The organism is Pseudothermotoga sp. U03pept (assembly GCF_051235805.1).
Classification (GTDB): domain Bacteria; phylum Thermotogota; class Thermotogae; order Thermotogales; family DSM-5069; genus Pseudothermotoga_B.
Window position 1 is genome coordinate 1 of sequence record NZ_JBPNXV010000002.1, and the last position, 57,671, is coordinate 57,671.

At 42.3% G+C, this 57,671-nt stretch carries 52 protein-coding genes and 1 CRISPR repeat array (1 of these 53 running past the window's edge); of the genes, 21 read left to right on the forward strand and 31 right to left on the reverse strand.

What is annotated here, in order from left to right; all coding sequences use genetic code 11:
* Positions 1-814: 814 nt before the first annotated feature.
* From ACSFC1_RS09950 to ACSFC1_RS09970, 5 genes are all read left to right on the forward strand, one after another.
* Positions 815-1,897 carry an ROK family transcriptional regulator gene (locus ACSFC1_RS09950; protein ID WP_435566028.1) on the forward strand — a complete coding sequence of 361 codons (1,083 nt, stop codon included), beginning with the start codon at positions 815-817 and terminating at the stop codon, positions 1,895-1,897.
* Entirely contained in the window at positions 1,884-3,251 is a 1,368-nt protein-coding gene (locus ACSFC1_RS09955; RefSeq protein WP_435566029.1) for a glycoside hydrolase family 3 N-terminal domain-containing protein, read from the forward strand. The genes ACSFC1_RS09950 and ACSFC1_RS09955 overlap by 14 nt, the downstream gene beginning before the upstream one ends.
* Before the next feature lies 1 nt (position 3,252).
* On the forward strand, positions 3,253-4,464 hold the full coding sequence (locus ACSFC1_RS09960; RefSeq protein WP_435566030.1) for a sugar ABC transporter substrate-binding protein: 1,212 nt from the start codon (positions 3,253-3,255) through the stop codon (positions 4,462-4,464).
* 85 nt (positions 4,465-4,549) lie between these two features.
* Entirely contained in the window at positions 4,550-5,419 is an 870-nt protein-coding gene (locus ACSFC1_RS09965) for a carbohydrate ABC transporter permease (RefSeq protein ID WP_435566031.1), read from the forward strand.
* Positions 5,416-6,630: a carbohydrate ABC transporter permease gene (locus tag ACSFC1_RS09970; RefSeq protein WP_435566032.1), complete on the forward strand. Its 1,215-nt coding sequence runs from the start codon at positions 5,416-5,418 to the stop codon at positions 6,628-6,630. Before ACSFC1_RS09965 ends, ACSFC1_RS09970 begins: the two co-directional genes overlap by 4 nt.
* Here the strand turns inward: ACSFC1_RS09970 and ACSFC1_RS09975 are convergent.
* On the reverse strand, positions 6,627-7,604 hold the full coding sequence (locus ACSFC1_RS09975) for a redoxin domain-containing protein (protein WP_435566033.1): 978 nt from the start codon (positions 7,602-7,604) through the stop codon (positions 6,627-6,629). The two genes, ACSFC1_RS09970 and ACSFC1_RS09975, sit on opposite strands and share 4 nt — an antisense overlap.
* A gap of 167 nt (positions 7,605-7,771) precedes the next feature.
* Between ACSFC1_RS09975 and ACSFC1_RS09980 the strand changes: the two genes are divergently transcribed.
* The 3 genes from ACSFC1_RS09980 to ACSFC1_RS09990 all read left to right on the forward strand — a co-directional run bounded on the left by ACSFC1_RS09980 (position 7,772) and on the right by ACSFC1_RS09990 (position 9,788).
* Positions 7,772-8,494, forward strand: coding sequence for a class I SAM-dependent methyltransferase (locus ACSFC1_RS09980; protein ID WP_435566136.1), 723 nt, complete (start codon positions 7,772-7,774; stop codon positions 8,492-8,494).
* Between the two features lie 268 nt (positions 8,495-8,762).
* Complete coding sequence (locus ACSFC1_RS09985) at positions 8,763-9,380, forward strand: hypothetical protein (RefSeq protein ID WP_435566034.1); 618 nt, start codon at positions 8,763-8,765, stop codon at positions 9,378-9,380.
* A 54-nt stretch (positions 9,381-9,434) separates the two neighbouring features.
* Positions 9,435-9,788, forward strand: a complete 354-nt coding sequence (locus ACSFC1_RS09990) for a hypothetical protein (RefSeq protein ID WP_435566035.1) — start codon at positions 9,435-9,437, stop codon at positions 9,786-9,788.
* 143 nt (positions 9,789-9,931) lie between these two features.
* On the opposite strand, the gene ACSFC1_RS09995 is transcribed toward ACSFC1_RS09990, so the two are convergent.
* From ACSFC1_RS09995 to ACSFC1_RS10005, 3 genes are all read right to left on the reverse strand, one after another.
* On the reverse strand, positions 9,932-10,195 hold the full coding sequence (locus tag ACSFC1_RS09995; protein WP_435566036.1) for a hypothetical protein: 264 nt from the start codon (positions 10,193-10,195) through the stop codon (positions 9,932-9,934).
* Positions 10,196-10,407: 212 nt separating this feature from the next.
* A complete protein-coding gene (locus tag ACSFC1_RS10000) occupies positions 10,408-10,551 on the reverse strand; it encodes a hypothetical protein (RefSeq protein WP_435566037.1) in 144 nt (47 codons plus the stop codon).
* A gap of 31 nt (positions 10,552-10,582) precedes the next feature.
* On the reverse strand, positions 10,583-11,827 hold the full coding sequence (locus ACSFC1_RS10005) for an MFS transporter (RefSeq protein WP_435566038.1): 1,245 nt from the start codon (positions 11,825-11,827) through the stop codon (positions 10,583-10,585).
* Between the two features lie 367 nt (positions 11,828-12,194).
* Here ACSFC1_RS10005 and ACSFC1_RS10010 point away from each other — a divergent pair, with 367 nt between their 5' ends.
* The gene (locus ACSFC1_RS10010; protein WP_435566039.1) at positions 12,195-14,558 is read left to right on the forward strand and encodes a phosphoketolase family protein; all 2,364 of its coding nucleotides are present in this window, start codon (positions 12,195-12,197) and stop codon (positions 14,556-14,558) included.
* 23 nt (positions 14,559-14,581) lie between these two features.
* On the forward strand, positions 14,582-15,661 hold the full coding sequence (locus ACSFC1_RS10015; RefSeq protein ID WP_435566040.1) for a hypothetical protein: 1,080 nt from the start codon (positions 14,582-14,584) through the stop codon (positions 15,659-15,661).
* 459 nt (positions 15,662-16,120) lie between these two features.
* Positions 16,121-20,180: a CRISPR direct-repeat array (repeat unit 29 nt; unit sequence GTTTATATCCCACATAGTTCAGATGAAAC).
* Between the two features lie 220 nt (positions 20,181-20,400).
* On the opposite strand, the gene cas2 is transcribed toward ACSFC1_RS10015, so the two are convergent.
* The 10 genes from cas2 to ACSFC1_RS10065 form a co-directional block, all read right to left on the reverse strand.
* On the reverse strand, positions 20,401-20,667 hold the full coding sequence (gene cas2, locus ACSFC1_RS10020) for a CRISPR-associated endonuclease Cas2 (RefSeq protein WP_435566041.1): 267 nt from the start codon (positions 20,665-20,667) through the stop codon (positions 20,401-20,403).
* A complete protein-coding gene (cas1b, locus tag ACSFC1_RS10025; RefSeq protein WP_435566042.1) occupies positions 20,667-21,686 on the reverse strand; it encodes a type I-B CRISPR-associated endonuclease Cas1b in 1,020 nt (339 codons plus the stop codon). The genes cas2 and cas1b overlap by 1 nt, the downstream gene beginning before the upstream one ends.
* Positions 21,658-22,179, reverse strand: a complete 522-nt coding sequence (gene cas4, locus ACSFC1_RS10030) for a CRISPR-associated protein Cas4 (protein WP_435566043.1) — start codon at positions 22,177-22,179, stop codon at positions 21,658-21,660. The genes cas1b and cas4 overlap by 29 nt, the downstream gene beginning before the upstream one ends.
* 16 nt (positions 22,180-22,195) lie before the next feature.
* Entirely contained in the window at positions 22,196-24,694 is a 2,499-nt protein-coding gene (cas3, locus tag ACSFC1_RS10035; protein WP_435566044.1) for a CRISPR-associated helicase Cas3', read from the reverse strand.
* 1 nt (position 24,695) lies between these two features.
* On the reverse strand, positions 24,696-25,520 hold the full coding sequence (gene cas5b / locus ACSFC1_RS10040; protein ID WP_435566045.1) for a type I-B CRISPR-associated protein Cas5b: 825 nt from the start codon (positions 25,518-25,520) through the stop codon (positions 24,696-24,698).
* Entirely contained in the window at positions 25,517-26,626 is a 1,110-nt protein-coding gene (gene cas7i / locus ACSFC1_RS10045) for a type I-B CRISPR-associated protein Cas7/Cst2/DevR (protein WP_435566046.1), read from the reverse strand. The genes cas5b and cas7i overlap by 4 nt, the downstream gene beginning before the upstream one ends.
* On the reverse strand, positions 26,610-27,152 hold the full coding sequence (locus ACSFC1_RS10050) for a hypothetical protein (RefSeq protein WP_435566047.1): 543 nt from the start codon (positions 27,150-27,152) through the stop codon (positions 26,610-26,612). Before ACSFC1_RS10050 ends, cas7i begins: the two co-directional genes overlap by 17 nt.
* On the reverse strand, positions 27,149-28,291 hold the full coding sequence (locus ACSFC1_RS10055; protein WP_435566048.1) for a hypothetical protein: 1,143 nt from the start codon (positions 28,289-28,291) through the stop codon (positions 27,149-27,151). The genes ACSFC1_RS10050 and ACSFC1_RS10055 overlap by 4 nt, the downstream gene beginning before the upstream one ends.
* A 1-nt stretch (position 28,292) precedes the next feature.
* A complete protein-coding gene (cas6, locus tag ACSFC1_RS10060) occupies positions 28,293-29,111 on the reverse strand; it encodes a CRISPR-associated endoribonuclease Cas6 (protein ID WP_435566049.1) in 819 nt (272 codons plus the stop codon).
* Between the two features lie 449 nt (positions 29,112-29,560).
* Positions 29,561-29,986 carry an RNase H family protein gene (locus ACSFC1_RS10065; protein WP_435566050.1) on the reverse strand — a complete coding sequence of 142 codons (426 nt, stop codon included), beginning with the start codon at positions 29,984-29,986 and terminating at the stop codon, positions 29,561-29,563.
* Positions 29,987-30,479: 493 nt separating this feature from the next.
* On the opposite strand from ACSFC1_RS10065, the gene ACSFC1_RS10070 reads away from it, so the two are divergent.
* Together ACSFC1_RS10070 and ACSFC1_RS10075 are read left to right on the forward strand one after the other, a co-directional pair.
* Positions 30,480-30,659 (forward strand): hypothetical protein, encoded by a 180-nt coding sequence (locus ACSFC1_RS10070; RefSeq protein ID WP_435566051.1) that lies wholly within the window; start codon positions 30,480-30,482, stop codon positions 30,657-30,659.
* Positions 30,660-30,761: 102 nt separating this feature from the next.
* Positions 30,762-30,992 carry an HD domain-containing phosphohydrolase gene (locus tag ACSFC1_RS10075; protein ID WP_435566052.1) on the forward strand — a complete coding sequence of 77 codons (231 nt, stop codon included), beginning with the start codon at positions 30,762-30,764 and terminating at the stop codon, positions 30,990-30,992.
* A 10-nt stretch (positions 30,993-31,002) separates the two neighbouring features.
* Here ACSFC1_RS10075 and ACSFC1_RS10080 read toward each other — a convergent pair whose 3' ends face one another.
* Positions 31,003-31,587 (reverse strand): GNAT family N-acetyltransferase, encoded by a 585-nt coding sequence (locus ACSFC1_RS10080; protein WP_435566053.1) that lies wholly within the window; start codon positions 31,585-31,587, stop codon positions 31,003-31,005.
* 67 nt (positions 31,588-31,654) lie between these two features.
* On the opposite strand from ACSFC1_RS10080, the gene ACSFC1_RS10085 reads away from it, so the two are divergent.
* The gene (locus tag ACSFC1_RS10085; protein WP_435566054.1) at positions 31,655-32,140 is read left to right on the forward strand and encodes an adenosine-specific kinase; all 486 of its coding nucleotides are present in this window, start codon (positions 31,655-31,657) and stop codon (positions 32,138-32,140) included.
* Positions 32,141-32,158: 18 nt separating this feature from the next.
* Here ACSFC1_RS10085 and ACSFC1_RS10090 read toward each other — a convergent pair whose 3' ends face one another.
* Positions 32,159-33,403, reverse strand: coding sequence for a hypothetical protein (locus ACSFC1_RS10090; RefSeq protein WP_435566055.1), 1,245 nt, complete (start codon positions 33,401-33,403; stop codon positions 32,159-32,161).
* A 200-nt stretch (positions 33,404-33,603) separates the two neighbouring features.
* Between ACSFC1_RS10090 and ACSFC1_RS10095 the strand changes: the two genes are divergently transcribed.
* The gene (locus tag ACSFC1_RS10095) at positions 33,604-33,771 is read left to right on the forward strand and encodes a hypothetical protein (protein ID WP_435566056.1); all 168 of its coding nucleotides are present in this window, start codon (positions 33,604-33,606) and stop codon (positions 33,769-33,771) included.
* Here ACSFC1_RS10095 and ACSFC1_RS10100 read toward each other — a convergent pair.
* Positions 33,754-34,242 carry a flavodoxin domain-containing protein gene (locus ACSFC1_RS10100; RefSeq protein WP_435566057.1) on the reverse strand — a complete coding sequence of 163 codons (489 nt, stop codon included), beginning with the start codon at positions 34,240-34,242 and terminating at the stop codon, positions 33,754-33,756. The two genes, ACSFC1_RS10095 and ACSFC1_RS10100, sit on opposite strands and share 18 nt — an antisense overlap.
* Positions 34,243-34,340: 98 nt before the next feature.
* Between ACSFC1_RS10100 and ACSFC1_RS10105 the strand changes: the two genes are divergently transcribed.
* The gene (locus tag ACSFC1_RS10105; protein ID WP_435566058.1) at positions 34,341-35,459 is read left to right on the forward strand and encodes an MFS transporter; all 1,119 of its coding nucleotides are present in this window, start codon (positions 34,341-34,343) and stop codon (positions 35,457-35,459) included.
* A gap of 95 nt (positions 35,460-35,554) precedes the next feature.
* Positions 35,555-36,670, forward strand: a complete 1,116-nt coding sequence (locus ACSFC1_RS10110) for a DNA polymerase Y family protein (RefSeq protein WP_435566059.1) — start codon at positions 35,555-35,557, stop codon at positions 36,668-36,670.
* Positions 36,671-36,713: 43 nt separating this feature from the next.
* On the opposite strand, the gene ACSFC1_RS10115 is transcribed toward ACSFC1_RS10110, so the two are convergent.
* Positions 36,714-38,507, reverse strand: coding sequence for an LTA synthase family protein (locus ACSFC1_RS10115; RefSeq protein ID WP_435566060.1), 1,794 nt, complete (start codon positions 38,505-38,507; stop codon positions 36,714-36,716).
* A gap of 83 nt (positions 38,508-38,590) precedes the next feature.
* On the opposite strand from ACSFC1_RS10115, the gene ACSFC1_RS10120 reads away from it, so the two are divergent.
* The 5 genes from ACSFC1_RS10120 to rsmD are packed head-to-tail and all read left to right on the forward strand — an operon-like array spanning position 38,591 to position 43,431.
* Positions 38,591-39,346, forward strand: coding sequence for a PIG-L deacetylase family protein (locus tag ACSFC1_RS10120; RefSeq protein ID WP_435566061.1), 756 nt, complete (start codon positions 38,591-38,593; stop codon positions 39,344-39,346).
* 10 nt (positions 39,347-39,356) lie between these two features.
* Positions 39,357-40,322, forward strand: coding sequence for an N-acetylglucosamine kinase (locus ACSFC1_RS10125; protein ID WP_435566062.1), 966 nt, complete (start codon positions 39,357-39,359; stop codon positions 40,320-40,322).
* A complete protein-coding gene (locus ACSFC1_RS10130; RefSeq protein ID WP_435566063.1) occupies positions 40,319-41,572 on the forward strand; it encodes a 6-phospho-beta-glucosidase in 1,254 nt (417 codons plus the stop codon). Before ACSFC1_RS10125 ends, ACSFC1_RS10130 begins: the two co-directional genes overlap by 4 nt.
* A gap of 10 nt (positions 41,573-41,582) precedes the next feature.
* Positions 41,583-42,893, forward strand: a complete 1,311-nt coding sequence (locus tag ACSFC1_RS10135) for an MFS transporter (RefSeq protein WP_435566064.1) — start codon at positions 41,583-41,585, stop codon at positions 42,891-42,893.
* Between the two features lies 1 nt (position 42,894).
* The gene (rsmD, locus tag ACSFC1_RS10140) at positions 42,895-43,431 is read left to right on the forward strand and encodes a 16S rRNA (guanine(966)-N(2))-methyltransferase RsmD (protein ID WP_435566065.1); all 537 of its coding nucleotides are present in this window, start codon (positions 42,895-42,897) and stop codon (positions 43,429-43,431) included.
* A 191-nt stretch (positions 43,432-43,622) separates the two neighbouring features.
* On the opposite strand, the gene ACSFC1_RS10145 is transcribed toward rsmD, so the two are convergent.
* From ACSFC1_RS10145 to ACSFC1_RS10205, 13 genes are all read right to left on the reverse strand, one after another.
* Entirely contained in the window at positions 43,623-45,062 is a 1,440-nt protein-coding gene (locus ACSFC1_RS10145) for a gluconokinase (RefSeq protein ID WP_435566066.1), read from the reverse strand.
* An 18-nt stretch (positions 45,063-45,080) separates the two neighbouring features.
* Positions 45,081-46,055, reverse strand: coding sequence for a phosphoglycerate dehydrogenase (locus ACSFC1_RS10150; protein WP_435566067.1), 975 nt, complete (start codon positions 46,053-46,055; stop codon positions 45,081-45,083).
* A 24-nt stretch (positions 46,056-46,079) separates the two neighbouring features.
* Positions 46,080-46,922: a MurR/RpiR family transcriptional regulator gene (locus tag ACSFC1_RS10155; RefSeq protein WP_435566068.1), complete on the reverse strand. Its 843-nt coding sequence runs from the start codon at positions 46,920-46,922 to the stop codon at positions 46,080-46,082.
* An 88-nt stretch (positions 46,923-47,010) separates the two neighbouring features.
* Positions 47,011-47,766: an SDR family NAD(P)-dependent oxidoreductase gene (locus ACSFC1_RS10160; protein ID WP_435566069.1), complete on the reverse strand. Its 756-nt coding sequence runs from the start codon at positions 47,764-47,766 to the stop codon at positions 47,011-47,013.
* A 20-nt stretch (positions 47,767-47,786) separates the two neighbouring features.
* Positions 47,787-49,070 (reverse strand): TRAP transporter large permease, encoded by a 1,284-nt coding sequence (locus tag ACSFC1_RS10165; RefSeq protein ID WP_435566070.1) that lies wholly within the window; start codon positions 49,068-49,070, stop codon positions 47,787-47,789.
* 1 nt (position 49,071) lies between these two features.
* A complete protein-coding gene (locus tag ACSFC1_RS10170) occupies positions 49,072-49,566 on the reverse strand; it encodes a TRAP transporter small permease (RefSeq protein WP_435566071.1) in 495 nt (164 codons plus the stop codon).
* A 73-nt stretch (positions 49,567-49,639) separates the two neighbouring features.
* Complete coding sequence (locus tag ACSFC1_RS10175; RefSeq protein ID WP_435566072.1) at positions 49,640-50,665, reverse strand: C4-dicarboxylate TRAP transporter substrate-binding protein; 1,026 nt, start codon at positions 50,663-50,665, stop codon at positions 49,640-49,642.
* Between the two features lie 138 nt (positions 50,666-50,803).
* A complete protein-coding gene (locus ACSFC1_RS10180) occupies positions 50,804-51,721 on the reverse strand; it encodes an alpha/beta hydrolase (RefSeq protein WP_435566073.1) in 918 nt (305 codons plus the stop codon).
* Positions 51,722-51,725: 4 nt separating this feature from the next.
* Positions 51,726-54,095, reverse strand: a complete 2,370-nt coding sequence (gene pheT, locus ACSFC1_RS10185) for a phenylalanine--tRNA ligase subunit beta (protein WP_435566074.1) — start codon at positions 54,093-54,095, stop codon at positions 51,726-51,728.
* 14 nt (positions 54,096-54,109) lie between these two features.
* Positions 54,110-55,114, reverse strand: a complete 1,005-nt coding sequence (gene pheS / locus ACSFC1_RS10190) for a phenylalanine--tRNA ligase subunit alpha (protein WP_435566075.1) — start codon at positions 55,112-55,114, stop codon at positions 54,110-54,112.
* Positions 55,074-56,075 (reverse strand): elongator complex protein 3, encoded by a 1,002-nt coding sequence (locus ACSFC1_RS10195; RefSeq protein ID WP_435566076.1) that lies wholly within the window; start codon positions 56,073-56,075, stop codon positions 55,074-55,076. The genes pheS and ACSFC1_RS10195 overlap by 41 nt, the downstream gene beginning before the upstream one ends.
* Positions 56,072-56,797 carry a ribonuclease III gene (rnc, locus tag ACSFC1_RS10200; RefSeq protein ID WP_435566077.1) on the reverse strand — a complete coding sequence of 242 codons (726 nt, stop codon included), beginning with the start codon at positions 56,795-56,797 and terminating at the stop codon, positions 56,072-56,074. Before rnc ends, ACSFC1_RS10195 begins: the two co-directional genes overlap by 4 nt.
* Positions 56,794-57,671, reverse strand: partial view of a transketolase gene (locus tag ACSFC1_RS10205; protein WP_435566078.1) — the final stretch only. It continues 1,012 nt past the right edge of the window; only the last 878 of its 1,890 coding nucleotides appear in the window; its start codon lies beyond the right edge, outside the window — the gene reads right to left on this strand; the stop codon is at positions 56,794-56,796. Before ACSFC1_RS10205 ends, rnc begins: the two co-directional genes overlap by 4 nt.

The window sequence follows — 57,671 nt, forward strand, 5'->3', positions numbered from 1 at the left end:
CAAGCTGTGAAACAACAAGCAGACTCAAGTCAAAATGTGAGCGGTGCTTCAGAAGAGCTAAGTTCTATAGCAGAGAGTTTGGTAGAACAAGTGAGAAAGTTCAAGATCTGAGGAAATCTTTAAATACTCTTTGATGTTTTCAAAAACAAGATTGAGATGAAAGGGGCTTTATGCCCCTTTCATATTTGAAGAGGTATCTTTCCTATGAAGATCTATGCAAAGCCAACAGTTTTTTCTTGTGGCAGAAAGTGTTTCAGTCTTCTCCTTTGTGCCTTGGTAGTAAATCGCAAGTTAAGAACGATTGAAAATCAGATTCACCAGAGAAACGAGAAATTTCGGGTGATTCAGATTCTTCCAAAGACTTTTATTCAACGCAGCGATTCACGCAATTGCATGATCTGTTTATCATACCGAGGTAAGAAGACTTTCTCATTGAAAAGTGATGTAATTGATCTTTGACTGCTCAAGAGAATCGTTGGATGGAGTTATGCACTGGATGAAATAAAGGATAGAGATCTTCGGTGGGTAGAGAAAGTACTGAAAATGTTCATAAAAGATCAGACCGTCACTACTCATAGATTCAAACCTCGCCAATCTTGCCCTGTTTCTTTTTGTAACACAGTAATAATGTGTGTTATGTATTAGATAGATTGTGAAAGAAATCTTGCGAAAATGAAAGCAAGTTGAAGAATATTCACATTGCAGAGTACAGAGTGGTAGTTTTGTTCAGTTTTCTTTTAGAATGGCGATTTTTCATACTTGACAACCTCGAGTACCCGCTGTATGTTAGTTGCAGGATGCAAACAACTAAGGAGTGGTTTTTCTGAACCAGCTACAGCATTTGGTACTCAAATTCATACATCAAGAAAGAGAAAGCACAGCGAGAACTTTGAGTGAACATCTCATGGTAGATGAATCGACTATCTCAAGGAACCTTAGACCACTGTTGCAGTCAAATATGATCAACGTGGTCGGCTTACTCCCAGCAGGGAGTTTTGGTGGCAGGCAGACTCGAGTGTTCTCTATCAATCCTGCCTATCTCAAAATTCTTGGTGTATCAATAGAGCAAGGTGAACTGTGCCTGGTAAAGTCCGATTTCTGTGCAAATGTTCTCTCTTGCGAACAAAAGACCGTCAGAATAAACTGCAGTAATTTCGCTTCTGTTCTTTCAGAGATCGTTCTTGAACACAAAGGTGAGATCGATGCTCTGGCAGTAGCCGCGCCTGGATTGATCTCTTCCTCAAAGGCAAAGATTGTGTATTCTCAAGCACTCGGTATAGAGAATCTCTTTCTTGATGATCTTTTCAAGAACTTGGACATACCTTACATCGTCATGAACGATGCCAATGCGGCAGCGGCGGCATATCTATCAAAGGCTAAGAACCTGGTCTATTTCTTGCTGAGCATACCCTTTGAGCTCTCAAAGGCTGTTGGGCTTGGCGCTGGCATTGTGTTGAATGGAGAGATCTACGAGGGTAGCAACAACTCAGCGGGTGAATTGGGCGAGGGAATAGCTCTTTTTGAAGATTCCAGAAAAACTTTGGAAGAGTTGTTAAAGAACAGAAAGCTCTTCGCTCAAATGAACTTTGAGAGGTTCGTGCAACACATCGCTTCGAAGATCTCAACGGCAGTGAATTTCATAGACCCAGAACTCATTATTCTTGGCGGTGACTTCTGCATATTTGAGAAACAACTTTTGATGAAGATCGTACAAGATGTTGAGAGAGCAGTTACAGTGAGAAAGATCAAAACTCTTGAGTGGCAGTTTGACACCGAAGGTTCAAAAACTGTAGCCATTGGTGCAGTCCATGGCTTTCTGAACAGATTTTTCGAGAATCTGGATTTCGCAAACCGCGTTATTGCAAAGAAGGGAAGAGATAAGAGTGAAGAACTTTGAGAGGATTTTCTTTTGTGGGATCTCAAAGGTTGAAGATCTTCAAATCGTTTTGGAACACAATGTTGGAGGAGTACTTCTTTATTCGTCAATTTTCAAAGATCCATCAGATTTTCTCTACGTGTTGAATCTCTTGAAGGGCAAAAGGATCTTGCTGTGTACAGACCACGAAGGTGGGCAGATAGAGATCATACCGTACATATTTCCAAGTCCTGGAAATCTCTTGATGGGAAGGAGTAACGAAGAAGCCGTTAACCGTTACTGCACTTTTGCTGGAAAGATTATGAAAATGCTTGGCTTCAACATGGTATTTGCACCAGTTCTCGATCTTTATTGTGCAACGTCGAACTCTGTTATTGGTTATCGAAGCTATGGTGCAGACCCATCTGTTGTTGCAAAGATGGGGTTGGCTGCAGTTGATGGTTATCGAAGATCGGGTATCGTTCCATGTGTGAAACATTTTCCTGGTCATGGCAGAGCCACTCAGGACAGCCATGAAGAACTGGCTATCGTGGAGGCCGATCATCAGGCTTTGAAAGAAGACTTATACCCGTTTGAAGTTGCGATCAAGAACCAAGTTGAATCAATCATGCTAGCTCACGTTGTCTACCCAGCTTTAGATGACAAACCTGCGTCGATCTCAACAAAAATTATCAAAGATTTACTCAGAGAGGAACTCAGATACAATGGTTTGATCATAAGCGATGCCGTTGAGATGAAGGCTTTGTCAAAAATCTATTCTCCATCTGAAATCATTGAGCAGTTCATAAACTCAGGTGGAGATATGTTAATTCTTTCAAATCCAGCCAATCTTGAAATCTACGTGCGCGCGTTGAAAGAATTATTGCAAGATGGCAGACTGGATATCAAACAGCTGAACTGTGCAGTAGAAAGAATAGAGTCTTTTGCAAAACCTGTTGAGAGCGAAATAGAATTTCTCTACTCAGCAATAGAAAGTTCCGTAGAGTTACATTTGAATAAACTCAAAGACAAGGAGCGATTGTTCCTCCTTCCAAGCTCTGTTTCTTTCAGTCAGGCAGATGTTTCTCACACGTATCTGCCTTTGATCAAAGAACAAGCTCAAAGACTCTTGAGGGCAAAGATTGTAGAGTTAGACGATCTAGGAGACTACACAAACGCTTTGGTCATAGATTTCATAGTCGATTTAACTTTAGATCAAATCAATGTGCATCGAGAACTTTCAAAAAGCTTTGATGTTATCTACCTGCTCACAAGAAATGCTTCACTCAAAAGGTACTTTGAAGATCTAAACTATGCTGTTCTCTATTCTTTGTCTCCGTTGGTAACTGGGATAGTCTTCAGGAAGATCTCTAAATTTCTCACAGGGGGTGAGTAGTGTGGTCAAAAGATTCTTACTGATTGCTCTGGTACTCCTGACAGCTTTGAGTTTTGGTAAAACCAAGATCGTCTTTTGGCAGTTCATGATGGACGACGCTATTGCAAAGGAAGTCCTCGAAGGTTTTTCGAAGGAATATCCAGATATCGAGATCGAGCTTGTGCAACTTTCCTGGTCCACTGGCTTTGACAAAATCGTCACAGCGATTGCTGCAAATGCTCCACTGGATGTTGTTGAGCTGGGTAACACATGGGTTGCAAACTTTGCAGCACAGGGAGCTATCTTGCCACTTTCAGAACAAGATCTGGCAAAGTACAAGTCTTTCCCAGGCATGAATTCGGCAGAGTACTTTGGCAAGTACTATGGTTATCCATGGTTACTCGGGACGCGTGCCATGTTCTACAACGTCGATTTGATGACAAAAGCTGGACTTGATCCAAACAATCCACCAGAGAGTTGGTCTGAGTTGCTCGAAGCTGCGAAGAAGATATCTCAAATCCCTGGCGCATACGGTATAGGACTACCAGCAGGTGAAGTTTACAGTCCTTGGCAAGAATGGTTTTTGCTCGCAGTATGGGGCAACAACGGCGATGTAGTTTCAAAAGATCTCAAAAAAGCAACACTCAACACACCACAGGTTAGAGAAACAGCAGTTTTCTACCAAGAGCTTTCGAAATATTCAATGAAAAGTAAACAAAAAGATCTTGGAGAAGCCTTCGGGCAGGGCAAGCTTGGATTCCTGGTGAGTGGAGCGTGGTCGATAGGAAGTTTAGCACAATCTTATCCAAATCTGAACTTTGGTGTCTGTTTTATACCCAGACCAGATAAACCAACTGGAGTGCACGCATCTTTCCTTGGCGGAGAGATTCTGGCAATTCCAAGACAATGCAAGAACATCGAAGCAGCCAAGAAGCTCATAGAATATCTCATGAGACCAGAGGTTTCAATGATCATCACCAAACATTATCCCGGTGTCTATCCTGCAGACCCGAAAGCCGCCTCTGATCCATGGTTCGATGACAACCCACTGCACCTGATTTTCTTTGAGCAACTCAAGACAGCTTACCCAGTTCCACCCACACCCGCATGGCCCAAGATAGAAGATATTCTCACCAACGTTGTCGACGATTTGATCGTTAGTTACAAACCAGTTGATGAAGTTCTACAGCGCTACAACGCGGAGATTCAAAGGGTGCTCGACGAGGTCAAATGAAAAAGTGGGGACGCTTCAGCGTCCCCTTGATAGAGACAAAAAAGTCCGTTATGGCTCACAGAAATTATACAGGAGGAGAAAAAGGTTGAGGAGAACTAAAGCTTTAACAATCTTTCTCTTTTTGCTACCATGGCTTGTGACTTTTGCAGTTTTCACTGCATATCCACTAATTTTTTCAATAATTGTGAGTTTTACAGATTACACTGGTTTGAACCCAAAGATGGACTATGTTGGAATGAAAAATTATCTGAGGGCTTTTTCAGATTCAGTCTTTGTCAAAGCCCTTAGTAACACTTTCAGCTTTGTCCTAATCACCGTACCTGCAACGACCATTATTTCTCTCTTTTTGGCGTTACTTTTGACCAGCGGCATAAGGTTCAAGAGACTCTTTCAAGCAGGGTTTTTCTTGCCTTCTGTGATCTCGATGGTTGTCATCTCTATGATTTGGTTGTACATCTACAGTGCGACAGGTCCATTGAATCTTTTCTTCAATTCAATAGGTGTGAGGGTGCCAATGCAGAGCTGGCTTTCTTCTTCGAAAACAGCCTTTGGCTCCATCATGGTCATGGACGTATGGTCTGCTGTTGGTTATTACACAGTCTTGTTCGTAGCCGGCTTGCAGAGCATACCCATACAGCTTTACGAAGCAGCCAGGATCGATGGTGCAACAAGGTGGCAGACTATCAAGAGGATCACACTGCCTTTGCTCAAGCCAACGATCTTGTTTGTCATTTCGATAAACTCTATCAGGTCTTTTCAGATCTTCACAGAGATCTTTACGCTCACAGGCGGTGGTCCTGCAAACTCAACACAGACGATCGTTCATTACCTTTACGATACTTCTTTCAGAAAGTTCGAAATGGGTTATGGTTCAGCGATGGCTTACATTCTATTTGTCATTATCTTGAGTATAACACTTTTCCAAAGAAAGATTCTAAAGGGTGAGCAGCTGTGAGAATCTTCATCTACAGTTGTTTGTTCATCTTTCTTGCGGTGTCTTTGCTACCACCATTTTTGATGATCTTCACCTCTTTTGTACCAGAAGGAGATCTCTTCAACAGAACTATTGAAAAAACATTGGCTGATTTCGAAGCTCCCAGAGTCGTCTTGCTCAACAAGATAAGACCACTGAAGAGTTCTTTGAATGTGATTCAACTGGAGAATAATTCATTTGCAAAGATACAGCCAAGCACTGAGTTTGTTGGTTTAGGTTTCTCTCTTGGCTCTTCTGATATAAACATGTTGAAGTTTGTGTGCTTCAAGATAAAAAATGATCTGCCCGTCTTGGTGAGAGTTGGCTTTAAAGACATAAAGGAAAGAGTTGAGTATTTCTACGAACAACAGCTACCAGCTAATCAACGATGGTCGATTCAAAAGATAGCTATAAACCCAAAAACTCTGTCGCTCGACACACTACACATTTCACAGTTAAGGATAGAGTTCATAGCTCGGTCAGAGATTTATATGGACGATGTATCTTTTGTGAACAGCTTTCCAACCTTCTACAACTTCATCAAAGTGCTCGGTTCAGACAATTTTGGCAGATATCTTTTGAACAGCAGCATAGTTTCTGTTTCGGTGGTCATCGGAAATATCTTTTTCTGTGCCCTCATTGGATATTGCTTTGCCAGGAAAAGCTTTCGTTTCAAAGAAACGCTCTTTGCTTTGATACTTGGCACTATGATGATTCCGCCGCAGGTGACGATCATCCCAGTTTTTATCTTGATGAAAAAATTAAATTTGATAGACACCTACTGGGCGCTGATATTGCCAAATCTTGTTTCACCTTTTGGTGTCTTTCTGATGCGCCAATATATTGAGCAACTACCTTTTGAACTCGATCAAGCAGCGTATGCAGATGGTGCGAATGATTTTCAAATCTTCTGGCATGTGATCTTTCCTCTGTGCAAACCTTCGATAGCAGTTTTAGGTATTAACACCTTTGTTCTTACTTGGAACGATTTGTTCTATCCACTGATTTTGACAACTTCCCGAGAGATGAGAACTGTGCAAATAGGTTTGGCGCTCTATCAAAAACTGAATGTCTTCACCTGGCCAACGCTCATGGCAGCTTCAACCTTGGCAGGCTTGCCGATAATAATAGTCTTCTTAATCTTTGAGAAAAAGATCATCTCTGGTATTCTCGAAGGAGCAGTAAAGGGCTAAACAAACTCAAGTACGTTTTCCAAAGGCTGGCGATCTCGAGCCGAAAGTTCTGCATTCTGGTGCTTTTCAGAAAGTCCTGAAAGATCACCTGTTGGGTATGCAATCGCCAAGATCGTTATGAGCACATGGTCTTCTAAGTTTGGGAAAATCTTTTTGACGGCGATTGGATCAAAGCCTGCAACAGGATGAGCCACCAAGCCCATTTGAGTAGCCTGAATCTGTAAGAATGCCACAGCTTGACCAAGATCGAAGAGAAAGTAATCTCTGTTATCTGAAAGCTGACAATCCATATCCTTCTTTGAGTGAACGATTATCAAGGCAGGTGCCTTCTTCATCCAATAATTTCCACCAGAAAGAGCTTCGTGTACTTTTTCGAGCATCTCTTTTGATCTAACAACTATGAACCTCCAAGGTTGTTTGTTCGAACAAGATGGTGCAAGATGTGCTGCCTGTAGGAGAATTCTGAGTTGTTCGTCTGAGATCTTTTCTTCACTCAGAGCCCTTCTGGCTCTTCTGAGTACTATTAATTGATTCAAAGAGTTGTCTTCGCTGATAATCTTCAGTAATTCTGCCTTCACTTGTTCAACATGTCCTGCGACTTTTACATTAAAAGCACTCCACCTGATCCTGTACCATCGATCCAGGATTAACGTTGATCTCAAAATCTTACCATTCTTTTGTGCATTCAGCGACTTAGCAAGCTCACCGTTTGTATCTGCCAGGAAACTCATCCTCAATTGATATTTCTCTTTGAAAATCTTCAACGTCTTTGAACTGTCTCTTGAGACACCAAAAACTTGCGCGCCACGACTTTCGAACCATTCGATTTCCTTTGAAAAGTCTTGAGCCTCTTGCGTACAGCTAAGAGTGCCAGCCTTTGGAAAGAAGTATAATACAGTATACCTACCAAGTAGATCAAGATTCGTTCTCTCCCTGTTTTCTTCATCCAGGAGTTTGAAATCGACCAATTTCATTTTCTCACCTCCAAGAATGATAATACTTGATTTACTGACTGAGAGTACCAGAGGTGAGTTCTTGATAAGTAGTGGTATCATCCAGATGGTAATATGCTTTAATCTCGTTGCCATAGAAAGGTGGCTAACGGTGAACGAAAACTCTTGGAAGATTTTCTTTGACCAATATGCTCCACGCTACATGGATGAGATTTTCACAAAGAATTACCAAGCAGGAGGTAGATTTCATTGAAGAAGAATTCGATCTGCCCGAGGGCTCATCCATACTTGATGTTGGATGTGGCACAGGAAGACATGCTATTGAGCTTACGAAGAGAGGTTACAGAGTAACAGGTATAGACATCTCTGAACAGATGTTAAGGGAAGCTCAGAGGAGATGCATAGAGGAATCGATTGATGTGGAATTCATTCAAGTAGATGCCACCAATTTTGAAGCTAAAGAATTGTACGATGCTTGTATTTGCCTTTGTGAGGGAGCTTTTGGACTTTTGTCAGAAGGAGAAGATCCATTTGAAAGAGACATGAAGATATTGAGAAACATCAACAGAGCTTTGAAAAGCAATGCGCCTTTCTTATTGACAGCCCTCAATGGTTTGAGGATGATTCGCAGCTATACAGATGAAGATGTGGCAACGGGTGTATTCGATCAGCTTGGAATTGTTGAAACTCATCCTATGTCAAATTACATTGAAAATGCGCCAGAAGGAGTCTTCCTTAGGAAGAAGGGTTTTGTTGCAACTGAACTTGTGTTGATGTTGAAGGTGAGTGGGTTTCATGTACAACACATCTGGGGTGGTACAGCAGGTTCGTGGAACCGTCAACCACTCAAAATGGACGAAATGGAGTTAATGGTCTTTGCCAGAAAGATCAAAAATGATTTTTCTAAGTGAACGGTTTTTGGAAATCTGAAGTGCCTTCAGGTAGGCTTTTCTGTTCACACTCTGCATTTCGAGCTGAAAATAGTTACAGTCGATTTGTGATCTACTCAAGTTCCGTTGGGAATTTGACGGCATCGGCAACTTCTCTTATCTTCATTGGGATTTTTTGATTAATACCACGGCATCAAATGGAAGAATAGTTGACTTCATTCAAATTATGTGCTATTATTAAAAAAAAAGACAATAATCAACCGCTAAACTTTCTGGGGAGGGGATTGGGATGAGAAGATTGATCTTTGTGCTCGTAACATTAGTTTGCACAATTCTGTTCGCAAAGGGTGCGTTCTACGTAACAGAGTATGAAAGCAAGACTGAGTATCAGATCGAGTACATGCTTGATTCAGAGTTGCATACTTGGGTAGGCAAGAAAGATTCCGTTGATCTAAGCCTTGATAAATTCAATCTGCTTCTGTCGGTCATTGAGAAAAACGCCCACTATGTTGAAAAATTGAAGAATCAACTGGAAATCTCGAACAAACAGATTGCCGATCTTCAGAAAGAACTTGATGCGGCAGTTGCGACCATGACAAGCCTTCGAGATAGGCTAACTGAGAAAGAGAAATTGCTTGATACGGCAATTGCGACCATGACAAGCCTTCGAGATACACTAACTGAGAAAGAGAAATTGCTAGCAAGCCAAAATGAAATTATAGCTGACCTGACAGACAAACTCAAGCAAAAGGACAATCTGATAAACAACCTGAGACAGCAACTACACAATCAGGAAATCATAAACAAGAGCCAAAATGAACTGATAGAAAAGAAGAACGAGTATATCTCAATTCTGGAAGGGACTGTACCCGCAACGGCAACAAATCTTGTAAAAGAGATGGATTAAAAGATATCTGCGCTGACTGATCAGCTTTCAGATGCACAAGCTTCCATCACATCTTTGCAAGAGGACATTCACCATCGAGAAGAGCGAATCAAAGAATTAGAGAAAGCGTTAGCAAGCGCAAATGAAAAAATAGAGTTTCTCGGCGGACTTCTCGAGACTGCGGAAAGTTCTGTGACAAACCTGCAGAATACTTTGCAAGAAAAGGAAAAGCAAATCGATGAATTGCTGAAGAAACTTCAAGCGACAGAAGATCTTCTGCAGAACAAACTATCAGAATCTGTCTTGTTGCTCAATTCGCTTCAAGAGCTTTGGTCAGAGATCCAAAGTACATCTGATCAATGGCAAGATCTAAACACAAAAACCAAAGAAATAATCAAAAGACTGAGTGAGATTTTCTCTGGAAAATAACACGTTGATGACCGCCAAAGATCAGAATGCTGTTGTTTTTCAAGTTATTGTCAATTCAATAAATAGATATAGATAACTGAAGCTTAGAGATTAGCAATCTGTAGTACTCTCATTGGTTGATCAATCGATCGGGTGCCTTTCATTCAAGAAGGCACCAATTTATTTGCTGTCATATAGCCCATCGAAGTGGCGTGCTGAATAGATCTTGTCCAGCTAGAGCAATCACCTATAACGTGTAGGTTCTTGGTCACATCGTTGTTGAATTTGTCTGAATAAAATTCCATTTCAACGGCGTAAAGTAGATTCTCAAAATAAGCAACGTCATCTATAACATCACCGAGCTTGTCTACAAAATCAACCGACGACTTTCTGATCTTCGATGCAAAGACTAAATTTGCATCTTCCAAACGGTTGTGCCAAAGAGAGAATTGATGTTTTTGGATGAGGAAAAGTATTCGAAAAGATTACTGTTAGTTTCTTTGAGTGAGTCGGTTCCCAAATGGAAGAAATAAGCCTTAACAGGTTCGAAACCATTATCGTAAAAGGTTCTATACGTCCCTTCGCCTGAAAATGACTCGCCGAATTCTATTCTTCTTCCTTCTCGTTCGAAAGATTTGAGTTACTCGATCATATCAGTCTTATCCTTCACAGTGGGTTTGTATCCAAAATGTGTCAAATAGAATATCGCTGTCTTTTGCTGTATTTCGATGGGAATATCCAGTTCTCCACCCATACTCTTGCTGATGAAAACCTTTCCAACCATTCACTCGTGCTTGCAAATTTTGACTTGCTCGCTACTTTGTTTGACTTTGCAAAAAAGCCTCTCTAGGAGCTAAGAAAACAAAGGCTAACGACACGGCGAGTATCAAGAGGTTGAGCAGTAAGAAGAAACCAAATGCGTTCATTCTGTCAACTATTATTCCACCCAAGAGAGAGCCGATGGGTGTCAGTCCAGAGGAGAAGATAGTGAGAATAGACAGAACTCTTGAGCGCACTTGAGAAGGAATCAAAGCTTGGAGATTGGCACCTATTGGGACATTCACAAGCATGTTGAAGATTCCTATCAAGAGCAAAAAGAATGATGACAAGAACATGGAAAGACTTTTCTGTGTACCAACTTGCATGAGTAACAATGCCATAAGGCAACCTATAAAGCTTTCCAAAGTTATCCCAATGGTGACAAGCCTTTTTGAATCAGTTGATGAGAAAAGAGTTGCGGTCAATAGACTTCCAAACAAAGCACCGACCATGAAGAGCATCTCGAGTATTCCGAACCACTGTGCTGAAAAATTAAGTTCCTTTCTAAGTATATATGGGATCACAACTGAGAAAGCAGGAGCTGAAATAAAATTGGCAATTGCTGCAAATATGAAAAGAGATTTTAATCCTCTGTTTGAAACGACGAATTTGATCCCATTTGCAATTTCCTTAAAGACACTCTCTGTGATGATTCTCTTTGAAAAGTTATAACGAATGAACAACTCACTCACGGCTGAAAAGATATAGAAAACCCCAGTGAAAAGAAGAACATACGTCATACCTGAAAAACCGTACAACAAACCACCGACTGCAGGACCTGCTATCTGTGCCAAAGACGTTGCCGCAGTGTTCAGTGACACTGCTTTTCTCAGTCTCTCAGCGTTAACCAAATCGGCTAACATCGCTGAACTTGGTGCATCGAAGAGCGCACTGATGATACCGAAGAACACATAAAAGATCAGCAAGCCAGTGATAGTTAATTTTCCATAGAGGCTCAACAGGAAACTCAACAGCAAAAGTGATCCTTTTGCAAGATCCAGAAAAACCATGAGATGTTTTCTGTTCATTCTGTCACCAATAACACCGGCAAACGGCAAGATCACAAATCTTGGAAGAGCACCAGCCAATGAAAAGATGCCCATCATAGTGCCAGAGCCAGTTTTGTCTAAAACGAACAAAGGCATCGCAACCATTAAAGCAGCCCAGCCAAGCAGTGATTCAAACCTACCAGAGATAAAGAGCAATAGATTGGAAAGTTCCCCATCTAATCTTTTTGTCATTTGATTCTCCTTCCTTAACATCGATTATTGTAATCGATGCTTTCAAGAAAGATTTCATCACAAAAAGAGTTTTATCACAGCTTCGCTCAAGTTTCAAAATCAAAAGAAGCAATGCTCTTAAATCAGTTTACAGCTTCAAAGTTGGCTGAAGAGATCAAAAAAGAACCTTCAGTTGTCCGCAGGCAGGCTTCGTAAGGTTATTGAAGCTACCGGCACACCACAAGATACGATATGACAAATCATCTCGAAAGAAGAGCCAAGATGTTCAATTGCTTTTATCAATCGCCGTGAGATCTTCGATTACAATCTGGTGATAAAACTTTCAAATGGATGATTTTATGCATTAAAATTGAATTGAGGTGAGAGTATGATCGAAAGACTGGTAGAGTTTTGGAAAGCCTGCTGTTATCTTTCGGCGGGCATGATCTACCTGCAAGACAATCCACTGCTTAGAATGCCACTTAAAGCTGAACACATAAAGAACAGATTACTCGGTCACTGGGGTGCTTCACCTGCTTTGAGCTTTGTGTATGTTCATGCAAATAGGGTCATTAAAAAACATGATCTTCATGCAATCTTCGTAGCTGGACCAGGTCATGGCGCACCCGGTGTGATAGCTCCAGTGTACCTTGAAGGTACATTGACTGAATACTATCCAGAGTTCACGCAAGATGAAGAAGGTATGAAGAAGCTTTTCAAGTACTTCTCATTTCCTGGTGGATTTGGCAGCCACTGTACACCAGAATTGCCAGGTTCGATACAGGAAGGTGGTGAGCTTGGTTATTCACTTTCCCACGCGTATGGCTCTGTCTTCGATAACCCAGAGATTATAGCAATAACAGTTGTGGGTGATGGTGAAGCAGAGACTGGACCACTTGCGGCATCGTGGCATTCTAACAAATTTCTCAATCCTGCCAGAGACGGTGCTGTTTTGCCAATACTCTCTTTGAACGGCTACAAAATAAATAACCCAACGATCCTTGCTCGAATAGAAGAGGACGAACTGATCAATTTGTTCAAAGGCTATGGATACGAACCCATCATCGTCGACGGTACCGACGATTATCTCGGATCACACCAGAAAATGGCAGAGGCTATGGAAAAGAGCGTCGAAAGAATCATAGATATCTGGTCTGATGCCAGAGCCAAGGAGAAGATGCAAAAACCTGTCCTGCCCATGATAATCTTGAGAACTCCCAAAGGTTGGACTGCTCCGAAAAAGGTCAAAGATCACTACATAGAAGGCTACTGGAGGTCTCACCAAGTACCGCTCGCAGATGCGAAAGAAAATCAAGAGACTCTCAAGATTCTGGAAAACTGGTTGATGAGTTATGAACCTGGTAAGCTCTTTGATCCATCTGGAAGGCTGAGAAAAGATCTGCTCGAGTTTGTTCCACCAGACCATTTGAAGATGAGCAAAAACCCAGCAGCAAACGGTGGGCTCGTTAGAACTCCCTTGAAGTTACCGCATCCGAAAGAGTTTTCCATCGATCCACAGCAACAGAAACTTCACGAGAACACTCGTCCATTGGGAGATTATTTGAAAAAAGTTATCGAATTCAATCCGAACAACTTCAGAGTCTTCGGACCAGACGAGACAAAGTCCAACAGACTCGATGCAACCTTCGCTCACGGTAAGGTTTGGAATGCAAAGATTTTACCTGTCGACAGCGACGAAGGTTTTCTTTCAGCCTCTGGAAGGGTTATGGAGATTCTTTCTGAACACACGATCGAGGGCTGGCTCGAAGGCTACCTCCTCACGGGCAGGCATGGTTTGCTGAACACCTACGAAGGTTTTGCACCTATCATTTCTTCAATGGTCAATCAGTTTGGAAAGTGGATCGACATATCCTCCGACATCCCTTGGAGAATGCCGATCTCTTCTTTGAACTTGTTGTTGACCTCAGTAGTGTGGCGGCAAGACCACAATGGTTTCACACACCAAGATCCAGGCTTTATTACCTCAATAGTCGATAAATGGCCCAACGTGGTAAGAGTCTACTTCCCAGCGGATGCAAATACACTCTTGGCAACGGTGTGGCACTGTCTGCAAACAACGAACAGGATAAACATCATCGTGGCAGACAAACAGAAGCATCCACAGTATCTCACCGTAGAAGAAGCGATAAAGAGTGTGATAAAAGGTATCTCAATTTGGGAGTTTGCATCGAATCATTTACACGAAGAACCAGATGTTGTCATAGCAAGCTGCGGAGATATTCCCACCAAAGAGGCAGTCGCAGCGGTGAAGATCTTGAAAGACTTTTTCCCGGAGCTCAAGATGAGATTTGTGAATGTGGTGAATCTCTTCACTCTAACGCCAAACAATGAACATCCCGACGGCTTGACAGACAGAGAGTTCAACTCTTATTTTACAACCGACAAACCTGTGATCTTCAACTTTCACGGTTACCCTTGGTTGATACACAGACTTACCTACAGAAGAAAAAACCACAACAACATACACGTTCGAGGCTATCGCGAAAACAGAAAATTTGGTGTAGACTCTACAACGCTCTCACCATTTTTGAAAGGAAGAGGTGGTATAACCACACCAATGCAACTGGCGATTTTGAATCAGATCGATAGATTCAGCATAGCTATAGACGTAATAGACAGAGTCGAACGAATAACAGAAAAGGCTGGTTACGCCAGAGATTTGATTAGAAACGCCCAGATTGAGGCTCTACAGTATGCTTATGAACATGGCGTAGACAAACCAGATCTTTAAATCTTTTTCTCGGGGGGTTGGCTGTGCAGATCAAGGTTGTTTACATAAGCGGCAGGTTCACCGTTTTGATCCCACTTTTGGGTTTTCTACTCGTGTGGATCGGGTTGCCGGTTTTTGTATTCAGTTTGCTGCGCTGGCAAATTCCCGGTTGGACTATCTTTCTTGGCTTTGTTGGAAGCCTTGTTCTGGCTTTGGCTTTTTCTGTTTTTACTTATGGACCTTTGATGAAGCTCGCTAAGGCAAGGTATGGCATTTTGGCTTTCGAGGATGGAGTTCTTACCTACAAAATTGGCAGGCACAAAGGTACTATTGATCTGAAAAAGCCACATGAACTTTCAATCAGTGCTGGAATAAGTGGTAGGGGCAAATCGACTGCGCAAATCGATTTTCGAAACACAAAGTTGATCATCCATCTGTATGGAACAACTCGTGAAAAGGTACTGAGAGTTTTTCCAGAGTCTTATTTCATCGACGAGCTCTCTGTTCTGCCAGAAGAGGGTCTTTGGGGCTTTGTATTATCTGAAGATGAGCCTGAACAAAAGAGATTCTTCTTTGCAGTCCTGGAGAGTGCGTGGCAAAACCGTGAGAAAAATAAGTACTATCAAGCTTTTGCACACTATCCTTGGCATGAAAAACCCAATCCAGCTTTCAGGCATATCAAAGTTATAAAAACTGAGTCTATGACGCCTGAAGAGAAAGAGTTTATCGACGAACTTTTAAAACAGGTAGTTGATAGATTGGAAGGTTCTTACGTCCGTGCCACACCACATTACCTCGTTGGTTGGGCTTACAAGTCTGTCAAAAGTACGTGGACAGGTACACCAGATTACTACTTCGTAATGCCCATCGGCTGTATCAATGTGGAAGTTTCACTTCCAAGACCAGATTGGAAGCCTTTCCTCATTGGGAATGTCATTTTAGAAGCCCTCGAGAGCTTGGGAGGTTCTAAAGGGTCGAGAATACCTCTTCGAGACAAAAGATATCTGTATATACGTGGAAAGGACAAAGATGGAAAAAGCTTAGAGCTGGCTTTCGATTGGTACGACCTTACATCTTCATTGTACGAAGAATCAGAAAGATTTGTCACATTTGCGAATCGTTAACAAGCCTTTGCATCGTACAGAAGAATTCATTGTCTAAGCCCAGCAACCAGCACATATCAAGATTTTCACTGAGAGTTTTTTGACCAAAATTGAAATACCATTCCGAACTTCGACTGTCTACATTCCTCTTTCAACGTAAGTTCAGTTGAAACTAAGATGGGGCGGATACAAACGCTTCGGTTCAGCTTTTGTTTTCATTATTCTTACTTAGATTGAGTTGAGATATCGCAGTGGGTCAAGCCAACCACGTTGACAAGCTTGTTCACATCCCACATGGTTCATATAAAACAGACCGCACCCATCTGGTTTCAATCGAATCTAAGAGGAAGTTCACATCCCACGTAGTTCAGATAAAACTACATCCATCATGGAAGATACACGTTTTCCATCTTCAAGTTTACATCCACGTAGTTCAGATAAAACAACATAAACAGTACGCTCGTTGCCTGTCAGAAGTTGATTTACATCCCACATAGTTCAGATGAAACTTGGGTGTAGTGCTTTATTTTGATGGCACAAGAGAAGTTTATATCCCACATAGTTCAGATGAAACTTGCTTTTCGTTTTCCATGATCGTTTTCGCTATTTCATGTTTATATCCCACATAGTTCAGATGAAACGCCTGTAGCGGAGGAGGTGAGATGATGGCGAAAATAGGTTTATATCCCACATAGTTCAGATGAAACCCTACTTACGCAATACATTCCTGAACCTTTCGATCTGTTTATATCCCACATAGTTCAGATGAAACACAAATGATCTTTGAAAAACTGAAAGTTCATGAGCCAAGTTTATATCCCACATAGTTCAGATGAAACTGATAACAGCAGCGAAAATCTTAAGGATAATTGAATCAGTTTATATCCCACATAGTTCAGATGAAACGACTACACGCCCGATCAGGACAATCACACCACAAAAGGTTTATATCCCACATAGTTCAGATGAAACTTGTCGTCTATCCCAAGCGCATCATTTTCGTCGAGTGTTTATATCCCACATAGTTCAGATGAAACTCTCGCGATCAATTCCGATATGCAAGCCGCGAATTAGTTTATATCCCACATAGTTCAGATGAAACTTTGAATTTGCTCTTGCCACACTCGATGGTCAGACTCAGTTTATATCCCACATAGTTCAGATGAAACACTTCAAATCTCGACGCGGCAATCGATAGTGTAGAAGAGTTTATATCCCACATAGTTCAGATGAAACAAAGCAGAGAAAAAGCTCGCAAAGCTGATCTATGAGGTTTATATCCCACATAGTTCAGATGAAACGAAAAAGGGATTGACTCAAAAGCAGTTGGCGAAACTTCTGTTTATATCCCACATAGTTCAGATGAAACTGAGATTGCTAAATCCACCATTGCTGAGACTCTCAATGTTTATATCCCACATAGTTCAGATGAAACCCTCTTTCGAGAATCAACTTGCTTCGCTTGTCTCTGAGTTTATATCCCACATAGTTCAGATGAAACGCACGAGAACTATCACCTGTTCGAGATTTACGCAGAGTTTATATCCCACATAGTTCAGATGAAACCTTTTAGACCAGCTCTGCGCATGTCTTCGATTCGATCGTTTATATCCCACATAGTTCAGATGAAACGCAAACCTCAAGCACGTAGTCTTCCGCAATTGCTTCGTTTATATCCCACATAGTTCAGATGAAACAGCGCTAACTCCCGCAATCGAAAAGATTGTTGAGCTGTTTATATCCCACATAGTTCAGATGAAACTGTCTCCGCAACAAGCTGGATCGCTCTTAGCAAGCTGAGTTTATATCCCACATAGTTCAGATGAAACGACAATGCAGAAGCGATGGACAAGCTGTTCTCGAGCAGTTTATATCCCACATAGTTCAGATGAAACTTTGTCTGGGGCCTCTTGAGCGCCGTTTCGGGCTCGGTTTATATCCCACATAGTTCAGATGAAACGGAGCTAAAACGACTTGAAAAAGAGCTCGAAAAACTGAGTTTATATCCCACATAGTTCAGATGAAACGGTTCGAGCTTGAGTGCGAGCCCAAGATCAATTATCTCAGTTTATATCCCACATAGTTCAGATGAAACCGAATTTGTACCCCAACTCAACGATCTTTTCGATTGCGGTTTATATCCCACATAGTTCAGATGAAACGCTGATCAAGAACGAGCAGACACTACCGCTTACGAAAGTGTTTATATCCCACATAGTTCAGATGAAACTGAAAAAGAAGCGGCAGAAGTAGCAAGAGACATCACGTTTATATCCCACATAGTTCAGATGAAACATAAGTTGCAAGCCCATCGACTGACCCGTGTGAATAGTTTATATCCCACATAGTTCAGATGAAACTGTTGGTCATCACGAGAGATTTGCATGTTTATCTTGGTGTTTATATCCCACATAGTTCAGATGAAACTCTCGAAGAACCGACAGAACCAGAGAAGCTCCGACACGGTTTATATCCCACATAGTTCAGATGAAACCGATCGCGTGCTTGACCTGCGCGGGGTAGTGCGTACGAGTTTATATCCCACATAGTTCAGATGAAACGCTGATAATCTTCAGCACGCTATACAAAAAGCTTCAGTTTATATCCCACATAGTTCAGATGAAACGTGTCTCCCCTATCCGATTTCCTCAAGACGGCATCGTTTATATCCCACATAGTTCAGATGAAACTTAGCAAACATGTTCGATCCGACTAACTTTCTTCCTAGTTTATATCCCACATAGTTCAGATGAAACGCCCTCAACGCTCATGCGGTATTTCCAACTGAGCTCGGTTTATATCCCACATAGTTCAGATGAAACTCTCGCTCCCATCTTTGTCCCGCCGCATGAAGTATTGTTTATATCCCACATAGTTCAGATGAAACGCAAAGAATTAAAACTTAGCGAACTCTGCCACTCACCGGGCTGGTTTATATCCCACATAGTTCAGATGAAACACTCCACTGTTTCCACCTCCTCGCTGAACTTTGCTTCGTTTATATCCCACATAGTTCAGATGAAACCTTTGCAATTGATTCTGTGATAGCATAAAGATTCTTGTTTATATCCCACATAGTTCAGATGAAACACAGCTCTCTTAAACTCCCTCTAATCAAAGTGACCCTGTTTATATCCCACATAGTTCAGATGAAACCCTCATTCATTTGACGACTACATCTTAGCACAGTACGTTTATATCCCACATAGTTCAGATGAAACGTGTCGCACGCGTATACGGTACCCGGGCGGTTTTATTTGTTTATATCCCACATAGTTCAGATGAAACTCTGACTGTCCTGCCCTGAGCGGCTCGATGCCGCTCGTTTATATCCCACATAGTTCAGATGAAACCGTGTGTTCCCAATACCGTTACAATACCGTTACCAGGTTTATATCCCACATAGTTCAGATGAAACGCAAGCTCGATTGACTATGCGATCGCGACCGCAACGAGGTTTATATCCCACATAGTTCAGATGAAACACTATAGCTCTGTCAACTATGCAAACGCGTTCTACAACGTTTATATCCCACATAGTTCAGATGAAACTGAACGCGGGTACTACAACGAACCGCATTACGACGACGTTTATATCCCACATAGTTCAGATGAAACTACCACGTTGAGCTCGGAGATGAAGAGTACTTTGCGTCGTTTATATCCCACATAGTTCAGATGAAACCCAACTCCTCCTCTAACTCAGTCGGTGTAAACTCCTCGTTTATATCCCACATAGTTCAGATGAAACTAAAAGGAACCCACAAGCGACTACTTCGAAAAACCAGGTTTATATCCCACATAGTTCAGATGAAACGAAGATTTGCGTTTGCACGACGTTTGACCAAGCCGAGTTTATATCCCACATAGTTCAGATGAAACGGGGTTGGGTGAAAACTCTGTTCCGGAGAATAATTCCGGTTTATATCCCACATAGTTCAGATGAAACAATCCATCACCGTTTGAGTTTGCTAATGTTAAAAAGGTTTATATCCCACATAGTTCAGATGAAACCGTTGATGTCGTCAACGATGTAGAATTCATGCTCAAAGTTTATATCCCACATAGTTCAGATGAAACTGGGATGCTAACTGTGTTGTTGTTAACCGTTCCGCCAAGTTTATATCCCACATAGTTCAGATGAAACGTCACTTGTCGGAGAGAGGCTGAAAATGTTGTATTGGTTTATATCCCACATAGTTCAGATGAAACTGGAGTCATGCCTGTCGGTTCCGTCTTTTTCGAAAATTGTTTATATCCCACATAGTTCAGATGAAACTTTACGCCGTTTGTCAATTACGCTTTCGCAAAGACTGTTTATATCCCACATAGTTCAGATGAAACGGGGGAAGTCGATAAACTTTTTCCCCCTCATAGTTTGTTTATATCCCACATAGTTCAGATGAAACGAGTACACAACAAACAACACTGTTTGGTTCCCTCTCGTTTATATCCCACATAGTTCAGATGAAACAAACTTATGTACATTGTGCCGTCTTCTGCTCTTTCTGGTTTATATCCCACATAGTTCAGATGAAACCATGTTATTTTGAAGAATAACACAACATGCAAAACACAAGACAGAAAGCTTCATAGAAAGATCTTTTGGGACATGTCAACGTGTCTCGGTAATCAAGGTAATTTGCAGCGATGTCCAGGTTGTCGATCATCCTTTTCCGTGAAATCATTGCTCTGCCCAGATCAGTTCCTCATTAGATAAATTCGGAATTCAAAGTAGCTTCGCTGCAGCGTCTATGACATCACAAAAAGTTATCTGTTAGTTCCTTTTCCAGACCTATTATCTGTTTGGTGAGATTCTTAGGGTAGCCGACTTCGTAGAAATATATTGAATCTTCCTCGCAGTTTATGATTTTCATTAGTTCCCGCTTGCATTGCTCGAGCTTACCGTAGTTAATCTCACCTTCGAACACGGAATTCTGGACCCACATGAAATACTTCTTTAAGATTTTCCTGACCTTGTTTACTCTGGATTCTGAAACATCGTAGGTAACAATGAAGTACGCCATCACCACCACGCCTTCAGCGGTTTATAAAGCTCATCACCAAGAAGGTGCTTTATCAGTTTGTAGCATTCGAGGCGAATCAATGTCCTGTATGAGACACTCCTCTTAAGTCTTCTGTGTTTAAGGGTGGTCTCGAGTTTTTCCTCGAATTCCTTCAGAAACTTCTTTCTTCCTGATTCACTTAGGTAGCAAAAATCAACTTCTTTGTCAAAATCCTCCTCCTTGAACATGTTATTGTTTACCATCTTGAAGATGACTGGGTCAACTATCAACGGCTTGAATATCTCAGATATGTCGAGACTCAGAGAAAACCTTTTTTCTCTTGGCTCATGAAGATAACTTATAGTTGGATTCAGCTCCGTTTTGTATATCTCTGAGAGAACGGTTGAGTACATCATCGAGTTACCAAACGATATCAGTGCGTTGATCGGGTTCGTTGGCGGTTTCCTTTCCCTTTTTCTCATCTCGAACTTTCCGTCCATAATCACATTAAACGCTTGATAATAAGCTTCTCTTGCTCTTCCTTCGTATCCCATCAATTCGGCAATTGTGCCATACTCGTACAATTTCGCTTGTTCGCTCATGACAGTTGCCATGTGTTCTTCTGTATCGGGGTAGTTCCTGAGGTTTCTCAACATGTGAAAGATTGCCCCTTCTACGAAAGAGCTCGCCAGGTAAAGTCTTTTCTCGTTGTCAAGATAATACTCAACCTGTCTTACTAACAAATCTCCAGAAACATTCTTGGATCTTGGTAAGAAGCTTCCTGAGTAGAAGCCATAATAATTGTAGAAGTGAATGGGTTTTCCATGTTGAGATAAGAAATTTAAAAACTTGGTGTTCATCTCGACTTCACCAAAAATGTGAATAGAATCAACATCTTCAATAGGCAATGCTTTCTTTTCTCCTTTCTCATTCTCTATGCAAATTGTGTTCTCCCTTCTCATGATTCGCCCACTGGAGAAAATATAATAGGGTCTGCTCAAGATTTCCCTCCTATCCAAAGCAGAATTCGTAGTATGCACACTTCGAGCAATAGGATTTCTTCACGGCAACAGGAGGCTTACGTGAGCTCAGAACTTCTTCTACCTTTTTCAAGGCTTCTTGCACCTCTTCTTCAGCTTCTGGTGTGAGAGAAACCTCTTCCTTTCTCCTCATCTTGGGATAATTAATGACGCCCTTCCTCTGAACACCAAGTAGCTTCAAATAATACAGATAATAAAGTACTTGAATCCTGTTCGCATTTGCCAACCTATTGCTGTATTTGATCTCTCTTATCTCTTCGCTATCCATCAGATCTATCTTTATCAGTTCGTCTATGAGAATCTCCCGTCTCGTTTTCTCTGGGTAGGCATACTCACTGAGGAGTTTCCCCAAAAGCACTTTTTCGTGGTTCTTTTCCATCTGAATTCCTCTATCAAACAGCCACAGCTTTCTTTCGCAAACGTAAAGATAATTGACCTTTACTCCGTTCATTCTTAAAGCTTGCAAGTCGATTCTGTCATAAATCTTGGTCACCCCCCCAGCTTCAGAGTCAATCTACGATATTGCTTTCCCTACCCTCGTGTAAGAAACCTTTCTCATGATCGTATTTTCCTGAGCATAAGTACACGCCTTCGAGCCATTTCAGGATCCTGTTCTTCTTTTCATCCTCTATCTCCGCCTCATAAATAAAACGTGAAGCTGGAGCCATGAATGTACTCCCTTCATGCATGTACTTCCTGGCATCAAGATTGACAACGAAATCCGACAAAACCTCTTGTTTGAAGCTTGAGTAACTGATGCTGTCTCCATATTTTGCGACGTACGCTTCTATCTCTCGAATGAACTCTTCTTTCCTTCCTTCCGGTATTACGGGTATTGTGTAAATTTCCCTGAATATTCGGAATGCCTCACTCTTTCTCTCAGACATAAAACCGGCGTTCAGTATGTCGATGGTCTTGTAAAACTCATCGAGATATTTCTTCAGTTCAGAAGGCTCATAAAAATCTCGAACGAGTTCATATTTACGGTATTCAGAAAGTTCTTGCTCTTCTTTTGAATCCAAGCCTAAGCACTTTGCTGTTCTTTTAATTTGTTCTTCGGAATAGACAACATACCTATGGCTTTCTTCAAACATCCAAATATAAACGTTGGGTTCATTTCCATAGAACCTTCTTTCTTCATCTAGATCGTATTGCTGCCCGTCACGTTCACTTTTATTTACTACCTTCCCGTTGATGTACATGTATCTTCTTGCAACTCTTCCCATTCGCTGGACCAAGCTGTCTAACGGGCAGATCTCCGTGAAAAGACAGTCCGCATCTATATCCAATGAAGCTTCCACAACCTGCGTCGCCACCAAGATCTTCGGCTTTCTTTCATTTACTGGTTTAGGATTCCTGAAGTTTTCTAAGATTTCTTCCTCTTTGTTCCTCCTGTCGTTGAAAGTGAATTCTGAGTGAAGCAAAAAGATGTCGCATCCATCGGCAGAGCTTTTCAACTTTTCGAAAATAGCTTTCGCCGAACGCACTGTGTTCACGATCACGAGAACTCTCTTGCCTTCCTTGGCTTTTTCTATGATTCTCCTGATCTGGTCTTCTGGGATTTCACCACTGTTTCCCTTTATCCTTTCAACCTTGATCTTGTGTTTGATGATCTTCTCGAAATAACCTCTTTCCTCTTCATAGATGTTTATTTCGTGGAAATTCACACCCTCTATAAAGCCGTTTTCTTCCAAGTACTCTTTCACAAACTTCGGCAGAGTCGCCGTCACAAGGAGAAACTTTCCACCCATCTTTTGTACCCATTCCAGAAATTTCACAATTATGGCACAAGCTTTTGGATCGTAGGCTTGAATTTCATCGATAACGAGTCGCGAGTGTGAAAGAGTTACGAAAATCTTTTCGTACCCTGGCGGTCTCAAAGCATAGGGGAAGAATTGATCTCCAGTCGAGATTATCACAGGATGAGAAAGCTGTCTCGAAAGCTCGTATGTTTTCATGGGATCAACCACTTCGCTGTCCTTCTCGAGAAGGTAAACGTCGGCATCGGAATGAAGCAAACCGACTTTGTTCCTGCCAAAGATGTTCGTAGCCCTTTCGTAGATCTGGTTCACTGCCGAACGGAGGGGCAGTGTATAAAGAAGTTTTTGAGAGTTCGACCAGAGAAACGCGAACTCGGTCTTTCCGTACCCGGTCGGAGCTACGAGAATCACGTTCTTGTCAACTGTCTTACCAATTTTTGAGAACTGCCAAGCAGTCGAGCTTATTCTTCTTTCAACATTTTTCCTCACGTTCACCTCTACCTTTTGTTCGATCTTGTCAAGTTGATCGATTCCTTCAGCCTCGCACCACGATGCAAAGTGATCGCACCTTTGAAGTATCCCGGAGATGATGATCCACTCTTTCTTTATCTGATCTCTCAATGGTTCGTAATCAAACGTGTAAGGAGGAACGGCGAGCTTTACGAGCTTTCTCTTATTCAAGATTGCTTCAACAAAGTCTTCGTTGATTCCAATGAATCTGAGATACTGCTGAAAGTCACGAAGTTCTGAACGAAGGTTTTCCAGCAAACGCTTTCCCCATTCCTCTTTAAGCTTTTTACAGACAGCTATCAACTCTTGGTGGCTCGACAAAAGGTAGTCTTCGTATCCATCTCTCCAGTGATGGTAAGCAACTGACGAAATCAAGAAATTGAAAAAATCGTTGAATTCGAACCCAAATTTGTCCTCCAGCTCTCTTTTTAACTCGTTTGTGTCCGTCAGAAAAATTGAAAACAGAGAATGTGGCACCTCATACACAACGTCCCAAGGTTCGTACTCCTTGTTGTGAAGGCGCCTGATCTGAAAGGCAGGTAAAGCCTTCCCAAGGTCATGCAAAAAAATCGCGATTCTCACCAAATCGCCGAGATTCTCATCTAACCCGTTCAAAGTGCCTTTTAGAACTTCGAAGGCTCTCAATACATCTCTGACGTGTGCTGAAAGGGTTATCTCAGTCGATTGAGACTTGGCAGATTTTGCCAGAATCATTTTTCGATCTTTATGAATATCCATTTCAGCCACCCCCTGGATCTGCTAAGAAAACAGGAACTTTATCGGCGCAGTCGAAGTAGGTTGCGATTCCTCCGAAGTCTCCGTCGCACAGCTTGACTTTAACGTAATCGAACTCTCTTGTTCCGTTCTTTATCCTGTAGAAAGTAGGAAGGTTGTAGACCAACCCTTGAACGGAGTTGAAAGCATCTCCACCCACAGCAAGCATTTTCTCTGGAACCCAGAAGAAATAATCGAACTGGCCGTTCACCCGGCGAAGTTCGACCTCATCGAAACTGATTTCTTCTACAACAACGAGATCTTCTGACCTTCCAAGATGTACAACAGATGATTTGTTTTTCGGCTCTTGAAAGCTCGTTCTGATCACGTCCAAAAGGCTGGGGTCTTGATGGTACAAATGGATCAAAATCTCAACATCGTTCAAAGTATCGATGTAGCACGGTAACTGACCTCCGATGTGTTCAAAATGACCACTTACAGTTCTGCTCTCCGGATGGTGAAATCTACCCTTATGTGCATCTTTACTGAGATTTCTGAGCCACGTGTACTCAGTCGTCTTTGCTTTGAATTTCCCACAGATGGAGATCTTTAGTCTTTTGTATTTGTGATAGATGCAATCACAATTTTCGTGAACGCACGGTTCCTCCTGACCAGGTATGTTTTTCACACCCAACATGTTGGCTACCAAGCCAAGCACGGTCGAATAAGGCGGTATAGGATATGTGAGCCTTCTTTTGTAAGTGAAGGGAACTCTATAGTGTGCTTGTGGTTGATAGATCTTGATCCTCAGGACTTTTATCGTGTTCATGACACCGATCCACCTTTTCACAAGCCTATCTCTTTGAGGAAATCATCCCATATTTTAACTATCCCAGCTTCAATTTCTTTCACGCTCAATCTGTCACAGAACTGCAAGTATACGATCGGCTTGCCGTTAGCTTTTTCTATCCAACCATTTTTCAGAGCGTCTTGGACTCCAAAGACTTCGATCTTTCCATCTTCAGTCCGGGAGGCACCAATGAATGGATGGAATATCGGAGAGGGTACCTTCACGGCCGCAGCAGCCATGAACAACGGAACTATCGTGTTGACTTCATTGCTCGACTGCGCATAAAGTCCATTCTTTATAGCCTCCAGAATCTGTCGGATTCGCTCCTTTTTCTTCTCCTGATTAAGCTCAAAGACTAACCTGGTTTTCCCTCCCACCTTTGACACTCTAATCGCTCCCAACATTTCATCGTCCACCGATACCATGTATTCACAGTATTCAGGCTTTTTAGTATTCTCAGCATTCATCCACAAGTTTTTAAGTTCAACATCTGCTTGATCTTTATTCTTTTTTCCTGTTCCTGTGAGCCAAATTTTGAGACTTTGATCTTCACATTCTGCTTTCTCAACGATCCATTCATCTTTTCCAAGTGTGTCTGTGTCTATCGTGAAACTCACTTTGTAGAGAGAAAGATGTTCTTCTTTGCTGTAAGGATTCGGTGTGGCGTTCTGTCCTTGATAAATAGCTCTTTTCACGAGATCGTGATTTGCGTAGAAAGCCATGTCACCATCGTATGGGTCCAGACCAACGGCTTTCGTGATGCCGACGGGTGCTTTTCTGGTTAGAGAAATACCTTCCAAAGTGAACATATAGCCGAACGCGTCCAGTTCTGGGGAAGTGAGTATGTTCTCGTTGTACAGATCGAACTGAATAACCTCTCCTTCTCCCGTTACACCGCTTGGTCTCCAACCACCTTTTACTAACGTTTTAAACAAATAGTGTCTTATGGCTGGTTTGCCTATATAGCTGACGGTCTTATTCCCTTGCTTGAGTTTCTTGATGGACTGAATGTTTCCACCGATCTTTTCGTCTCGATTCAGCGCAGATCCTTCGAACAAAATCGTGCTTGTGATGTGTTTGAGATTCTTCTCATTCTGACTGCTCATCACTGATCCCCCCCGTTGACGATTCATAGACTGGTCCCAGTAAACCACCCAGGAACGAGTAAACGAAGGTTTTGAAGACCTCAGTTGAATAGATAGGGTCAAAAGCTTTCACAAGTTCGAACGGCATCTCTTCACCTGCAGCTACAAACTCCCTCAACAGAAGATGGAAAACCTCTTCTCTTTTCCCCAGCCTTGTCAGTTCCAGCAATCTGAATGTCAAACCAGTTGGTCCTTCGTCGAAAAATCTTTTGTAAACACCTTCAGGGGAACTCGTTCTGAGGCTTCTTCCCCTCTTCCTCAAGGTTTCACACAAATCACTCAAATTCTTACGGGCGAACTGTCTGTAGAGCTTTTCGAGTTTCTCTCTTTCATCTCCGCTTGCGCATTTCACCGCGTAGTCAAGAATCTTCAACAGCTCCAAACCCAATTCCTCGTAACGTTGGACAGCTTCTTTGAGCATGTCGAGCTCTACGTTGCCCTGCTTCAGTTTCTCCTCGATTGCGCTTAAGTCGATCAAACCATTCACACCAAGATCCCCCCTTTTGTTCTCTCCATTATCAGTGTGTACAAGTGAAAAAGTTTTTGAGAGTAAGACAGCATCTTAGAGTCAGACTTCTCTAAGTTTTCTCTGAAAGTTATTTCTCCCTCTCTCATTATTCGGTCAAACTCACCGTCCAAGACCCAGTTCAGAACGTTTGTGCTTCCGATCTCATAGAGAGACGAAGCAATATTTCTGTCAAGCAGTAACTCGATTGTGTTGTATGGAAGAGAAAAGAAACTAATGCCATTACCTGACTTGACTACTGCCTCTATGTTCATCATAGTCCACTTTCCAAGCTGGATGTTGAATCTCAAAGCGAGTTCAACTAATGAGATTCCCAAGAGCTGTCTAACTTCTTTGATTTTTTCTCTGCCGTATATGGTTCTCGCGTATTTGTTTAGGTACCACATCACTTTGAAGGATGGAGCATTTATGAAAATGCTCTTTTTCCCCCTTGGCTCGTTCAGTTCTATCCACGCAAGGTGACTGTGAATGATTAAATACACACAAAATGGGCAGACAAAGAAAGATGTACTCATATTCCAAAAGGAATTCGGAAACTCTCCTATTGAAGGACCAAGTTCGGAAGAGTGAACCGAGGCAAAGCGAAAGAGTCTGTCTTTGAGATCTTGGCTTATGTTAGTTTGGACAAACCATTTCTTTCCGCAGATTCCGCATCGTTCACCATCATCCTTTTCTGAGATCTGCTTTAAGCTTTTCACAAACTGAACAAATTCCAAGTTTTCTCCTTCCTGAACCATATTTTGGTACGGTGTCCTGCTTCTGAAGAGCTTGTTAAAAGCCATGGCCAATCTATAGCCGAATTCCCCCATTTGGTTGTAGAGGGATTCGTATTTTTTTCTTTTATCTTGCTTCCCTTTTTTAAACCAATCTTCCAAGCTTTCACCTTCTGAGAGGTAATTCACATACCTCACCAAAGCTTCTGGAACTCCAGGGTGAGATTGAGATTCATCGAATATGCTTCTGTCTATCAGAACTCTTCCGTCATCCGTGATCTTTACTTCTTGCTTTTCTTTGCTCTTCTCATGAGACAAAGCCTTTAAAAATCCTATTACCGAGAGATTGTAGAACCAGTTACCGGGATTTATTTCTATGAAGTTCATTTCACACCACCTCCAGCATTCCAAATCCCTGACCGGTTCTAAGCCCCAAACCTACCTGGTAAGTAAGCTTCAAATCTTCAACGTCTCCCTTGAGTTTGAATTCACCCTGATAGGTGGTCAGAAACATGTACGGCTTACCAGTCTGATCGCGAAAACCTTTCAAAGCGTGCTTAACTACCTTTTTGGTCATTCTCTTTGGAACAAGCTCGAGGGGCTTTTTCAACCCATATCCTCTCAGGTCTTTGAATCTTTTGTCTTGCACTACATTCAAGTGGTAGTTGAACCTCTTAAGACTGTTCTCGTCAATCTGACCATCTTTCAAAAGATCAATCGGCTCATCGTTTTCGTCTTCAAGAGACAGAGATGACATGGTCACAAAAACTGCCTCATCTGTGGTTATACTTTTCTCGTTCAAGACAATCGCTCTAACAAAATGTATGTATTCCGGTTCCTCTTCACCAAACTGGCTCAAGAATTCGGCAAGTTTGAATTCTCTCAACTTCAACAAACCATTGTAAAGATTCACAATGAATTCGGGTTCTGAAGAGCTCACAAACAAAGAGATTTCCCTCTTTGGATAAAAAACTGTCTCTTGCAAACTGATATCTTGATCGAGGATGAAACGTTCTTGCTTGGTTTCGAAGCCTGGGAGTATGTAAACACTGAATGTGAAGGGTTTTGTTCGTTTCAAGTCCTCTGGATAAAGAAGAAACTTGTATGGAGTGTTAGACAGAGAGAGTGCTTCTTTTATTAGTGACATGATACGATGCCTGTAGAGGATTGGAAGTCTTCTGATCTTGAAATCGAATCTTACCCTCAAGTGAATACCCCCCAAGTTCATATTACCACGACTTTGCAAGATGATGTCAGATGTGGAGGCTTAACATAATGTTCCTGCGCCAACACACAGAAACGTCGCCTTACTTTATCTGACGAAATTCCCTTACTAAGATAGAACTTAACCCACCCACCGAGAAGTGACCTTTTATACCCTTTTTCATGCAGGAAAGACTCAAAGTCTGCATCGACGTGCTTCAGTCTTTTGTAGACAAAGGAGCACAGCTGGTATTGATAGTTTATAGGGATAGAACACGTAGAACTTTTGAAAGTGACCCTTAATCTCATGTTTCCCCCTTGGCTGAATTTTCACAAAAGGTTCCATTGCAAAGCTGTTGTTAATCTACTCTTACTTTATCACAAAATCTCGAGAAGATACAATTGTTAGTTAAATAAAGACAACGAACTTTTTAGTTACTCTTCTTCAATAGCTCAGAGGTTGTTGTTTTTCTGTCGAGAGATGAACTCTTGCATTTTTTCTCTTGCCAATTTGTCGACTGTGTTGTTGTAGATATCGTCTTTGTGCGCTTCCACCTTTCGAAATCTTGGCTTAACCTCTTGTGTGAGTTTTTGTAGTGTCTTGACAAATTTGTACATCGATGGGGGACACTTTCTGTAACCAAAGGCGAAGAACGGCAGTTCATTGTAGTCGTGAACTACCACTGGGTTTTGAATGTTGTTTTTTAAGCAGTACTCAAGAGATTTTGTAACCGCTATTATCTCAGCTATTGTGGAACTACCGTTTTTCAGGATGAAGGCGTCAGAAAAATGCTCAACTTTTCCGTCCTCAACAAGACAGAACGCATAACCTAAGACATTGGTTTGGTTGGAATATGAAGCATCGGTATAGATAGTCATCTATCCACCTCCTTCAGAATTTGTTTGAAGATATTTTTAAAAACAGCAGAAAGTTAGTGCGATCGTTCCAATTGCACCGTTGTTTTCTACAATGGTTGATGACTTTGTGAGTTTGAGTATTTATTCACTTTTCAAAGACCCACAGTCTTTTTTCCTATTAATACAGATTCCTTCGAAGGGTAATTTCTGACAGTTGTCGTTGTTAGCATCATATTAGAGGTATGTTTCGGGAAAATAAAATCACCTCCACTTTTCTTAGATGCATAGTGCATTCACATTCGATGGGTATACCTGTTTTACACAGAATATTATTGCATCAAAACGTGCTTAGAGAGACTCTAAGTGAATTTTCCACAAGAGTGGTTATTTTGAATTTTATAACATGTAAGACATCTGTAAGCAAAATATACAGTATATTTTACACTGCGTGGCTAAAATCTCTTCGTGTACTATCGGTTTTTTTCTGTGCTATTGATTTGTGGAGGTGTGTCTCTTGTACTACAGATGTCCCAAATGCGGAAGTGTCTACTATTCTGCTGCTACGCTCAAAGATGAACAACTCGATTGTGATAAGTGTGGAGCAAAAGTAGAGCTATTCGATAACGGATGTGAAGGAAGCAAGAAGAAAGAAAACTCAAAGATGGAATTGAAAGAATCTTTGGAAGCTGAATGATTGAGCTTGGCATCGAGGCTTTGATACGATCTCAAGGTGATGAATACTCTTCTGGCTGTGTACATTAAATGATTTTCACAGATGTAATGAGCATGGTCTTGATTGTCTATTTCGTCTGGTCTGCAGAACGAGTGCTCAGTCTTTGCGAACATTCGCAAAAATCTGACAATTGCCGATGTGTTCGATGCTCTAACTTCAGAGAGGTGCTACAGAGTAGCTTACCAAGCTGATCATGCAGTACAAATAATGCAAGAACAAGAAAAAGGACACTTTGACCCCAGACTTTTTGAAATTTTTCTATGCGACGTCGATCTATTCTTGCAAATAAAGTAACGTTAAGGTATCATAAAAGCTTGCAAGACATTCTGATGAAATGAAATGGTCTCCCACCAACCTTTACTGTATTTTCGGTTATTTCTTCAAACCCCATTCTGTGGTAGAAGATTTTTGCGGTTTTATTGTCTTCCTCTACATCGAGTACTACTCTGTTGCAGAACTTTGCGCGCGCAATCATAAAGATTGTTTCAAGCAATTTCTTACCAACACCCATCTTTCTGTGCTGAGGATAGACTGCGAGATTGCTCAGATAGAACTCTGAAGGTGAATGCTTGCCCAAGACTCTGTCGATCTTCAACAGGCTTGCCACCTTGAGCAGTCCCAACTGTTTCACAATCAGTCTGCCAGTTCTCAAACGCCATCTTTTGGCATAGTCATATGAATAACCATGCGCCATGCCGAGTACGGCATTTTGCTCGATAGCGAAGATCGCACATTCATGGCTGAAAAGGTTGCTGCTTGATCGATACAATACTTGCAGCATTTTTCTGAGATTCTTGCCAAAGGTCGAAAAGAGAAATCTTTCACCTGTCATGATCACAAGATCGACAAAGTTTTCTACATATTCAATCTTTCCCTCCACAATTTCCATACAGTTTTCACCTGCGCTTCTTGTGTGAGATAATCTCTTTTAGAGTCTATTTGATGGGGGTGGTTGTGTGAATATTGAGGTCGTACAAGTTGAAATTCCAGAAGGTGCCAATGTGATCGTCGGTCATTCACATTTTATCAAAACGGTAGAGGACGTCTACGAAGTTGTCGTAACTACTAATCCAAACATCAAATTTGGTCTTGCCTTCAACGAAGCCAGTGGTCCATGCCTTGTGAGATATGAAGGAAATGATCAAGAATTGGTCAACGTGGCGATTGAAAATGCAAAAAGGATAGGTGCAGGGCACCTGTTTGTACTCGTTATCAAAGATGGTTATCCAATCAATATTCTCAATCAACTGAAAAACACGCAAGAAGTGTGCAGAATCTTTGCGGCAACGGCAAACCCACTTCAGGTACTCGTGGCGCAAACAGATCAAGGCAGGGCGGTTTTGGGTGTGGTTGATGGATACTCTGTCAAGGGAGTTGAGTCAGAGAAGGACAGAGAGTGGAGACACAACTTTCTCAGGCAGATCACCAAATACAAGAAATGAACTGGCGCTACGCCAGTTCTATTTCACCTTGACTATCAGCATATCTCCACCGCCGTGAGATCTCGCCCTCAGTCCAACAACATATGAGTAAGAGACACCTGCTATCAAATAGGTTTCATCGAGTTCTTGCAAGGTGTAGGCTATTTCGTCCATGTCGTCACCCAAACACTTCTGCCAGGTGAGGTTGCCTGCTTTGTCGGTCTTGATGAACCAGTAGTCACTCCCACGGTGTTTTTCACTCACATCACCGTCGTCAGACCATGTGGTCCCAACCAACGCATAGCCATCTTCGGTCTCAATCACCTTTTGAGCGATGTCGTCAGAGCTACCGCCGTAGGTTTTCATAAAAGTCAAATTGCTGTCTTTGTCGAATTTCATCAGAACAAAATCTGCAGATCGTGACTTGCCGATCATTTCTTCAGACCAACTCGTAGCGGCAACGGCAAAGCCACCGTCTTTTGTGTTAATTACACTCGTTGCTTGGTCCCAGTCGCTGCCACCAAATGTCTTTTGCCATGTGAGTTGTCCTGTTTTCGATAATTTGATCAACCATATGTCTGCCGAACCATTGTTGTGTTGAACGTCTCCATCAGAAGACCGCGTCATGCCCACGATGATATAGCTATCATCTTGTTTTGCAACACCAAAGGCACAGTCCCAATCACTTCCACCGAAGGTTTTTTCCCATATCATCTTTCCAGAGAGATCTGTTTTGACGATCCAGAAATCTTCTGAACCGCTGAGAGTTGTATAACCCACAAAAAGATACCCTTCATCCTCAAGCACATCAAAGGCTGTTTCGTATCCTTTGGAGCCATAACAGTTTTTCCACTGAAGATTTCCATTGGTGTCGTATTTTAGAAGCCAGAGATCTTGACCACCGAACTGAACTGGCAGATCTCCATCTTGTGAATCGCTCAGCACAGCCGCTAAAAAACCACCATCGCTTGTTGCCTTTACACACATGGCGCCGTCGGTACCGCTTCCACCGAGTTCTTTCTGCCAGAGGAGTTTACCTTCCTTTGACAGTTTGACCAACAAGGCATTTTGATCACCATTGCTCGAGGAGCTCCATCCAGCAGTGATTATCCCATCTTTGAGAACTGCCAGGTTGTAGGCGATGTCTCTTGAGGTCTTGCCGATGAATCCAACCCACTGAACGTTGTTCGTGCGAGTAGATCTTTCATATGGCAAGAAGAAGATCAGAAGCACTATCAAGGTGCCTAAAATCATGACAGACCAGAGTGAAGAAAATCTACTCATCTTTTCACCTCCACATTCCACTGCATTCTCAATATTTGTCCATGATCCTTTACCTCATATAAAAATTCTTCAACACACTTTCAGTATTATTGAGTATGTGCTCATTTGGTTTGTAGATATCAAGTATAAGGTTCAATTTTTCAAAGATACCTATTGACAATTTTGAGGTACTGTGATAATATTTTTTCGGAGGTGGATTTATGTTGGAGTATTTGATTGCAAAGGCAAGGATCGATGAACTTTTGAGAGAAGCTGAATCTGAAAGGATGCTCAATCAGGTCAAAAAAGAGATCAAGGTGCTCAAAGGTTCAAATGTAGAGAAGGAAGAGAGCAAAAAAGAGAAAAAGCATTCAAAGGTTCACGTTTAGTTCTTTCAATCTTTTTGCAAAATTGGATATTCTTTCGGGTTTTATACCAAGCTGAGGCTTGGTTTTCTTTTCTATTTGCTTGAGAATGAATCTGTAGAAAAAGTTCATCTTTTCATAGTTCAGTTCACCCCCAAAGTATTCTCTGATCTTAACTGCTTTGAGCAAGTCTTCACTGAAATTCGCTCTTGTGTATTCTTCGATGCCTTCATCGCCACGGAGCATGCACAAGAAAATACCTATCTTCTTGGTTTTGAGAATCTCCAGATTCTTTCTACAGAAATCTTGGATCTTCTTGCTGATTTTACCAGCATGAACATATGTTCCCAGGACGATACAGTCGTACATCTCAAGTGATGGAACTTTCTGCTTTGAGATATTCACAACTTCGAAATCGTCGAGTTCTTGGGCAAGTAATTTGGCGCATTTTTCAGTTGTTCCGGTGTAAGAATCGTAGAGAATCAAGGTTTTCATCAGTTCACCTCAATGGTATTATACTCTCTTCAAGACTTGTTAAACAGCCGATGGTATAATCTTGCTCGTTCGTACAACAAACAAAGAGGGGTTTATGGATGTATTTTCTTTGCATCGTTGAAGCACTCGTCTACTCGGTTTTGGCTTGCTCATCGTTGATGAGCCAGTATTTTGCTGTTGTTGGTTTTTCACCCTTTCAAATAGGTCTTCTGATGGCTTTGCCACCTCTGACATCGATTTATGCGAATTACATCTATTTTGATCTTGCAAAAAGACTTTCGGCAAGAAAACTCATAAGAGTCTTTTCGTTTTGTGCCATTGTTTCGCTTTGGCTTATCTTTCTCTTTGAAGGTTTTTCGACTAAATTCACCTTCATGGTTGCTTTCACTTTCTTTCAAGGTTCTCTGTTGCCCATTGTGGAGTCGACGATGATCAGTTTCTCTCAAAGGTTGTTGGTACCTTACAGCAAGATAAGGATCTGGGGCACCATTGGTTATACGATAACTGCCTTCTTGGGTGGAAGAATTGTGAAATTTGGTTTTATCTGGCTCTTTGTTGTTTTCTGCGGCATCCTCTTTTTGATATCATTGCTTTCTGGACACCTTCGTGAAAGGATTGAAGGTTCAAGAAAAAAGTCTGCAGGTCGTGTTCCAGGGAATTTCATACTGCTCTTTGGTATTGTCACGGTTTGTGTTGGATTCAACCTTTTTAACAGCATTTTTCTGCCCATAGTTGTCAGAGAAAGGGCATATGATCTTTCGATCGTTGGTACAACTCTTTCACTAATGGCTTTGAGTGAATTGCCATTTCTCTTTTTTGCAGAGAGGATAAGAAAGAAGTTGACAACGAGGATCTTGTTCATAACAGGTGCTGTTGTCATTGGATTGAGATTGGTTTTGGTTCCTTTGACTCAATCTGCAATGGGGTTAGTTTTGGTGCAGATGCTTCACGGCTGGACCTTCATCGTTATCTATTACTCCTGCATTGGTTTGATGAGAGAGAATCTCAAAGATCAGCAACTTCTTTCCACTCAAGCACTCTTTTGGATAGCCCTCCAAGGGATTGGACCACTTATTGGATCAACGGTAGGTGGAATTATCGTAGAAAAAACGGGTGTCTTCAACGCATACCTATTTTTTGGACTGATCTGTCTTGGTATGGTTATTGCCTCGATAAGGTTTGTAATGCACCGTTTTTCTAATCTGCAGAAAAGTTGATATCACAGATTCTGGTGGTGTTGGTAAAAGAATTTAGATACACTTTTGTTGACAAGTATACTTATATATACTATAATCGGGTTGGGTGTATCTCTGTGGTTGCACTTTTGGATATGGATGCGTTTTTTGCGATGATAGAATGCACAAGAAATACTTTTTTAATTGGCAAGCCTGTTGCCATCATAGGCTGGGGCAAAAGGACTGCTGTGTCTTCTGTGAACTATCTTGCTAAGAGATGTGGCGTGAAGGTTGGCATGGCACCACAGATGGCGAGAAAGATCTGCCCAAACCTTGTATTAGTTAAGGCTGATTTCGCTGAGTATGAATCGATCTCTATGGGTATAGAAAACATGATAGATAGCGAATTCCCAAGGTATATACGTTACAGCATAGACGAATTTTTCATAGATCTTAATATACCGTGCTCCTTTGAAAAACTCCATAGGGTAAAAGCAGATATTCACAGAAGATATGGTCTTACCTGTTCGATAGGTGTTGCTGCGAACCCCGTTTTGAGCAAGATAGCCTGCGAGATGAGTAAACCAGATGGGTTTTTAATAGTTCAAAAAGACCAGGTTGCAACTTTCCTCGAAAGATTGGAGGTATCTGTAATACCTGGAATAGGTGTTAAAACGCAGAGTTATTTGCAGAAGATGAATATACACTCTGTGAGAGAACTCGTTGAATTTGTGAGAAAAGGTTTCGGTTGCAAAGCGTTGAATGAACTGGTTGATTCTCTTTTCGCAGAGGACTTTGACAGGAAGGAATTTTTCAAGAGAAAACCACCAAAGAGCTTTGGGCATATGAAGACCTTGGATGTTAATGTGAGTGATTTGGTGACGCTGAAAGAGATAGGTTTTTATCTTTTGTACAGATCTTTTTTGAGGATGATTCGAGAAGGCTACAGTGCAAAGACGATTTCGTTGATCTTGAAATATGCGAAATCTGGAAATATCTCTTGTTCTAAAACTTTAAAGGATTGGTGCAGTGATTTCACAAAGCTCTCAAAGGTTGTTGAAATACTCCTTGAAGGGATGTTCAATGGAGAACCTGTTAGGATGCTCGGTGTGTCGTTGAGCAATTTGAAACTCTGTGCTTCAAACCAGCTTGAACTTTTCTCCAACCCAGAGAAATTTCTCAAAGCTGTGAACATAAGGAATCTCGAGATATCTTCGAAGCTTTTCTTGAAAAAAGTGGCTTTGAATGCATAGGAAATCTGTGTTTTCACCCTTCAAAGATGCAGTGAGATATCATCTATTCAACTGTTGCAACAGCTTGAATGTATGAATTGAGTATATGCTTAGAAGATTCTATTTGTTGAATTGCCCTTTTGTAGCCATCTAAACACTCATAATAAGGCAGAGAAAGTCCTGTTTTTAGGTCGATTGCTATGCTGCTTTGCAGTATACCGTCTTTGGATACTTCGAAATACCTTTCATCGTCGATGAAAGAGCCATCGGGCAGATGATACCTGAAGGCGACAAATCCTTCCTTTGTGTTCAGCAAATCTCTTCCAAAAGATGTAAATCTCTGATCATCAATACCTATAAGGTTCAAAAGCGTTGGTAGAAAATCTATCTGCCCGCCGATTGTCTTTACAGTTTCTTTGATTCCACTACCGGGTATGTGAATGACAAAAGGTATGTTCATAGCATCTCTGTAGGTGTAATCTTTCTTCAAAAGCTGAGGCATGATCTCTTTAACATCTCTGTTGAAAGGATATAGCCCTGCATGGTCGCCATAGAGCGCTATTATTGATCTATCATACAATCCATTCTCTTTGAGTTTCTCGATGAATCTGCCAAGTGCGTAATCTGCGTAGTGTATTGCCTGTAGGTAATTTCCAACGATTGTGTTCTCGTGCTCTGGCAGGACTTCAAAACTCTTAAGTTGTTGTGGCAACGTGAACGGCGTGTGGCTTGAGATGGTCACCAGAAAAGAGAAAAACGGTTCTTGATATCCTTTCAAGATCTCGGCAGCTTGCTCGAAAAAGGAAAGATCGCTCAATCCCATACCAAAAACCAGGTCTTGTTTGAATTTCTCTAAACTCACAAACTCTTCAAAGCCAATATTGGGGTAGATCTTTGAGCGGTTCCAGAACCATCCGGTATTTCCATGCATCGCGATTGTGTGAAAACCGTGATCTTTTAGAATCTTTGGAAGTGCGTAAAGCTCTATAGTGTCATATTTTTCATAAGCCACTTCTTCACCAGGTACATGCAGAGAAACAAGAGAGACAAACTCTGCGTCGGCGGTATTACCTGCGCCTGTTTGTTGGTAATAATTGCTGAAGTAGATTGAATCTCTGCGCAGTAAGGAATTGAGATTGGGTGTGATTTCTTGACCGTTGTAAGTCATACCGATCAGAAAGTTTTGAAATGACTCGAGTTGTATGACTATGACGTTCTTTTTGGAAGCGATTGCCCAAAACTTTCTCTTCAAAGGTTGTTGCGTGTTTTCTTTAACAACTGTAGGGCTTTGCTCCTTTGGCTTGGTGAAGGCGGTGGTAAGATCGTAGATGTGGTAAGCAAGAAAACCGTATCTGTTGAAGACTTGGCTTGGTTTGAGCTTTTCTGATACAAGAGGAGCCACCGCGAAGAGAGCACACAGAAAGACAGTCAAAAGAAGACCCTTTGGTGTCTGGGGCATTGAGTCTCTTATGGAAAGATATCTTTTTCTGTCGATTATGCCGAGTGGTATTAGATCTGCAATGAAAAGCAATGATAGGAAGCTTGTGAAATACTTTATGTTTGCACCAAGTTTTCCCACTTGGGGTAATAAGATGAGATGCCTCACAGATGGCAAGGTTCCAAAGTTTTGAAAATACAGAAAATCGGCAAAGAGAGCGATTGATAGAACACAGTAAAGCCCAAATTGCCATTCTTTGAAGATGAAGGTGAATATCAAGAAAAAAAGCAGAATCCAGGCTATGGTACTCAAAACGACAGAGACCTTGAATGCATTGGGAACTGTGAAATAAAATGCGAAAATCTTTGCAAAAAGCAAAGTCAGCAATAGCAACATGTACTTGAAGGTACTCAGAGTCATATCGATTCCTCCACAGAGAATTATACAATCGTTGGTTGATACACGAATTAGGATACAATTAGAAAATGAAGGGAGTGAAGTGTGTGCAGAATTTGACACAGAAACTGAAGGAGTTCTTCAACATTCCAAAACTTGAGCAGTGTGAGAGAGTTTTATGCGTTCAACCACACCCAGATGACGCTGATATCAGCATGGGGGCAACTGTGGCAAAGCTTTCTGAACTCGGGGTGAAGGTTTTTTACTTGACAGTCACCGATGGTAGTGCTGGTTCACAAGATGAATCATTGATTGGTCAAAGACTGAAAGAGATAAGAGAAAAAGAGCAAGAAAAGGCCGCAGAAACCCTTGGTGTGCATGAGTTGATCTGGCTTGGTTTTGAAGATTTGGGCGATTATTCAATAGAGCAAGTAAGATCAAAAGTAACTGAACAGATCAGAAAGATCAGACCAGATGTGGTTTTCACCGTAGACCCATTTCTTCCATATGAAGTTCATCCAGACCATATCAAGTGCGGTTTTGCGGCGTGTCAAGCAAGCAGTCTTTACAGACTGCCCAAGCTTTACCCTGGAACCTGTGATCATCAACTTCAGGCTGTAGGGCTTTTCAACACTGCTCACCCTAACACATTTTACGAGGTCGAACAAAGACACATGGAAAGGAAATTACTCGCACTTTCTCAGCACAAGAGTCAGTTTGATGAGAGCTCGCTGAAGATGCTTTCGTTCTATTTGACAGAAAGAGCAAAACACTATGCTCCAGAGCCCGGCAAGTTGGTTGAAACCTTCAAAATTCTGCCACCTTCAATGCTTCATGTTTTTCCAGAGGCTCTTGAATTTTAGAGGTGATTACATGTATTTCATGGGTGTCGATGTTGGAGGCAGTAAGACAGATCTTGTTTTAGTTGATCACTCAGGCACAGTGATTTCGCATCTCAGAGCACCCGGTGCCAACTATCAAGGAGTTGGTGTAGAGAAGGCATTTGAGATATTGAGCGATGCAATAAACAAACTCATGAAAGAGGCTGGGTTGAAAAAGCAAGAGATCACCTTCGCTTATTTTGGTGTTGCTGGTGCAGATATGGAGTACGAGATCAAAATAGTCAGATCGATACTTGAAAGACTTGGTTTGGAAAATTACGATTTCGACAACGATGGAAGGATCGCACTCAGATCTGGCACTCTTGACGATATCGGAATACTCATCAGCTGTGGCACCGGTGGAATAACTTACGGATGCGATGGCAGGGAGATGATTCGCAAGGGAGGTTTCTCGCGTTTCTTCGGTGAGAGGCTTGGTTCTTACATAATTGCAGGTATGGTTGCCTCGGCGATAGTCAGATCAAAAGACGGTAGAGACGAACACACGATCATGCAGGAACTTTTCGAATCGAAGATAGGTCAATCGATAGAAGAAATCATGTACCATGAGTACATGGGAGAAGATAGATCGAAGATGGCTGAGTACATGATCTTGTTGTTTCAAAGTTTGTATGAAGCTGCGCACAATTATGACTATGTTGCACTGAGGATTCTTGGACAGATCGTAGAAGAGGTTTTGAAGATAGTGAACATCTACGAAAAGGAACTTGACCTCACTCCACCAATCAAGGTGGTGTTGGAGGGAAGTTTCTTTAAGAAGGCTGACAAAATTCTGATTAGAATGATTGAATCTGCTCTGGGAAAGGAACATCAAGTCATCGTGCCAGTACAGCCACCAGTTTTTGGGGCAATTTTATTAGCTGCCGAAAAGGCTGGGTACAGCTTTCAGAAGGATGCATTGGAGAATCTTCTGAAGCATTGGAGTGATGAAAAGTGAAGATAGCAGTGATAGGCGGTGGAAGTACATACACACCAGAGTTGATCAACGGGATTCTTGAGATATCAAAAGATGTCAAGGTAGACCAACTTGTACTGTACGACATTCCACAGGCAAAAGATAAACTCGAGATTCTCTACCAGTTTTCGAAAAGGCTCGTAGCAGATCGTTTCGAATTGCTGAAAACTCAACAAATCCAAGAAGCCGTTGAAGGGGCAGACTATGTGATCTTTCAATTCAGAGTTGGGCAACTGAAAGCCAGGCAGAACGACGAAGAAATTCCGCTTCAGTACAACTTGATTGGTCAAGAAACAACAGGTATGGGTGGTTTTGCATGTGCTTTGAGAACCTTCCCGGTTGTGGAAGAATATGTGAAGATAGTTGACAAATACAGTAAGGCAACGATCATAAACTTCACAAACCCATCTGGGCATGTCACTGAATTTGTCCTGAACTACTTGGGATTTGAGAGGTTCATAGGCTTGTGCAATATACCAATCAACTTGTTGAAGATGATCTCTCAGATATGTGACTGTGAGATGAAAGATGTTTTCGTTAAGTACTATGGATTGAATCATCTAACCTTCCTTGAAAAGGTCTATGTGAAAGACCAAGAAGTGACCCAGACTCTGATGCAGAAAATGAAGCTGCAACTTGCCAATATTCCTTCCCAGGAGTTTCCGCAGGCATCTTTAGAGGCACTTGGTATGTACCCAAACAGCTACTTGAAGTACTATCTGATGAAAAAGACGATGGTTGAAAAACTGAAAAAAGAAGGCACACGTGCAGAAAGAGTCAGACAGATAGAAAGCGATTTGCTCGAACTGTACAGGACTGTGAACCATATTCCGCCAGAGTTATCTCAAAGAGGCGGCAGTATGTACTCGACTGCCGCAGCAAATCTGATAAGAGATCTTGCGTTGTCTGCTGGCACGGTGCACATTGTGAACACGAGAAACAACGGTGCGATAAGCGATGTGCCCGGTGACTATGTTCTTGAAATTCCCTGTCTTGTGAAGGCAGGCAAAGTCTTTCCTGTGAGCCTTGGTAAGGCAGACCAGTTCGCACTTGGAATGGTTCACCTGATAAAGATGTACGAAAGACTGACAATCGAGGCATATCTCAAAAGATCAAAAGCACTGGCGATGAAAGCGATGCTTTTGCATCCACTTGGACCTGGTGTAGAAGACGTCGAAGGTTTACTGCAAGAGATTCTGGAGGCAAACGAGAGTTTCATTGAACTGAAATAGGAGGGTTACGATGAAAGACTTCGTTTACAGCCTCGGTTCATTCAGTTCTGCGCTTCTTTCAAACACAGTTTCTACATTTGCCATCTTCTATTACGTTGATGTTCTCAAAGCGCCACCACACATGATAAGTATTGTCATGATTCTTTATGGTCTTTGGAATGCCATAAACGATCCACTCTTTGGGTATCTTTCAGATATAACCAAAACAAGATGGGGCAGAAGAAAACCGTACATAATTTGGTTTTCTCTGCCCCTCGCTTTGGTCTTTACACTTTTTTGGGCACCACCCTTCGACGGGACAAGACCTACTGCGTTGGTTTTGTACTATCTGTTGATGATCTTTCTCTTTGACAGTTTCTATACAATCGTTATCTTGAACTGGACTGCGCTCTTTCCAGAGATGTACCCAACACTCAAAGAGAGGGCAAAAGTCTCTGCGCTCAGACAAGCATTGGGTATTCCTGGACTTCTTTTGGGTATCGCACTACCACCGATGCTCGCGGCGAAATTAGGTTGGGACAAGATGGGAATGATCTTTGCCTTTGTTGGTGGGACGATTCTCTATCTGACGTTGCTTGGCATAAGGGAAAACCCAAGATACTCACAGAAACAAGGTTTGAACGTAATCGAAGCGGTCAAATTCACCTTTTTCAACAAATCCTTTCTCACCTATGTGATAGCTTCATTTCTCCTCCAGTTCACATACACCGCATTGCTGGCAGCTTTGCCTTTCTATGCGAAATATGTTTTAAAGATAAGTGAAAGCCAGACAAGTTTGTTGTTGGCTTCGATATTTGTTGTCACATTTTTCTTGATACCACTTTGGCAGAAGATCACTGCAAAGATTGGTGCGAAAAGGACAATGATGATCTCTATGATTCTGTGGGCAGTTCTGCTCAGTGGCTTTGCTTTCATAAGAACTTTCATTCAGGGAATTATACTCGCTTCGAGTTTGGCGTTGGGACTTGCCGGGCCTTTGATAATACTCGATATCATGATCGCTGACATAGCAGATGAAGATCAGCTCAAGACAGGTCAAAGAAGAGAAGGCATGTACTTCGGGGCGAATGCTTTGGTTATCAGGTTGGGAATCTCGCTCAATTCTTTGGTGATGGGACTTGTTCTGTCGCTCAGCGGCTATAATGCCAACTTGCCAATCGATGCGCAACCAAACAGCGCCATTATCGGTTTTAGAATGCTCTGTAGCTTGGTTCCCATAATTGCCACTGCTATTGCCTTACTCGTTTTGAGGTACTACCCACTCGATGGAGAATATCTAAGGCAGATCAAAGAGAAGGTACAGTTGGTGAGGTCAGAATAAAGTGAAGATAACAGGTGGGATTTTCAAAGGTAGAGAACTCAAATCTGTACCTGATCGTAGAACAAGATATACCACTTCACTTGTAAGACAAGCGATCTTCAGCATGATCGAAGTTGCAGGTGCAAGTTTCTTGGAGCTTTTCTGCGGGAGTGCTGTTGTTTCTTTGGAAGCGCTGAGCCGTGGTGCAAACTTTGCTGTCGCCGTTGATATATCGAGAAAAGCGGTGAAGACAGCTTCTGAAAACTCGAAGTTGTTGCAAGCAAATCTGAAGATAGTGAATGCAGATTTTGAGAGATTTCTTAAAGCATCTGACGAGTCTTTTGACTTTGTCTTTGCCGACCCACCGTATGACCTCGGATTTGTTCAGCGACTTCTCGATCTGCTTTCTGAAAGACCTGAAATAGGCAAGATCATCATCGTTGAAAAGGCTGTTGCCGAAGGCTTTGTTTTGCCAGTGACGTTCACATTGGCCAAAACAAAGAGATATGGAGACACTGAAATCGTATTGCTGGAGAGAAACCTTGGACCAAGAGAGTAGACCTATGCCAAGGTACGGTGGTACTCTGTGTGTTGTTCGGTCCAGCGCTGTCCAATATATATTATACGATTTCACAAACACATAATAAATGCCAGAAAGTACTCCTGGAAAGTACTTGTTGAAGAAAAATGCAGTTTTTCTCGAATATACAATAAAAAGAGAACTTTGTTTAGACTAACTCCTTAAGATGCTCAGAGACCTTCAAGCCAGATTTTGTAGAGTTTTTCGTAGTAATCACTTAGCGCCGGCTCTGGATCGTAGACTGCAGCATTTTCAAATCCTTTGTTCAGTGAAGTAAGATCGCCTTCGCTCAGGACATACAGTATGGTTCCAAGTGCTGCGCCTTGACGACTGCTCTGCAGAAGAATTCTGTGATTGAAGATGTTGCAGATCATCTTCATCCACACATCTGCTTGAGTTAAACCACCTGTTGCAACGACTCTTTCGAGTCTCTTCGGCATCCTCTTGACGACATCAAAAGCACGTCTCAGGTTGAAGGCGATTCCTTCAAGCACACTTCTTGCGATCTGCTCGTCAGTGGTAGTACTCTTGAGTCTGTCAAACTTTGCACAAGGAGTCGGATCGAACTTTGGAAATCTCTTTCCAAAGATGAATGGGTAAAAAAGAGCTGAATTTTCCAGATCAAGATCTTGTAGTATTTTTTCGACTTTCTTTACAACTGTGCTGTGATCGTGTTTTGAAAGAAGTTTTATATACCAGTCGAAGACATACCCACCGTTTTTGATGGCAGCACCTGTTATGTAGTGATTCTCGTCGAGTATGTAGCACCAAATGCCAGGTACTGGATACTCTTCGGGAGGTTGTTTAACGATCGTTCTGATTGCAGCGCTGCTGCCCACAGAGATTGTCAAAGAGTCTTCAACACCAGCTCCAGCACCTATACTTGATGCTGCTGCGTCTGAGATGCTTATCAACACAGGAAGACCTTCACGCAAACCTGTTCTTTCTGCCGCAGAGCTGTGCAGTTTTAGTACGTCTCTCACAGATACGAGTTCTGGTAGTTTTTCTTTGCCCAGCCCAGCGAGGCTTTTCAGTTCATCGTAGCACCAGTCCTTTTTGTGTATGTCAAGACAACCACTTCCAGAAGCCACGCTGATGTCTGCTATTAGTTTTCCCGTCAATCTGTAGACGATGTAATCTTTCTGAGAGACAACCTTTGCAGCTGATTTGAGCTTCTCTTTTTCATTTTCATGAAACCACAAGATCTTGTAGAATGGGTAGACTGTGTCTGCAGGACAACCGGTTTTTCTATGTAAGTCCCTTGCCAGTTTCTCATCTTTTGAAATTCTTCTAACCTGTTCAACCGATCTTTCGTCGAGCCACGGAATGATGTTGCCAAGAGGTTCAAAGCCTTCATCAAGAAAGAGTAAGGTGTGCAGTGCTGAATCCAAAACTATCGCATCGATATCACCGAAAGATTCCGCTACTTGCTTCAAAGCATCGAAAACCGCATTCTCAATCTGCGAAGGCTCTTGCTCAAAGATTCCTGGACTAATCGAAAAGGGTTCATACGAACGGCTCGTCTCCATCTCGATCTTTCTATTTGAGGGATTGTACACAATCACCTTAACCGCGGTTGTACCCAAATCAACGCCAACGTACATTCCCATGACTGATAAACCTCCTTGCTACTGTGAAAAGCCTTGTTCTAAGAGCTTTGCTACTACCTCGGTGTTCACTATGTGTCTTGGGAGTTTCTTGTTGAGGAAGTCTACTACAGATTGAGCCGCCATCATATTCATCTTGTAAATTGCTTCGTACGTGTGTGCACCTATGTGAGGAGTTAGAATCAGATTTGGACAGTCATAAAGTACATGCTTTTCAGGCAGTGGTTCTACCTCAAAGGCATCGAGTGCTGCTCCCGCGATTCTGTTTTCTTTCAGAGCTTCAGCCAAAGCCATTTCATCCACTATTCCACCGCGAGATGTATTGATCAAGAAGGCTGTTTTTTTCATCATTTCAATTTCTCTTTTGCCAATCATCTTTCGAGTTGATTGATTGAGTGGCAGATGCAGTGATAGAAAATCACTTGTTCTGAAAAGTGTGTCGAAGTCAACCTTTTCAACTGAATACTGGCGCATTGTCTCACCATCAACATAGGGGTCAAAGGCGATTACCTTCATGCCGAGGCATAGACCTCTTTTCGCAGTTTCTCTACCTATTGCACCAAAGCCGGCTATTCCAAGGGTTTTTCCGAAAAGTTCTACACCGACTGGCGAAGAGAACTTCTTTCTCTCAGAGAGATCTCTGTGTGCATCGATGATCTTTCTTGAGAGTGCAAGGATGAGTGCAATTGCCAACTCGGCTACAGAAACTGTGTTGGCATTTGGAGTAATGGTCACCGGTATGCCCATTTCAGTGGCTTTCTTCAAATCAACGTTGTCTACGCCAACACCATGTCTGGCAATGATCTTTAAAGAAGAATTCTCAATCATCTCGCCTGTAAGTTTGCCTGTTCCAAGAATGATTGCATCTGCCTTTCTCAGCGACTCGAGTTGTAATGAATCACTCCATTCGAGGTTTAGCCCATTGCTTTTGAGCAGTTCAATTGGATCAGGGGAATACCTCCCAAAGGTTCTTGTCACTATTAGAACGGTCTTCACACAATCGCCCCCTAAAGGCTGATTTCAATATTTCAACTCTGACACCGCAAGACGACTTTTGTTCAGACTTTCAATTGCCTTTGGATCTCGTGCGGCGAGCAATGTGTAAATTGTGTCTAAGATTACCAACTGAACTATGCGAGAAGTCATAGCATCAGTTCTGATGCGTGTTTCTCTTGTATTCGTTGTGAGAACGACTGTCGATACCTTTGCGAGACTTGATTTTCTGTTGCCTGTTACGGCAACAACTGGCACACCGAGCTCGAGAGCCTTTTTTGCAAATGCAACGACTGATTTTGTTTCACCTGAGTGAGAAACAGCAACGAGTAAGTCATGCTGTGTGGAGTTTGCCAAGATTGTTGACATGATGTGTTCGTCGTTGGAAAAAAGGCAGTTCTTGCCAATTCTTGTAAATTTGTGAAAGGCATCAAAGGCTACGGCGGCAGAAGCCGCAAAACCAAAGAAAAGTATCCTTTGAGCTTTTCTGAACAAATCGGTCGCTTTGTCAATCGATGCGATGTCCAGGTTATCAAGTGTGTCGAGTATCGCCTTGACGGTTGCCTTGAAGATCTTCTGTGTTATTGTTTTTGAATCATCTTGGTCTGAGACATCTTCGTAAACGATCTCCAACGGTGCTTTCGAAAGATCTTGGGCAAGAAGCACCTTGAACTGTTGAAAACTACTCAAGTTCAACTTTCGATAGAACTTTACCACCGATGCTTCGCTCTTCACATTCGCCAATCTACTCAGATCGCTTATCGAACATTCAAGTACACTTCTTGGATCTCTTAAGATCACATCTGCTATTCTTTTTTCAGCGTTTGTTAAGGTGTCATAGTTATCTCTCAGTGTCTGCAGTATGTCCATCGTTCCACCTCCTGGTTGGATGCTGCCTCAATGAATGCTGTGACTGATGGGCTGTTTTTTGACTTTTCATCACTTTCATAATATGAAACTACACCATCGTCGAACCACCGTCAATATTGATAATGCTTCCTGTCATGAACGACGCCTCGTCGCACGCAGCAAACAGTATGGCAAAGGCGATCTCTTCTTCTTTGCCGAGCCTCTTCATTGGAATTCTTGAAACCATTCTTCTCATGGTTTCTTCAGGATCTGGCGAAGCTTTGACTCTTTCTGCAAGCCCTTGAGAGTAAGTCGTTCCTGGGCATATTGCATTCACTCTTATACCGAAGTCAACATAATCTACTGCGAGTGACCTTGTCAAACCCAACAGAGCTGCCTTTGAAACGCTGTAGACACATCTTCTTGGAATACCGACCAAGCCAGCTTCAGAGGCAATGTTGACTATGACGCCGTATTTTTGTTTCTTCATTTCTTCGATGGCGAATTTGGACAGCAAAAATGGACCTTTCACGTTTATTTCGATAGTTTTTTCAAAATCCTCTTCTGAACTCTCTTCAACGTTCCCATATGGAACAATACCCGCATTGTTCACGAGGATATCGATTTTGCCAAAAGCTTGCACGACCTTTTCAATGATTTGTTTTGCATCCTTTGAAACATCTCCGGCGATGAAAATGGCTGTTTTGCCTTCCTGCTTTATCATCTCTACTGTTTCATTTCCCCTATGTTCAGACAGATCGTTGACTGCTACTTTTGCGCCTCTCTCGGCAAACATGATCGCTACTTTACGTCCTATGCCTGAACCTGCACCTGTTATCAAGACGACCTTGCCAGAGAAATCCATCTGGTCGCACCTCCTTTGACTCATTTGAACAGAAGATTCGGTAAAAAGAGAACCAGTTGCGGGAAAAACATTATGATAAGTATCACCGCAATCGTGGTAATGAAGAACGGTAAAGATGCCTTTGTGTATTCTTCAACAGATGCACCCAGAACCGAACAGCCAGCGTACATCGATGCACCAACAGGTGGCGTCTGGTTGCCCATAGCAGCGGCGAGTATAAAGACCAAACCAAAGTGCACAGGATCCAAGCCGACTCTTCTTGCCACAGGTAGTAAGACAGATGTCAACATAAGAATCAGGGCAGTTGCATCTATGAACAAACCCGCAAAGATCAAGAAGAGAATGATCATAGTCGTCAACACATAGGGATTGGTACTGATATTGAGCAGAAAAGATGCTAACTTCTCTGGTGTTTTTTCCCAAACCAAACCGTACCCGAAGATCTGCGACATGGCTATGATGTACATAACGCTACCAACATCGTTGATGGAATCATCGAGTGTATGCTTAAAGAAAGTTTTCAAATCAAGTTCTCTGTAGATGACAAGACCAACTATCAGTCCGTATATGACCGCAAAGGAACCAACCTCCGATGGAGTAAAGATACCAGTTCTAAGTCCCAAGAGGAGCAGAATGGGGAATATGACTGCCCAGATGCTTTTTGCCAATGCCTTCATGACTTCGCTGGCAGGTGCGCGTCTTTCTCTTTCTGGTTGAAGTCCCATTCTCTTTGCAGACACCCATATTGCGAACATATACGCTATCATCAACAAGAGTCCTGGAACGATACCTGCAGCGAAAAGCCTTCCGATCGAAACCTGCCCAATGGTTCCATAGATGATGAAAGCAATTCCTGGAGGTATTATTGGAGTTATCAAAGATGTCCAAACATTCACTGCTACGGCATAGCCTTTTGGGTAACCTCTTTTGAGCATCTCGGGTCCAAGCATTCGTGTTTCCATTGCTGCATCGGCGATACTTGAACCAGAAACACCTCCCATGAGAGTTGACAGAACAGCAGAAACCTGTCCGAGTCCTCCTCTCATATGTCCAGTGAGTGAAGCTGCAAAGTTCATCAACCTACTCGTCACACCACCGTAGTTCATCACGTTACCAGCCAAGATGAAGAGTGGAATAGCCAGCAAAGTGAAGTTTAAGATCTGCGAAAGGCTCACCTGTATGGGAATGGTTATAGGAAGCGATGGATTTTGTAAGAACCACACAAAACCAGAGATGCCTATCGCAAATGCCACAGGCATACCCATTAACAAAAAAACGGCAAAGACGATAATGACCAAGATCATTTCACTTTTCCTCCTCTGAACGGAGTTTGTCTGGTGATTTCTTAAACTCTGCTATTATCTTCATTATTGTGGTTCGGAGCGTCAAAACGGCACCTACTGGAACACTGACATTTACCCACGAGTAGCTGAAGTTGTGTATACCAGCAAAGGTTCTGAATCTGGTTGTGTAGGTTAATCGAATCCCCCAGATTATGAGATAGACCAAAAAGGCAGCTATTATCGAATAATTGATCAGTCTGATCACTTTCTGAACCTTCTCAGGAAATCTTTTCACTAACAGATCAACAGACATCATTCGATTGTTTCTCCACGCAACGTCGACAGCAAAGAAGCATGCCCACGCAAACATGAAGGTGCTCATATCAACAGCCCAGTTCATCGGATGTCTTAAGAACCTTGCTATACCGGAAGTGAAGATGAAGATGATCATCGTAACGATCAAAATCTTTGCCGCAGTTTTCTCGAATGCGAGTAGGTACTGGTCAAACTTTTTCACCAAAATCACCTCTGTGAAAGACAGGTCAAAAGCCCAACCCCGACTGAGGTTGGGCTGAGCGAACGAGAATTGATCAATTTCCTTGCATTTCCTTCAGTTCCTTGACAAGTTGATCTCTTGCCTCGACGAGTTTGAGAACTTCGTATGCCTTCTCACCAGCTTTCATGAATGCAGCAATATCAGGATCTGTAACGATCTGCATGCCTTTGGCTATGACTTCTTGTTTGAACTTTTCGTTCAGTTCTTTTGTTATTTTCAAAGAGGTTTCTACACCAGCTTTGTCACACTCTTCAACGAGTATCTTTTGGTACTCTGCTGGCAGGCTGTTAAACCACTTTGCACTGACTACTTCGAAGTTGATCAGAAGGATGTGCCCTGTCTCTGAACCGTACTTCAGGACTTCGTAGAGCTTTCCACCAGATATGTTTGCATAGACCAGCTCTGCTCCGTCGACTGCCTTGGTCTGGATACCTGTGTAGATTTCACCGAAAGCAAGGGCTACAGGTTGAGCACCGAGTGCACGAACAGATTCCTGCCAAATGGGTGTTCCTGGTGTTCTTATCCTCAGTCCTTTGAGATCTTCAGGCTTTCTTATGGGTTTGTTTGTGAAGAAGTGTCTGTAGCCCTGAATCCACATGAAGGAAAGAACTTTGAAACCGTACTTTTCTTCGAGTTCTTTCAGCCACTTCTGCATTGTTGGAGTTTGTTTGAGTTTTGCAAGAGCTTCAAGAGCCTCTTCTGGTGTTGTTGCACCAAGGTAGTTCACAAAGTAAGGTGCGTTCATCACTGCTATAGGTGGAACATACATACCCATTCTCGCAGAATCTGTGTTTTGTCCGATGTTTGCTCCAGCTCTGATCTGCTCGAGAATGTCTTCCTCAACTCCGAGTTGTGCACTGTGGTAAACTTCGATCTTCAACTCGCCGTTGGTTCTCTCTTCAACAGCCTTTGCCCATTTGAGAAATCCTTCGTGGTAAGGTTCGGTCGGTGCAAGCACGTGGTTGAATCTGAGGACGTACTTTGGAGCAGCCAAGAGTGACGTAGCAACCAGCACACATAGAGTTACCAGCAAAATCCTTGCCAATCTGCCTGTGTTCACAACTTCACCCCCTGTGAAAAAATTATCTGACTCGTGCCACCATTGCTGGTGTCCGAAAAAAAATTATACACTAAACCAAAGCCATGTCAACAAATAAGGAGATTTCTTAACACAATCTAGTTGTTCAGCAGTGAAGACTCAAAGATTCTTCTTGAGAAAATCTATTGTCTTGTACGCAATGAATCTTCTGAAGAGGTAAGAAGATTTGTGACCAGAAGGGATGATGATTCTCTCTGAGTTTGGTAGTCTCTCCAAGAGAGATTGAGAACTGTTGTGGGGAATGATCTTGTCAAAAGCACCTTGGAAGAACAGGATTGGTTGTTCGACAAACTGCGCGTAACTCAATGAATCATAGTGAAAACAGGCAGGATAGAGTGAAAATATATCGTCTATTTTGTTGAGATGACCTACTTTTCTCATGTCATTTGTCCTGTTTGCAACACAGGTTTTTTCATCACTGCAGCCATATTCATTGCTGTACTTTGCGTAGTTCTCTCTGAGGGATTCAGTGTACGGTGAATGCCAGTTTATCCAGCGCCAATCTCCTCCAGCAAAAGCGAGGATGCCGTTTTTCAACCTTTTGTCTAAAGCCAGGCACATCGTTGCTATCATGCCGCCAAAACTGAAGCCCATTATTGATGTGGGAGCTCTTGAGTGAAGATCAATGTAATCAAGTGTTCTTCTGACATCCTTTATGGCTTCGTGAAACCTCTTTGAACAGTACATTGGAGATGGAGAGAAAAAGGGCTCGCCACCGGACCAATCTGGCTTAGCCCTCTTTTCGTGATATGGAAGCACCATAAAAAAGGTTTCAACGCCATGTCTTTGAAAGTACTTGCCGAACCAAAGTAGGTACGGTATGTTACCATTGCCTATACCGTGAAGAAAGATCAGATTTGCCCAGGGCTTCTCTGGTTGAAAGTTGTAGACGTAGATCCTCTTTGATTCTTCGATCTCTGGTTCATAGACTGCGTCGAATGAAATCACTGAAAAACCTTCAAGATCTTGTCTTTCAACATTCAACGGAAGATCTACGTCATATTCGTAGATTTTCACAGCTCTATGCAAATCTCCTTCTCACACCAAATCTGGTTTCTATTTGGCGAACTGTGTTTTCGAAGATCGAGTTCACTTCTTCGTCGGTTAAAGAACGATCGATAGCTCGATAGATCACATAGAAAGTAACGCTGATGGTGTCTTCTGGTATGTCCTTTCCTCTGTATACATCGCTGATGCCAACTTTTTCTATGTACTCGCTTGAGTTGTTGAGAAAAGATATGATTTCTTTTGAGGAAAAACCAACTGGTATGAGTAGAGAGATGTCTCTTCTTACGGCTGGGTAATTCAAAATAGCCTTCAGTTGTCTCACGGTCTTGTAGCTCTTGAAAATAACTTCGAGATCGAGTTCCATGTAGTAAATCTCTGCTTTGATATCGTACATTTGATTGAAGATCTTGCTCAGCATTCCGATGATTCCAACGGGTTGATCATGCAAGATAATCTTGCCAGACCTACCGCTGACTAACCAATCGATCTGGGTAGGTTCTACCTCAAGTTTTATCGAGAGATGATCGGACAGTTCGTCGAGAATGCCTTTGAGATTCAACAGAGATACAGATCGTTGATCTGTGTAATCATCTTCATTAAGCTGGCCGCTCATGATGATGCCTATCTTTTCTCTCTCAGTGGGAGTACTGTTCTCCAAGTAGTACACCTTGGCGATTTCAAAGAATTTGACATCCTTTAACTGCCTTCTCATGTTGTAGGCGAGTGAATCCATCAAGCCAAAGACCAAAGAAGGTCTGAGACAGTCCATTTCTTCTGTGAGTGGATTGTTGAGCCTCACTGGGTTGAGTTTCATAAGCTGCTCGATTAGTTTTGAAGAAGTGAAAGAGAGATTCATTGTTTCATCCAAGCCACTTGCGATGAGAAATTCTCTGATCTTTTTCCTGAAGGTCTGCAGATTACTCCATCCACCACCAATGGCTGGTATTCGTGGCATCTGTGTACTGATTTTTTCATACCCATAGATCCTTCCAACCTCTTCGATGAGATCTTCCTCGATGGATATATCTGGCCTGAAGGTTGGTACAATCACTTTCCAGCCCTCGCTTGTTTTTTGGCTTTCCATCTCAAGAGATTTCAAGATCTCCTCTGTCTTTTCATCGTTAACAGCTGTGCCCATGATCAAATTGAGCCTTGACTTTCTGAGAGCAACTTCCCTTGGCGCGATTCTCTTCACATAGAGATCTGCAAAGCCCTTTGCAGCAATTCCACCTGCGAGTTGTTGGATGATCTGCACCAAGCGTGATAGCACGAAGAACGCATCATTTGGATCGACGCCTCTTTCAAAACGGTAGGAGGCATCAGATTTTATGTTCAATGCCTTCGAACTTCTGCGGATTCTCACTGGATTGAAATAAGCAACTTCCAAGACGATGTCCTTTGTTTTGTCATTCACACCGCTGTCGGCAGCTCCCATGATGCCACCGACTGCCAAGATCTTCGTTTTGTCGGTGATGAGTGTCTCTATTCCTTTCAGTGAATACGTCTTTTCATCTAAGAGTAGAACCTGCTCGTCTTTTAGAGCCTTTCTGACTATTATATGCCCATCAGAGATCTTTGAATAATCAAAGATGTGGACGGGATGGCCAGTCTCGAGCATCACGTAATTGGAGGCATCGACGATGTTGTTTATTGGTCTAATACCTGAATTCATCAATCTCCTTCGCATCCAGATAGGGCTTGGTTTCACTTGAACAGATTCCATGAAACCTGCACTGTATCTTGGACAACCATCTACATCGTCTATTGAAATCTCCACAAGGTCAGCTATGGCTTTGTCTGTTTCTTTGAAAGATATTTGAGGTTTTTCCAAGGGTTTTCGACACAGTGCTGCAAGCTCGCGTGCGACACCGATCACACCAAGGCAGTCTGGCCTGTTAGGTGTTATCTCGATCTCGAGTGTCTTGCCGTTGAGTTTCCAGAATTCAATTAAGTCAGTCCCGAGTGGTATGTCCTCATCTATTTGGTGAACACACTCAGACTTCGTTTCAAGACCAAGCTCTTCCAAGGAACACATCACAACTTGCGAGTTAACACCTTTTATTGAGGTTGCTTCAACGATGTTTTCATTGGCAAGGGTTGTACCAGGAAAGGCTATTGCAACCTTTGAGCCCTCAACTACCCTCATATCTGATGTTACAGTCGTATGAGTGTGTGAACCATCGAAGACTTCGCAAACGTGAAGCTTATCTGAATTTGGATGGATCGATACCTTTTTGACCAACGCACAGAGTATCTTTCCATTCAGGGCTGGTGTGATCAGATTACTCACACTTGTACCTGACATGGTGAGTGTATTTGCTATTTCTTCATCGCTCCAATCTGTTTTTACGTATTCTCTAAGCCATTCTATGGGTACAAGCACAATCTATCCCTCCATCAGAAGTTTTCCAAAAACCTCTTGTCGTTTCTCACGAAATCCCTGATATCTTTGATGTTGTATTTGAGCATTGTGATGCGTTCAACCCCCATACCAAACGCAAAGCCAGTCCACTTTTGTGGATCGTAACCAACGTTCTTGAAAACGTTCGGATGAACCATCCCGGCACCGAGAATCTCAAGCCAACCTGTGTAACCACAGGCTTGACAGCCTTTTCCACCACAGACACCACAGGAAACATCTACCTCGAAGCTGGGTTCTGTGAAGGGGAAGAAACTCGGTCTTAACCTTATCTGCCTTTCCTTACCGAAGATCTGTTGTGCGAATCTTTCAAGAACGTACTTCAGGTGTGCAACAGAGACATCTTCATTCACATACAGACCTTCGACTTGGGTGAACATCGGCAGATGAGTGGCATCGTAGTCTCTTCTGTAGACTCTCCCTGGAGAAATGATCGCAATTGGTGGTTGCTCAGAGAGCATTGTTCTTATCTGAACAGGAGAGGTGTGAGTACGTAAAAGGAGATCATTTATGTAAAAAGAATCGTGTTCATCTCTCGCAGGATGCCATTCAGGTGTGTTCAGTGCATCGAAATTGTGCCAGCTGTCTTCTATCTCTGGACCTTCCACGATCTTGAAGCCCATCGAGACGAATATGGTTTCTATCTCTTCAAGGGTCTTGGAAATAGGGTGTCGATGCCCTACACGTCTCCTCGCACCAGGTAATGTCACGTCAACCCAAAGCTTCGGCGAAAGCTTTCCGCTTTCCTTTTTTTGCAACTCTTCTTTCTTTTTTTCGATTGCTTCTTCAACCTCGTTCTTCAATTGGTTCAAAATCTTGCCCGCTTCGGGACGCTCCTGGGGAGGCAATTTTCCTATGCTTTTGACTTGTTCTGTGATGACTCCTTTTTTACCCAGCAGAGCCACTCTTACTTTCTCAAGTTGTTGCAAATCGTTTGCAGTTTCAATTTGTTTTAGTGCATCTTTCTTCAAATTCTCGAACACCTTTCACACCTCCAAAGCATTTCTTCAGCGCATCCTTCCATTCCAAGAACGCACCGTTCAGGAAAAAGCCAAAGTTGTTGCCAGATGTTCCTTTCAAACCAAGTGCTCTGATCATACTTTCTTGTTTATTAGTATAAACAATTTTTTGTGGTTTAAGAAGATCGATCACTTGCTCGAGCAACTTTATCTTAGCGAGTTCACCAAATCGCGGGTGATATGGACCAGCTATTATGCTGGACTGCAGATCAGGAGGGATGAACAACCCTGTTCTTATCACTCTGACATTGTTGGCTTCGAGAATACCAATCATTTCAGAAGAAATCTCGATTGCTTCTTCAAGACTCAGTGGTTGGTACTGCCCTATCGAATAAAGCTTTGCGAGGTCTGAATCTCTCAAGACCAAGGTTGGGTGAATTCTACAAGTCTTGGCTCCAAGTTCTACAACCTTCCAGGCACTGTGGATATCCTTTGATCTACTGTCATTTGGAAGGCCGATCATCAAGTGTATGCCGAAATCAACAGACAGATCTCTCAAGATCTTACAGGCTCTTTCGATGTCCTCAACGGTATGTCCCCTCATAGACGCCTGGAGAACATCTTCATCAAATGATTGTGCCCCGATCTCGACAAAAGACACTCTGAATTCTTTCAGAAAGATGATATTCTCTTCGTTGATTTCATCAGGTCTGGTAGAGATTCGAATTCCCTTGCAGATGCCTTCATCGATATATTTCTTTGCCCAATCAAGATAAGAAAGTTGTACAGCATAGGGTAGTCCCGTGAAGGTACCACCATAAAAAGCGATTTCAAATTGCTGAGAGATTCTTTTGTAATCTCTTGCCTTCTCAACTAAGTCAGAAAGAGTTGGGGCATTTGTGACACCTGTTGTCGATCTTTGATCACAGAAGATGCATCTTCTTTTACAACCCATCTGAGGCAAGAAAACCGGCAGGATACTCACCGATCGAATTCTCCTTTGAGCTTTTCGAGGGCTTTCTTTGCCGCATCTTTTTCGGCTTCCTTTATGGAAAATCCTTCTCCAAATGCTATTGTTTTTCTGTTCAGTCTGAGTTCAACAACGAATTTTTTCATGTGTGATGGTCCTTTCTCGTCAACGAGAATGTACTCGGGCAACTGTCTGAATCTTTCTTGGGTGATCTCTTGCAGATGAGTTTTGTAGTCAAAGACGATCTTGCCCTCGGAGATTTCTTGCGCATATCTTGCAAAATGAGAAAGAAGACATCTTTTCAATTGTTCAACGCCGCCGTCTATGTATATCGCCGCTGCAACAGCTTCTAAGGTATCGGCAAGTATTGAATCTCTATCACGTCCTCCTGTGATCTCTTCGCCACGACCCAAAAAAAGATAGCTGCCCAGATCGATGTCTCTCGCTATTTGAGCGAGGGCTTCTTCGCTTGCAACGGCTGCTTTTATCTTAGCCATAACACCTTCTGGAGCATCGGGGAAATGAGTGTAAAGATACTCTGCTATTATCAAGTCAATCGCTGCGTCGCCAAGAAATTCCAACCTCTCGTTGGATTCAACATCCTTTCTGCCGCGCTGCTTCTGTTCGTGTGAGTATGAAGAATGACACAGAGCGGTGTAGATAAGCCTGGGCTCCAAGAATCTGTAACCGATAGATTCCATGAAATCGATTATTGTTTTTGTCTCTTCTTCGTTCACTCGATCATCTGACCCAGTTTTTCAGCTATCTTTGATGCACTGAGTCCATAGATATCGTACAAAGCTTCATATGGTCCAGAAACTGCGTGTTCATCCACCGCAATCTGTTCAAATTGAGATGGAATAATGCCTTTCTGGAGGAAAAACTTAGCCAAAAGCGCGGCAAGGCCAAGTGGTGCTGCGTGGTCTTCAAAGACGAGAACCTTTCTGTTGTGTGCGTATTCTCTGAGTGCTGATTCGTCCAGATCGAAAGGACACGAGACATTCAGCACAGATACCTTGCCTTTGAACTGATCTGCTGCCTTGACTGCGTTCTCTACTATTGAACCACAGGTGATAACAGTTACTCTGTCTCCTTTTCTGAGGATATCTATCTTTCCGTAGATGAACCGATAGTCATCGCCAAAGAAGATCTTCCCGTTCTCATCTAAAATTGGTGCCATCTTTGCCCTACCCATGGCAATCAGGTAATTTCCGTAAACACCTGCGATGTATTTGATTACTCTATCTGTCTGGTTTGGATCGGCAGGTACTATGACTTTATAACCCAACCAATTGGCTGGAGCAGAGATATAATCGAGTCCATGGTGTGTCTTGCCGTCTTCTCCAACATTCAAACCACAGTGAGTGACAACCACTTTCAGATTGGTGTGATTTATAGCGTTCAGTCTGTGTTGATTGTAAGTCTCACTGACACCGAAGACACCGAAATCGGCAAAAAAGGTAATTACCCCATCTGCGGAAAGCGCACCAGCGACCGCTGCGGCGTTGTGTTCTTGAACGCCCAACTCGAAGAACATTTCAGGGGCATGTTTCTGAACTTCGTCGAGTTTTACAGAGGTTGCAAGGTCGCAGTCTATTGCCACAATTGGTG

What these genes read in the sequence shown, in the direction of transcription:
- ACSFC1_RS10005 (WP_435566038.1), bottom strand. Translation starts at nt 11,827, where the DNA reads ATGACAAAAAGATTAGATGGGGAACTTTCCAATCTATTGCTCTTTATC.
- cas3 (WP_435566044.1), bottom strand. Translation starts at nt 24,694, where the DNA reads ATGGATATTCATAAAGATCGAAAAATGATTCTGGCAAAATCTGCCAAG.
- ACSFC1_RS09980 (WP_435566136.1), top strand. Translation starts at nt 7,772, where the DNA reads ATGCTCCACGCTACATGGATGAGATTTTCACAAAGAATTACCAAGCAG.
- ACSFC1_RS10095 (WP_435566056.1), top strand. Translation starts at nt 33,604, where the DNA reads ATGTTGGAGTATTTGATTGCAAAGGCAAGGATCGATGAACTTTTGAGA.
- ACSFC1_RS09985 (WP_435566034.1), top strand. Translation starts at nt 8,763, where the DNA reads ATGAGAAGATTGATCTTTGTGCTCGTAACATTAGTTTGCACAATTCTG.
- ACSFC1_RS10055 (WP_435566048.1), bottom strand. Translation starts at nt 28,291, where the DNA reads ATGAACTTCATAGAAATAAATCCCGGTAACTGGTTCTACAATCTCTCG.
- ACSFC1_RS10090 (WP_435566055.1), bottom strand. Translation starts at nt 33,403, where the DNA reads ATGAGTAGATTTTCTTCACTCTGGTCTGTCATGATTTTAGGCACCTTG.
- ACSFC1_RS10135 (WP_435566064.1), top strand. Translation starts at nt 41,583, where the DNA reads ATGAAAGACTTCGTTTACAGCCTCGGTTCATTCAGTTCTGCGCTTCTT.
- ACSFC1_RS09975 (WP_435566033.1), bottom strand. Translation starts at nt 7,604, where the DNA reads ATGAAATTGGTCGATTTCAAACTCCTGGATGAAGAAAACAGGGAGAGA.
- ACSFC1_RS10165 (WP_435566070.1), bottom strand. Translation starts at nt 49,070, where the DNA reads ATGATCTTGGTCATTATCGTCTTTGCCGTTTTTTTGTTAATGGGTATG.
- cas7i (WP_435566046.1), bottom strand. Translation starts at nt 26,626, where the DNA reads ATGAGCAGTCAGAATGAGAAGAATCTCAAACACATCACAAGCACGATT.
- cas2 (WP_435566041.1), bottom strand. Translation starts at nt 20,667, where the DNA reads ATGGCGTACTTCATTGTTACCTACGATGTTTCAGAATCCAGAGTAAAC.
- ACSFC1_RS10010 (WP_435566039.1), top strand. Translation starts at nt 12,195, where the DNA reads ATGATCGAAAGACTGGTAGAGTTTTGGAAAGCCTGCTGTTATCTTTCG.
- ACSFC1_RS10065 (WP_435566050.1), bottom strand. Translation starts at nt 29,986, where the DNA reads ATGACTATCTATACCGATGCTTCATATTCCAACCAAACCAATGTCTTA.
- ACSFC1_RS10160 (WP_435566069.1), bottom strand. Translation starts at nt 47,766, where the DNA reads ATGGATTTCTCTGGCAAGGTCGTCTTGATAACAGGTGCAGGTTCAGGC.
- ACSFC1_RS10080 (WP_435566053.1), bottom strand. Translation starts at nt 31,587, where the DNA reads ATGGAAATTGTGGAGGGAAAGATTGAATATGTAGAAAACTTTGTCGAT.
- ACSFC1_RS10155 (WP_435566068.1), bottom strand. Translation starts at nt 46,922, where the DNA reads ATGGACATACTGCAGACACTGAGAGATAACTATGACACCTTAACAAAC.
- ACSFC1_RS10115 (WP_435566060.1), bottom strand. Translation starts at nt 38,507, where the DNA reads ATGACTCTGAGTACCTTCAAGTACATGTTGCTATTGCTGACTTTGCTT.
- ACSFC1_RS10105 (WP_435566058.1), top strand. Translation starts at nt 34,341, where the DNA reads ATGTATTTTCTTTGCATCGTTGAAGCACTCGTCTACTCGGTTTTGGCT.
- ACSFC1_RS10125 (WP_435566062.1), top strand. Translation starts at nt 39,357, where the DNA reads ATGTATTTCATGGGTGTCGATGTTGGAGGCAGTAAGACAGATCTTGTT.
- ACSFC1_RS10000 (WP_435566037.1), bottom strand. Translation starts at nt 10,551, where the DNA reads ATGGTTGGAAAGGTTTTCATCAGCAAGAGTATGGGTGGAGAACTGGAT.
- ACSFC1_RS10100 (WP_435566057.1), bottom strand. Translation starts at nt 34,242, where the DNA reads ATGAAAACCTTGATTCTCTACGATTCTTACACCGGAACAACTGAAAAA.
- ACSFC1_RS10145 (WP_435566066.1), bottom strand. Translation starts at nt 45,062, where the DNA reads ATGGGAATGTACGTTGGCGTTGATTTGGGTACAACCGCGGTTAAGGTG.